The sequence below is a fragment of the Pseudoalteromonas sp. Z1A2 genome, assembly GCF_011378755.1.
Lineage (GTDB): Bacteria > Pseudomonadota > Gammaproteobacteria > Enterobacterales > Alteromonadaceae > Pseudoalteromonas > Pseudoalteromonas distincta.
In genome coordinates this window covers 1-57,671 of the sequence record NZ_WTKX01000022.1, presented here as the reverse complement: position 1 = coordinate 57,671, position 57,671 = coordinate 1, and the positions used below count along the sequence as shown (strand labels likewise).

Genomic DNA, 57,671 nt, shown 5'->3' with positions numbered 1-57,671 from the left:
CGCTAGCACTGTTAGATTTTATTGGTTCGTCTATTAGAGCACGTGTGGCATGAAGAACAGGGGGTGACATAGCACAGCCTGTTAAAAATAGAAAAGGGAGAAGTGATACTATAACTTTATTATTTTTCATTATTTATTTTCTAATCTATTGGTAAGTAACAAAATAAAATCCTTGATGTGGCTAAATTTTCGTTAGCTTTTTCCATACTTGTTTAGTAATTGCCGAATAACACATAAAAAACAATAAAAAAGACACTAGCATTATCCATTCAGCTACAGCATAAACTTCAGCCAAACAACCTAGTAGGGCAAGTATACTTGCACCAGACGAAATAACAATAAGCGAAAATCGATGGCTGTAACCTGCTGCTTCAAAAATATGATGCAAATGCTGTCTGTCAGCCTGAAAAGGGGATACACCTGATTTGACTCTTCGCATTATTACTGTTGCCATATCCATTAAAGGTACAGCAATTATATACAAGGCAGTTACAGGTCTTAATGCTGGGGCATCTAACTCTATTCCTATTACCATAAGCCAAACTAGAGTTAAGCCTATGAGCATATTGCCTGAGTCACCCATAAATATTTTTGTGACTGAACTGTGTAGTTTAAGATTAAATATTAAATACCCTAATAAGGCAGCAATAAATAAAAAAGGCAGCAAATACCATGCATTAGTTACTCGACTTAGTAAAAACGCCAAAGCAGTAAATGCAACTACACTAAGTAAACCGACTAATCCATCCATGCCATCCATCATGTTAATAGCATTGATTCCTGCAATAATGGCAATAACCGTTAATACAATTCCAAACCCTGCTAATTTGAGTTCAAACCAACCTAAAATATATCCTAAGCTGTGTAAGTAGATCTCTGTTCCAAATATAACTAACGAGGCTACAAGCACTTGCGCAACAAGTCGGATTTTTACCGAGAGTTGATAACGATCATCTAAAGTACCCAAAAAAAGTACCAACGCTGATGCAACTAAATAAATATTTAAGTTTCGGCTGTGTTCTATAAATAACATTGAAGTAATTAATACGGCTAAATAAATTGCAATTCCGCCAACTAAAGGGATGTTTCCTTTATGTATTTTTCTATCGCAAGGGAAGTCAACCAACCCTGTTTTTACAGCAATAGGATTAATCACTTTTATGGCAACAAGTGAGATAATAAACGTAATTGAGAGAGGGAACCAAAAATCCATTATGTATCCATATGTGTAAAAGTATAGCTAAAGCGCAACGAATATGTACTTCTCATAAGTATACAAAACCTTTACATTTATGCATGGCTAATTACAACTATATTATCAAGACAATGCACGTAAAACACATGATTTATCACTAGTTTTGTAATGATTTATTTTTCCAATGTTAAAAATAATACCACAAATAGTTGTTTAAAGTACTTCAATACTATTACAGCTTTAATTCTATCTCTCGATAACCGACCATAGCGTGCAATCAACAGTATGGTAAATAAATATGGTTAAATATAGCCTGAACGTTGATCTACGACAGTTAAATTATAAATAACTTAGGAATTAAGTTTTAATAAAGAAAATATGCTTTCTTTATTATTAAAACACTGCGGCTATAGCCTACCTTGAATCTTTGTAATTTAACTTCTACTGTAAATATCATTACAAAAACGACTAATTACTGTGAGCCATCATGCAAATACTTCACCACGGAGCGGTTAATGGAGTTACCGGTTCGTGCCACGAACTGGTAATTAACGAGCAAACAAGTGTGCTTGTTGACTGCGGATTATTTCAGGGTGAGGATTCTAAAGCAGATCTTTCAATTGAATTTGATATTACCCATGTTACTGCGCTTATTGTTACCCATTGCCATATTGACCATGTTGGTCGAATTCCTTACTTGTTAGCAGCCGGTTTTAAAGGCCCTATTTTTACAAGTATTGCATCGGCCAGTTTATTACCTTTAGTAATAGAAGATGCTTTAAAAGTAGGTGTAACCCGCGACCCCAAAATTATAGCTGCCTGTTTAAGCTTATTAAATAAACGCATAGTTGCTGTTGATTATAAAACGTGGTTTGAACTGCCTTCCAAAGCGCCCGATAAAGCTAAGGCGAGATTTCAGCGTGCGGGGCATATATTAGGTTCTGCCTACGTTGAAATTGATATTACAAATAATGATAACAACAAACATCGCGTTGTATTTTCAGGAGATTTGGGCGCACCGTATACCCCGCTACTCCCTTCGCCTAAAGCGCCTTATAAAGCCGACACCCTAGTTATTGAATCAACCTACGGTGATAAAAATCATCAAGGCCGTAAAGAGCGTACAAAAACGCTAAAAAACATTATTGAACGCGCAGTAGCCGACAACGGCGTTATTTTAGTACCGGCTTTTAGTATTGGCCGCACACAAGAGCTGCTATATGAGCTTGAGCAACTCATACATGGCTCATCTAAAAAATCTAAGTGGCGAGACATTCACGTAATACTCGATTCCCCCATGGCAGCCAATTTTACTGAGCAATACAAAAACTTTAAACACTTGTGGGATAGCGAAGCTAAACGCAAAGTTGCAAAAGGTAGGCATCCGCTCGATTTTAAAAACCTAACTACGGTTGATTCACACAAAGAGCACATGGCTGTTATCAACTATTTAAGTACGCGGCAAACACCAGCCATAATATTAGCGGCAAGCGGTATGTGCACAGGGGGCCGAATAGTTAATTATCTTGAGCGATTTTTAAATGACAAAACCACCGATGTATTATTTGTAGGTTACCAAGGAAACAAAACGTTAGGTCGCGAAATTCAAAAATATGGCCCACGTAATGGGTATGTTTTTATAAACGATGCTCGCATTACTATAAACGCCAAAGTTCATACAATTAGTGGCTACAGCGCCCACGCCGATCAAAAAGGATTAATTAAGTTTGTAACGGGTATGCATAAAAAGCCAAGCCATATAAAAATTGTGCATGGCGATGATGATGCAAAAAACGCCTTAGCGGATAAGTATAGAGAAGCTTTGGGGGGGAGTGTAGCAGTGGAGATTGGTAAGTAACCTCAAGTACAACAACTTAGCACTCTGTACCCATTATTAAAAAAGCCAAATAATTTTTAGCGATAACCTCCTCTCCAAAAAGTATATTATTTAATATCTGGAGTAATAACATAATAAAATTACACTCCATACCCCTAGCGATGTTGTACAATACTGGACTTTAAGTCCAATATATAAACTAGGAAGCAAGCTTTGCAAACTGCATTAAACGTAACAATGCCAATATTATCATTTTTAATATGCATTTTAACTGCTTACATTTTAGGTAAAACACCTGCATTTAATTTTCTCAATGCAAGAAAAAACCGCTTTAAGAGCCTTGATGGTATAAGGGGGTTTTTAGCTTTATCAGTTTTTTTTCATCATTTTGTAATCACGTATTATTGGAAAAAAACTGATATTTGGGCATCGCCTCCCGAAAATATGTTTGATAACTTCGGCAGTGTTGGTGTCGCTATTTTTTTTATTATAACTGGCTTCCTATTCATATCTAAAATAACTAAAAAAAGCACAACTAACTGGGTATCCCTTTATAAATCCAGGTTTTTTAGAATCGTTCCTTTGTATGTGTTTACTTTGGTAGTTATTTCATTAGTTGTATTTACCAGCTCTAAATTTAATTTGCAGGTGTCAATCCCGATGCTTATTAAAGACTATATTAAATGGGGACTATTTCACGGAGGTAGTATAAATGGTTTTACAGATACTCGAAAAATTATTGCCGGTGTAGATTGGACCCTTAAATATGAGTGGTTTTTTTATCTCTGTTTACCACTAATATCATTATGCATAAACAAACTAAAAAAAGTCGGTATATTTTTATTAATTGCAACTACCCTAATATTATTTTTTCAGCCGTTATATATTTTTTCATTTAAAACAAGCTATTTAATTTTCTTTAGTATTGGTGGCCTTGCTTCCTACTTAATAAAAAACTACAAACCCAATTTTAAGATAACAGGTAAAATAGCTTCAACCATTAATCTTCTGTTTATTATTATTGCAATGCTTTACCCAAATACATTAGATATTTTTCACGTTTTTACTATAGCTATTGTTTTTTTACTAACGCTATTAGGCAACGATCTTTTTGGAATATTTACATTGCGTTCTTCTATTATCTTAGGTGAAATTAGCTATAGTATTTACTTACTCCATGGAGTTATTTTATATCTCTTATTCACGGTAGCATTTCCTCTTGAAGCTTCAAGTAGCCTGTTAAGTGACTTTTTACTACTCATGCCTTTGACTTCAGTAGCCGTAGTTTTAATATCAGCAGCTACTTTTTTATTGATTGAAAGGCCTTGTATGAGCATTGGTAAAAAATAAAGTCATTACCGTTAACATTTAAAAAATGTACTTTGTAGTACTGATTTTCCTCCCAAAAGGAATGGCCAGATAGAGCTATTACTTAAAGGCGACAAAACAAAGCCTGAATATTTAGAGGTTATTTAACGAGAGGCAGTAGAAAATTGCTGTCTCTCGCTCTAATAGTAAGTAAGTATAATAGTAAATACAGTGGTTTTTATTTTTTTAAAATACCGATTACCTTTTTATTATCACAAACTATTAAACTATTTATTTTATTATGTTGCATTGCTTCATACGCCATTGCTATTGAAACATTCGGTGCTATTGAAACTGGGCTACTATTAGCAATATGCTTAGCCTTTAAGTCAAATAAATCTTTACCATACTTTTCAATTGCTCGACGTAAGTCGCCATCAGTTATCAAGGATTTAGCTTCATCGTCACACATTACCAAAGTGAGCCCTAATGCCCCTTGAGACATAATGTTTATAACTTCTGTTAGTGGTGTATCTTCATTAACTAAGGGTAAGTTTTTAGAAACCATTTCATCACTAACTTTACTGAGCAACTTACGCCCCAAACTCCCCCCAGGATGGAAGCGAGCGAAATTTTCAGGCTGAAAGGAGCGTGATTCCATGAGTGCCACAGTCAATGCGTCCCCCATTACTAACGTTGCAGTTGTAGAAGATGTTGGCGCTAACTGTAATGGGCACGCTTCCTCAGGCACAGATATATTTAAATGGTAGTGTGCATGATTTGCTAGGGTTGAATCTGGGTTGCCCGTTATTGCAATAATTTTATTATTATTATCCTTTAAAAATGGTAATAACTTTAAAACTTCGAGTGTTTCACCAGAGTTAGATATTGCAATAAAAACATCTTCAGGAGTAACCATCCCTAGATCACCATGAAAAGCCTCACCAGGATGCATAAAAAAACTAGGTGTTCCTGTACTCGCAAAAGAAGCAGCTATTTTTTTCCCTATGATTCCTGACTTACCCATACCACAAATAATGGTTCGTCCAGTTGTATTTAAAATTAATTGCACGGCATAATTAAATTCATCATCAAGCTGTTGTTCAACTGCCTTTAACGCTTCTATTTCTATCTTTATTACGCGCTGAGCTACTTCATAACTACTCATATATGCTCCATTATAGCTTTTACATTCAAGTAATCACTTTCGGTATCAATACCATGAGGGATATCACCTAAGTATTTCATTACACCGATTGTTAACCCGTTACTTAGTGCGCGTAACTGCTCTAGTTTTTCACTTTTTTCTAGCGCAGATTCAGGCAAACCACATAGCTTTTGCAGTACTTTAACATTATACAAATAAATACCTATATGACGATTTGCATGGGATAAGCTTTCAGGGGCATCTCGGTCTACTGGTGCAGGGCTACGGGTAAAATATAAAGCTTGATTATTTTCTGTAACAATTGCTTTAACTACATTTGGATTAGTGAAGTCTTCATAATCATTTATCGCAACTGATGCTGTACATAAGTCAAACAGGGGGTTCATTTTACTGAAACTTATAAGCTTTTTTATTAAAGCTGATGGGATTAATGGCTCATCACCCTGCACATTAACGACTAAAGTATTTTCGCTCCAACCTAATTTTGTAGCAACTTCGCTTACTCTATCGGTACCACTTGCATGTGTACTTTTGGTCATTACCACTGGCAATTGTAGTTGATTTGCTTTGGTCTCGATACGGCTATCATCTGTAGCTATAACTATGTCCTTGATACTAATGCCTGCTTCTAAAATACGCTGAGTAACGTGCCAGAATATAGGTTTTTTATTTATTTCTAATAGTGGCTTAGCTGGTAGCCTTGTTGATCCGTACCTTGCCGGAATTACTACTTTAAAATCCAGAGGAATATCCATTATTACTGCCCATACGGTTATATCACCTAATATTATTTAGTGATTCGATAATGACGGCCTAAACAATATGCTTTTAGTACAAAATGAATGTCTAACGGCCCTTTTTTTAGCCCTGCAAGTCTTTGTAAGTTAACAAGAGCAAGACGCAACAGTCTATACATAGATTTATAGAAAGGGGAATAATAACGCCACTGTAAACCTACATCGTAGCCCCTTTCTTTAGCCCTAAAAGCTGTAATTTTTTCAGGCTCATTTTCTAAGCGCGACAACGAGTGACTGAGGCCGCTCATTAGTTTTAAGTTATTATTTTGTTCAAGTGCGTTTAATCTATAGCAAAAAGTAGTATCAACGCCATATAGATAAAATTTACTATCGAAAACATCATTATAAACCGACTTTAGTTTTTCCGTGACCTCACACCCAATAACTAAACCACTCCCTATGGCTAAAATATCATCATTATGCTTACATTTATCATTAATAGACCTAACCACTTTATAATTGATTTTAGGGCCTTCTACTTTACCATTGAATAATATGAGTGGAAAACCGACCTGGCTTTTATCTAAAGAAAATGCATTTTCTAAATAAAGGTCATTTAATTGGGTGTCATCATCTAAAATAATATATTTTTGAGCTATATTTTTGTTTATAAAGCGATTATAAATTTTAGCAAGAGACTCATTCTCAACAGTTTCGATAACTTCCACTTCAAACCCTTTAAGCATAAAAGGTTCTAAGTTTTTATTAATGAGTTCGTCTGGCCCGTTATTCCAGACTGTTAATTTACAATTTTGAAAATTCAAATTGGACTCGAGTAATGTTGATAGTGTTTTAGAATCCGAAATTTCTTTTTTAAAAAGAAGTACAACGATTGCAAGTTTACTTTGCATTTTTATACCTATGCTTTAAGTGTAAATATTGACATTGCTATACTTGTTGCAAAAACAGGCAACATTTTCATTAAAAAGGCAATGGGAGATTTATTGAAAACCTTTATATACAATAATAAATAAGTTTGGATGAAGTTAATATGCATTGCTATAACTAAATACCATGAAATTAGTAACATATCTTTTTTTACTACTCCCATAATTATAGCTAAAATCATTACTACTGCTGACAAACAACCACTTAAAAAAAGTACACCTGTCTTATCCATTGCTTGAAAAAAGCTTCCGCTAGTAGACGCAACCACTTGTACAGGTATCGAAATAGCTAAAATTTGAATAATAGGAATAACAGCAATCCACTGCTCTCCTAACATAATAATTACTATCCAGTCAGATAAAAAAAACATTCCAATGCCAGCAAAAATAGCAATTATCGATAGTTTAAAGGTGAATGCTGAATGTATTTTTTCTACCTTTATTTTATCTCCTTTATTTTTACGAATCACAGGTTGAATTGCTGGTGTCATAGCGAAAGTTAAAACCATTAGTGGGTACTTCATTAGTTGATATGATTTATCATATATCCCCAAAGACGAAGCACCAATAAATTTACCAATAAGAATATTATCGAGGTTCCTAGAAAAGAAGTTTATAAAATTAAAGCCAAATTGATACAAGGAGAATGACAATAAAGGCTTTATTGCAGAAAGTTTACTTCCTAGTTTAGGCCTACCAAATTCGGTTTGATTTGAGTAATAATACTGAACTAAAAACGATATTCCCGCACTAGCTAAGTATTTAGCCGATAAAGCATAAATTGGTTCAACAACAAAAGTTAAACCATACGCAATAGAAGTAGAGATAACTTCTGAACACGTACCAACTACTGCAATTTTATAAAATGCTTGTTCTCGAAGTAAAAATGCATTGGGTACTATAGTTAAAGCAAAAAAAACTAATGATATGGATACAAAAGGGACTACCTTATCAACATCCTGTATTTCATAAAATGAGACCAAAAACACACTCAGGGCACTAAAGCCAACAGCTAATATAAGCCCTACTAATAGTGTTAACGAAAATATTCCATTTTTATCATTATCGGACAATGCCGATAAATTAATAATTGCAGGCCCTAAGCCGGCTTCTGCCATTAACTGGAAAAACAAGTAAAACACCATGATCGCGGCGACTATACCAAATATCTCAGGTGTAAAAACGCGAGCTAAAAGCATCATTGATAAAAGATTAACAGCATAGACTGAATATCTACCTATTACACTTTTACTAATCGCTTTGTATAAAACTTTACTTTCTTTCATTTATTTTGCCTAGCAGTCAGTGCTAGCTAATCCAGACTGCTTAATACGCTTCATATTGGGTAAGAAACTTGTTAATAATTACAAACTCTTTGTTTTGGGTAACAAAGAGATTATTGAATTGTCCATATTTTTTTCCTTCCAATTCAGATCGCATATTCCATCTGTAGGAGAAAAGGCAGTTGGAGCTTGTAGCAACAGCTTGCGAATTTCAAGATGATCAGACTTATCGCAAGCTGATTTAAGTTTAACTAAAAATGGCTCTAACTCTGCCCAAGGCATTTTTACTTCTTGAGCACTCAATATTCTTGGATGGTCTGTGCCAATTACATTGTCACCGATTAAAAGCTCCTCAAAAAGCTTCTCTCCAGGGCGTAACCCTGTACACCTAATTTCTATATCACCATCCGGTCGCTTATTATGTTTAACTTCAAGCCCTGACAAATGCACCATTTTAGTGGCTAAATCTTTTATTTTTACAGGCTCACCCATATCAAGGACAAACACATCACTCCCTACCCCCATTGCACCTGCTTGAATAACTAGCTGAGCTGCTTCTGGAATTGTCATAAAGTAACGAGTTATGTCTTGGTGGGTTAGTGTTATTGGACCACCCGCTTTAATTTGCTTTCTAAACAAGGGAACCACTGAACCAGATGACCCAAGCACATTTCCAAACCTTACCATTGTAAAGCGTGTTGTCGTTTGAATTTCAGACAGTCCTTGCAGAACGAGTTCTGCCATGCGCTTAGTAGTACCCATTATATTAGTTGGGCGAACAGCTTTATCTGTAGAAATTAATACAAATGTTTCTACATTTGTATTAATTGCAGCGGTCGCTAAGTTATAAGTGCCATAAATATTATTGCGCACTCCTTCTACAACATTATGCTCTACTAGTGGTACATGTTTATAAGCCGCTGCATGGTATACAGTTTGAACATTAAACGTTGAGAATGTTGATTCAACGAGCTTTTTATTTTGAACGGACCCCAAAATTGGTAGTATTTCGATATTTAGATTGTTTGTAGCGTTATACTCTGACAGCTCTTTTTCAATTGCATATAACGCAAATTCAGACAGCTCAAACAAAACTAGTTTGATTGGATTGTTTTTTACTATTTGCCTACACAATTCTGAACCAATTGAACCACCGGCCCCCGTTACCATAACTGCTTTATTAGTTATATTTGCAGACATAAGATCTTGTCGTGGTTGAACTGAATCACGACCTAGCAAGTCATCAATTTCAACATCTTTCACTTCATCAAGATTAGTTGTTCCCGAAACAATATCTGCCATGCCTGGTATTGTCATAACTTGTAATTTAAATTTTTCTATTGCGTTAAGGACTTCTTTTCGACGACTTCTTGATGCGCTAGGAAGAGCAAGTAAAATTTTACTCGCACACTTTTGCTTTGCAACCTCAGCAATTTGTGACGGAGCATAAACACAAACCCCTTGAATTAGCGATAAATGCTTTTTAGGGTCGTCATCAATAAATGCAACTGGTGAGTATTCAGGGCCATTTGCTAAGGCAGTTGCTAATTGGCGGCCAGCAGAACCGGCACCATATATAATTACTCCCTCTTTGCGACGCATGGTAATTTGCCCAACGACGGCACGTACTGTGAGCCTCGCACCGCCAACAAATAAAATACAAAAGCTAGCGTAAATAAAAGGAACGGTGCGTGGTACGGGGGCACTAAGAAAAAAGGACAATACTGTCAAAAAGACGGTTGAGAGTATAACCCCAGCAATTATTGCCCACATGGCTTGTGTGTTCATATAGCGTAACACAGCCCTATACAGCCCAAGTTTAACAAAACTTAATAGGCTAACCGGTAGCAAGGCGGCAAGTAAAATCCAAGTATGTGTATTCTTTAAAACGGCGGTGCTGTCTAGCCTTAGTAAAAAAGCGAGCCAAAAAGCAACTACTATAAAAATGCTATCAATAACAAGTGATACAATTCTTTTTTTGGGGCGGGGCAAATTAACTAAAAATTTTAAAAACACAATACAATTCCCTGAAGTTAGCAGTGATACCACTATTCTATTAGTTACAATTTTACTACAAGATGAACAGCTATTGCACTTAATAATTTAAGACTATAGACACAAGGTAATATAGTCTTTATGTATTTGGTTATTTTTTGTAACTTTGTGTATTTTAAAGTTTACTACTTAACTCTATCGCCACTTCCTTTTCCTACCACTGTTTGAATGATGTAACTGAAATAGTTTTTTATATTTAATGTGTTAATCATTTCTTGATCTGTTTCGGCTAACAGTTGTGGCGTCGACATATCAATCTCATTAACTTGCGCTAAACCAGTAATACCAGGGCGAACATTATATATATTTTTAGCATCGCGGGCTTTTGTTAATTCGCTTTGATTAAACAAACCAGGGCGTGGACCTACTAAGCTCATCTCGCCTTTTAAAACATTCCACAACTGTGGTAGTTCATCCAGTTTTGTTTTACGTAAAAAGCTACCAAACGCTGTAATTGAAGCAGTGCTTGCTAAGTGGCTTGCAACAGATGCAGTGTCTACTTTCATTGTTCTAAACTTAATTAGAGTAAAAGGCTTTTTGTGCCTCCCTACTCGCTCTTGCATAAAAATTGGGGAGCCGGTATCAAATAAACCGATTATGTATAAAATTATTAAAAATGGCATTGCTATAACTAAACCAAACAATGCAAAAATAAAGTCGAGTGTTCTAATCATGTATATCTCTGTTTAGCAGGGGCATAGCTGCATTTATTGTGTAGGGCGGTGTCCAATTTAATAATTGAAACATATTGCTCGAATCTACTTCTAAATCATCAAATAATTGCTTACTTAATGTTGTTTTGCCTAATAAATTAATAGCAAATCTCATTAAAAACACAGGGACAGGAAGATGCAAAAGAGTTTTATGAATACCATTTGCAATTGAAGTCGAAAACTCCTTAGTAGACACAACTTGACCATCTGATGCTAAAAATATTTGTCCTGCAGCTTTTTCGTGCTTTAAGCACAAAAAAATAAAATCGGCTAAGTTTTGCACTGAAATAAAGCTTCGTTTATTTTTAACTAAGCCGAAAGGTAATATACCAAATTTATTAATCATTTTTAACAACAAGCTAAAGCTACCAGGCGCTTCTTTTCCATATACTAAGACAGGTCGAATTATAACAACTTCTAGACCAGTATATTTAGAGATAGCCTGTAGCTCTTGCTCAGCGTTATATTTTGACCTTGCATAATCGTTATGCGGGTTTGCAATATCTGTAGGTTTAAAAGGCTCTTCGCGAGAATTCAAACCATTTACACCTATAGTGCTAATAAATATAAACCGCTTAATATTAGCCTTAGATGCTTCGTTAGCTAAATGCGTCACTAATTTAGTATTATATAGTGTGTACGTTTCAGAATCTGTAACGGCTTTATGGGCTACACCAGCTAAATGTATGAATGACTCACATCCAACTAAGTGCTCAGCCTTAACATCAAACAAGTCATCATATTTAATGTACTTATTTGATTTTATGCTTTTTCTTGTTAGTGCTAATACTTCAATGTCATTAGGGCAGCCTATAAGTAACTCTTTACCTATAAAACCAGTTGCACCTGTAACTGCTACTTTCATATTAACTCTCTATTTTTAATAACATTAATCACTACTTTATTTTTCGAGACAAAAGATAGACTAGGTAAAGCAATTTTTGCGGGAGTAATCTAGGTAATGAGCGCACTATAAAATAAAAATACGATTTTACAGCATACTGAGGAAATAATTTAGCTTTTTGCTTAGCAAGCTTAGCCTCGTACGTTACATACTTTAAGCCAGTACGGCGCGACATCATTTCTTTACCCGCACGCGCCTTCACAAGGGTTTGTTGGATATTGTATCCCTTATGACCGCTGCTAAGCAGACGTAACCATAAATACCAATCTTCCATTGACATCATATGTTTATAACTACCAACAGACATAACAGCACTTTTTTTAAACATAACGCTTATATGATTAAAGGGATTGCGCGAAATTCCACCTTTAATTATGTCATCGTTAAACTCTTTTACATAACGAGTTGCTATATAATTCGTGCTTTCGCATTCTATTTCATCAATAAATGAGCCACAAAAAGCAAGTGATGGCTGCGCTTTAAATATAGCTAATTGTTTTTCAAAACGTTCTGGTACACATAAGTCATCGGTGTCCATTCTTGCAATAAGTTCGTAAGAGCATGCTTTTAACCCTTCGTTTAAAGCATTGCCAAGGCCTACATTTACTTGTAAAGGAACTAACACCATATTCAGTTGAAGTTTCCATTTATTTATTACATCCATTAAGCCTTGTTTAATAGGGCCATCGAGTACAAGTACTACCTCTGATGCTCTGACCGTTTGATTATATAAGCTTTCAAGGCACGCATTTAAATATATAGGGTTTTCTCTATCATAAATTGACATTAAAACCGAAAAGTCAGTCATTCATTTTTTCCTATAAATACACAGTCAGTAGAGCACAAGAACGAACGCACTATAAACTTTTACTTACTCGCTAACGCAAGCAGTTTATTAAATTCTTTTTCACTAATTAACTCATCTGAAAAATAGTCAAAATCAACGAGGTAATTATGTATGTAGCTAAGTACCCTTGAAAAATCGAAATCGCTATAAATGGCTCGGCCATAAACTTTTAGCTCTTTATTGTAGATAAGTGCTTCTAGTCCAACAGTTGAATTTATAGTCACTACCACTTTAGCCTGTTTTATTAACTCAGTCGTATTACTATTAACGATTAAAAAGTCATATTTCTCTTTAAGCAATACATAATCTCTTAAAATTTCAGGATCAGTCTCCGCAGGATGAATTTTTACATACAGCATGCAATTACGTTCTTTAGCTAACGCAACCGCTTTTTCAATAGCTTGTTGGTTATTTATATCGCTATTTAAAATTAACTGAGAGTCATACCTTACTTGCGTAGGGAAAAATATATAATCACAGCTCAAGTCAGCATCATCAAAAGTTAGATCTGAACTAGATTTAGATTTAAATAATGTTAAAACAGAGGTGATTTTTTTTATTAGTGAAATTTTATCTTCTTCTCTTGTTCCCCTACCTAACAGACTACTAAAATAATCTAATACGTAAGCTTTAATAAATTTCGGCTCTAACTTCCCTTGCGGGATTGGATTATTTTTATAGTTTTCGTACACTTTAACCCAACGCTGATGTTCTTCCACATCCACGGGATCGAATGTATCTAGCTTTTTTGCATCAAAGAACAAGCTTGATTTTGCATTTACACCTAATCGGTCAAAAATCACTTTTCCTGGTAAATTACTTATTTCACAAAAAAGAGTTTTTACATTTTTATTAGAAAAATGGTCTATAAATGCTTTTTGCGATGCTGAATTACCATTGAATACAATAGCAACTTCAACTTCTTGGTAGTTTAATTGAGTCAAAGCAAGACGATCTCTTATCATCGTATAAACTTTCTTTGCATGTGCCACAGATTGACTACCACGGTAAACATAGGTCAGATTTGAAAAATCTGTTTCTGGAGGCATATCATTGCAATTGTTGGCTTGCTTTTCGTTTTCATTAAATAAAAAAACTTCAAAGTCTTTCTTTAAAAAACGGTAAACAGAGTACTTTGTGGTATAAAAAAGAAACGACTTCCCTTTTATACCCTTTGCTAATCGATAGAAAAATGTAGCTCTATCAAAGTTATCAACATAAATAACTATCATTTCAGTTTCCTTTACAACCTACCCACTGGCGGAGGCGCTTTTTTATATTCTTCATATAATAATTCATACATATTATTCGATAGTGAGTCCTGCGTAGTTGATTTAAGTGCGAGTACGCCAAATACAATTACATTTTGTGGTAACAAAAATATTGTAAATACCATTGAGTAAACAAAAAATCGATTAATAAAAATCCTCATGTGTTCGGCTGCAAGTATTACTATGGGTAAAAAGAAAAACATCCCAAAGTAAATGTAACGCTCAGCAAGCGTTCTTGAAAAAACAGCTAAAAATAACACAGGAAACATATATAAACTTACGTTGTACAGCATTTTGATTGCATATTCTTTTTTATCTATAAGCTCTTCATTACCGTATTTAAGTTTAAATTTACTTATAAAAACTTGACGAACCCTATACATTGCAAAAACAAATACGACTAACTTAATAAGTGCAATTAAAATAAATTCAAAATCTCTTCGCTCTATGTACTCACTCCAGGGGCCTGTTAAAAATGTTATTAGTTTTCTTTGAATATGATCTAAAAAAGGTAAAACATTAGCCATAGGGATTAACAAAAAGCCGACGATACCAACAACTAACAACACAGAAAAAAACACTTTATATTTATAAAAACGTTTTTTAAATAAGAGCACTGGAATAAACATAATAGAAAAAAGTATAGCTGCGGGATGTATAAGAGGAGCTAAAATTACAAACACTAATGCAGACTTCCTCCGTTGTGTGCATAATAAATATAAAGCTATATAGCTGAAAGAAAAAGACAGCATAGACTCAAAATTACCAATAGCAGTGCTTGGTAAAGTTACTATTGTAAGAAAAAAAAATAATAATAATTTTTTATTACTATTAAATAAAAATAAAATAGCAAACTTTAAACTTACAGCTAACATAATAAAATAATTTAAAAAAAGAGATAAGCCTGTATAAAATTGCGGCCCCATTTCAAAGTATTTTAATATACTAAACACGCTGTAGCGATAAAGTTTTCCTGTTGCAAGAATATGAATATCTGGTTTATAGAAAGACAAATAGTATCTTGAATAGTCACCAATATACGAAACAGGATCCATTGCCATTCCATAAAAAATAAAAAACAATGAAAATACAAAAGAAACTAATAGATAGTTTTTCTTATTTATTAAAAAAGGGATCGTAAATGAGACTAAAATAAAAGAAAAAACTGGATAATAAAAGCTCCCTAGTATAAATAGCACATACAAAAAAAAGCTTTTAACGTTTGAATTTAGCATAGATACCTGCCAAAAATAATAAGATACCTTCATACCATGAATACGAAATATCATTTTCAACTAAGGTTTTTTTATCGCATTTACTTAAAAGGTAAATCTTATTTTTAAGTAAATATAAGTGCTCCGATAGTGAAAGCTTGTATATGCTTCTCATATATATATCAAGAGTAATAAAAGCCTTTAAGCCTTTAATGTGTTGCTTTATAGTTTTTAGATCTGTTATTTGGCCTTCACCATGATCTTTATTCCAAAAAGCGACTGGATGATTAAAATATTTCACTTTTTGAGACTTAATCACTTCCATATGTAACTGAGTGTCTTGATATTTTGCTAATGATTCTAAAAACTTTATCTTATCAAATTCTGCTTTTTTTATTAATGATCCATTGGTATGTAATCCACCAATTGCATTAAAACTCGCGATGAATGTATCATCTTGTAACAGTTTTGGTTTTAATCCACTCCCTTTTACATGGCCAAAAGCAGCAATTAGTTCAGGCTGCTCTAACAGCTTATGTATTAAGAAATTAATTTTATCTTCGAAGTAGTAGTCATCATCATCCAAAAAAGATATATAAGTTCCATTGGCTAGTTCTGCCCCCCGGTTACGTGAAGCAGCCCCACCAAGTCTTTCTTTATTTCTCGAAATAGTTAGTGGGCAACTACCATTATAATTATCCAGCTGAACAGGTGTATCTGAGCAATCATCTATAACTATAATTTCTATATTCTTATAAGTTTGCTGACAAACAGATTCTATAGCACGCATAAGCATTGTACTTCTATTCAACGTTGGAATTACTACGCTTACTAATGATTCTTCAGTGCTCATAACTTTTACCCACAATAATACATAATGTTACAAGCGCTTTTTCAAAAACACCCATAAAATATAGTTTTAAGCTTTTATAAGCACTTTAATTTTGCTTTAAAAAGAAACGTAAAACTAAAAAGAAAAAACTTAAAACAACCCCCAAAAATGTACCTGCAATACAAATAACTGCTCTTCTAGGTTTAAATTTTTCTTCAGGGACTATTGCAGGATCTATGGTCTTAAATACATATTCATCACGGACATTAGCAAACATAATAGTTTTAGTTTGCTCCTCAACTAAGTTATAGAGGACACTTCTAATATCAGATACTTTTGTTTTTTCTAATTGTTCAGTTAAGAATTGGGTACTTTTGATAGCCTCAGCAACCTCACGTTGCTTTACTTCACGGTTAATATCTTCTATTAACCAGTTAACCCATTGCTGGGCTATAACTGGAGAAATATGCTCAACAGAAAGTGTAATAGTGGAGCTTTCTGGCTCTGAATTTGTATCAACTATTTTTGAAAATACTTTATAGGCTTCTTGCATTGATGGTTTAGCACGCTTTGGAGCCTTTACTTCTCGAATCCACTTATCTTCTAAAGGTAGGTATAATGCTTCATTATATGATATTGAGTTACTCGACATATCCCAACTTTTAGCTGCCATTAAATCGGGTAGTATTGCGTGCTTCTCAATAAAGTTACTGATAAATTTACGCGATTTTAATATTTCAAGTGCCAATTGAGTTTTATTTCCACTGCCTCCGCCAATATCTACTCCAGCTAGCCCTGCTAAACCACCAAACTCACTAGCTAAACCAGCCAAGCCATTTGACTCTTTTGATTCTGCTGCAATCAATACTGCTTCAGCCTTGTATATATTAGGTAGGTTAAGTGCATAAATTACAGAAGCCACAGCAAAAAAACTGGTCACTATAAAGATAAAGAGCTTCCCAGCCCATATGCTAGTTATTAGCTCACGTATGTCCAATTCATCATCTTGGTTATATGAAGCATTTGCCTCATATCCAACCTTGCCACTTTGTTTAGTCATTGCGTATTTATCACTTAATCTATTACTGAATAAAAATATGGTTAATTTTAGCTATAAATATTCTATATACTACTTATAGCAGCAACGGCTACGCCCAGCTGATAGAGAATCTGAGTTGCAGTGCTCCAAAGTGTAAGTCTATCCATATGATCTGCATTCATAGGTATAACAATCGTGTCACCTGGTTCTAATTGTTCTGCATTATTAGCTGCAAACCAGCCACCTGTATTTGGTATTTTAACTGAACCATTAGCTTTAATAATGTAAATTCGGTCTTCAGCCGCACGCTCTTTGAGGCCACCACTTAGCGCTATATAATCATCAACACTAACACCTGACTTATATAGATGTGACGTTGAGTAGTTAACTTCACCTATTACGCTGATTGAATCGCGCTTGCTTGGTACATAAAGTGTATCGCCATCTTGCAGTACTAAGTTTTGTTGATTATTTACAATTAAAGGTAAATCAATTACTAAACGTCCTACAGCTTCAACACTAGCTAAGTCGTTTAACAGCATGTTCATTTCTTCATAAGAAAGTGTGTTGCTACTTACCGAGTTTTGGAAGCTTTTAGAGGCAATGTCGCGGCGAAGCTCTGTAGATAAACGCGCTAACTGCTTTTCCTCTTGCTCTTTAATTGATGTACGGGTAAATACAGCTGCTTTTTGTTCTGCAAATTGTGAAAAACCACCCGCGCGATCAAGTAATTCAGTTAGCGTTTCACCGCGGCGTATAGTGTACGTACCAGGAAATTTAAGCTCGCCTTTTAATTCTACTTTTACGTTTTCTTGCCAATTTGGAATAGCGAATACGTTTATGCTGTCTTTGCTTTGTAACGTAATATTACTTTGAAGATCGCCCTTCATGGCGCTTTCAAGGTCAAATCTTAAGTGTTCTATTTTAGAACCATCGCTGGCTACAATACGTGTAATTTCAGCTTGTTTTACGTAGGCAGACTCCAGCAAGCCACCGGCTGCTGTTATTAAATCACTTACCTCACCACCAATCATTAGTGGATAAATACCAGGGAAAGTAACGTTCCCGCTAATCTCAACTAATTGCATAGCTTGCTGCACTGATGCTTGCTGCTTAAATTTAGCAATAATTGGCGCTAGTAAGTTATGGCGGCTAAATAATGCATAATCCTCAGGTTTGAGTTCTTGCTCTTCTTCTTCTTTTGCTTTGCGTTTAGAAATTTCAGCAATTGTTAGTATTTTATTGTCTTCAAGAACAAGCTCTTCGTCTTCTTGATTAACACCAATATATTTTTCGAACTCTTTTTGCTCAAACTTGTGCCATTGCTCTGCTTTTTGTTGCTGCTCTTGTTGCTCTTGGCTAAGGGCCATATTTGCTAGAGCTGATTGCTCAGCTTCTTTTTCTTCAAAACGACTAAATACAACTATCTTGTCATTAGCTTTAAGTTGTAAGTTGTTTTCAGGATTTTTAATAATCGCTTGAGCAACGTCGAACTGATGCGCTTCTATATCGCCGTTTACATTTATTTCGCGGATTACGAGGCCATAGCTTAAATCTGCTTGCGGTAGTAGGTCACCGCGTATAGATTTAAGTACATCTGAAATACGCTTGCCTTGGTACCATTGATAATTACCTGGGCGTGCTACTGCACCAATTAAGCTAATTGAATTTTGATATTGCGAGCTAACTGAATTAAAGCGAATACGGTCGCCATCTTGTGGGATATAGTTAATTTGTGGTTTTGAAAAATCGACCGAGAGTACTTCTTTACGATCGAAATTAAAGCGCTCTACAATTGCGCTTTTAGCGTATGCATTGGGTTTAAGGCCTCCGGCCATCGCTAATAACTGCTTAGCAGATTCGCCTTTTTTAAGTTCAAAAATAGCGGGACGTTTAACTGCACCCTCAACTGTTACTTGAGCGCCAACTGATGGAATAAATACAGCATCGCCCGGCTTTAATACGATATCGTTACTGCTATCGCCATTAATAAGTAAGTCGTAAAGGTCAAAGTTTGCAACTACGTTGCCTGCGCGTTTAACTTGAATATTACGAAGAGAAGCAATATCAGACACGCCACCGCTCACAAATAATGCGTGCGAAACGGTTGTTAATGAAGAAACGCTGTAGCTACCTGGCTTGTAAGCTTCCCCTAGCACTAAAATACGCATGCTACGAAGCTGACCAAGCGACACAAACGCTTTTACACCTATTACCTCTTGCTCTACTTTTACTTTTACTAATTCTTTAATTTCAGCAAAAGTTAAACCGGCCACTTCTACAGGGCTTAAATCTGGAATACTAATACGTCCTTCACGGTCAACTATGACTTCAACACTGTCACTTTCTTTACCATAAAAGTTTATTTTTAATTGATCGCCAGGGCCCACAATATATGTATCTGGTACTGCAGCATTTTCGCTTGGCATAAATGTAGTTGGTTCACCTGCAAACAATTCGTAACCGTATGGTTTTAATTCGTCTGTTTTTGGTTTAAAGCGCTCTTCATCTGTAAGCTTTTCTTTTTCAGGTTCTGCGCGCTCACCAATACTATTTTGCTGCTGAGTATTATTTTGATTATTAGATTGGTTTGTACCAGTGATCGTTGCTATATCAACACCGTATTGTTTTGCGAGGGCTTCTTGTTGAGCTTTAGGTAACTTTTTAAATTGCTCAATTTGAGACGCTGTTGGCGTAAAAGCCAAAGTACTAAAACTACAAAGTAGAATAAAAGCACTAATAAATTGTGTAAAAACTTTCACGAGTAGGTATATCCCTAGGTCTACAACCAAAATTGGCCGCTATAATACCTTAATTTTAAGCAAATAAAAAAGGGACTTTCGTCCCTTTTGTCACTTTAGTGTCATTAACTTAACTACATTGGTTAAAAACTGTAAACCAACGTGAATGACGTTTCAGTGTCAGTGCTTTCTTTGTCGTCAGCAACATCTGAGTTGTTAGTGACATTAAAAGCGACTTTCATTTGTAACGAGCCGTTTATTTTTGCAAGTAATGCAGTTTCAGAACGAGTTTTAGTGTTTGTATCACCGTACTCAACAGCAACTAATTGAGTAAAACGTGCATTCTCAGAAATTTGCCAGTTGTAATCTAACTTACCCAAGGCAATTACTTCGCCTTCAAATTCACCAGCAAGAGAGTTACCGTTGTCATCAACTTCAGTGCTGTCATCTGGGTATTCAAAGTATTTATAACCAGGACCAATTTCAGCACTTAGCCACATAGTTTTTTCGTTTAATAAACGTAAACCGTAACCTGCAGAAATTACTGACTCACTTCTATACGCTCCAAAATAATCTGAAACGTGTGAACCATAAATGAATAAATGAGAATGATCTTCATTTAATTTGTAATTACCTTGTGCAGAAATTGAATACTTCTCGTTAGTGCGCTGCTTGTTTTTGTCACCATTAGCATCTTCAACTTCATCTTCTTTGTAGATGCCGTCTAGCTTGTATTCGTTGTTCCAGTGTTCAAGGTTGTGCTGAACTTTAATGCCACCTTTAAGCGTGGTCGTTTCTGTATTACCACTTGTGACAATAGCACCTAGTTCACTGGTAACTTCCCACGTTCTTTGTTCTGCGTCTGCAGCAAATGCGTTTGTTGCAGCAGAAGCCGCAACTAAAACTGATAAAAGCTTTAATTTCATTAAAAAATAACCTTTGTATAAATGTACATCTATTTTATTAAAGCATTACTTGTTAGAGCAAGCTAAACAGCTAAGTAATAATGTAAAAAATTTTCATGCAGCAAATACCGCATGAAAATTTTATGTTTAATAGCTCTTTAGCACTATAACAATTAAAGATAACTTTAATTAAATAACTATTTAAATTAGTCTTGCTTGTGAAAGTGAACATCCATTTGTGGAAATGGGATAGTAATATCTGCATCATCTAATGCGATTTTAATATTTTCCATTAATGACCAGTAAGTCGGCCAATAATCAGCAGCGTTAACCCAAGGACGAACAATAAAGTTAACACTTGAATCGCCTAACTCATTTACAGATACATTATAAGCTGGATCTTTAAGTATGCGTGTTTCTGCATCTAATACAGATTTTAATACTTCTTTTGCGTGACGTAAATCAGCATCGTAGCCAACACCAATAACTAAATCGATACGACGAGTAGACTCTCGTGAAAAGTTAGTAATAGCACCAGACATTATTTGAGAGTTTGGTACGATAATTACTTTATTATCTGGAGTACGTAGTTCAGTTGAGAATATTTCGATTTTTTTAACTGTACCCATTTTATTACCTGCTTCAACAAAGTCACCAGACTTAAATGGACGAAGTAAAATAATTAGTACGCCTGATGCGAAGTTAGATAATGAACCTTGCAATGCTAAACCAACAGCTAAGCCGGCAGCACCTAAAATAGCAATGAACGAAGTTGTTTCAATGCCAATTTGCGAAAGTGCCATTAAAATAGTTACAGCAAATACAAGTGTGTACACAATACTTGAAACAAATGAAGCGACAGCTTTATCGACTTTCTTTTTAGCAAAACCTTTTTCAGTTAAGTTAGAACAAAACTTAGCAACACGACTACCAAGTAAAAAGATAACAAGCGCAACAACAGCTTGTATACCGTAGTGTAAAATTAGGCCTGAGTTATCGTTAAGCCAATTAAGTACTGAATCCATATTTACTCCAAATGTTTTTTATTAAGCGTTTTCGGGCATTATTATACATTAATTTACAATTTATTCTCATGAAATAATGAATTAATACTATTAAATGCAAGTATATTCGATTTTTTAGAGGCATTTATGCGATAAAACATAGCCTACCTTGAAAAAATATTAACGACTAAATACTAATTATATTTGCCTGATTTAAATTATTTTAATTTATTTCACTTTTGGGCTTCACAACAATTATTATTTTATGTATTATGCGCGCCACACCAAACAAGGTGTGTGTAGTGGCGGTTGTAGCTCAGTTGGTAGAGCCCCGGATTGTGATTCCGGTTGTCGCGGGTTCAAGCCCCGTCAATCGCCCCACTTTTTTCCTAGAAAGCCTCATATTTATACCCTATCTTTACTCTGTAATATAAACTCTAAAATACCTCAATATATTAGCCTTGCAACACAATTATTAATACTCTAGTTAAACCCACTAATTTACAAATCTCGCGCTGCGATTAAATCATCCCTAGATTAAAAAATTTCAATCCACAAAGATCAACACGCCCTAATTAGTAATAATATTTAATAAACAAGTATTTAATACCAATTCGCTTAATTAAGTGATCTATTTTGAGGATGGAAAAACATGTTGATAGCTTGACAAAAAACTCGCTATTTAGTTGTTCTATATGAGAATTTTATAACACAGGTAGCGACACGTTTAGCCCCGCAAAATGATTAAGTATTATCGCGGATTGGTATAACTCGTTACTTATCTACAATTAATTAACCAATGTGACTGTATTAACTATACTTAGCTACAAAAAGTGGTAGGTTTCTAATGTTGGCATCACTTTTTACAAAACATCAAACTTCTACTGGGATATAAAATTAAGCATGATTAAACAGGTTTTAGGAAATTTACTGTGTAGTTGTTTAGCTGTAATGAGCTTTAACTCATTGGCTCAAAGCAATGATGAATTCAATAAGCTATTGATTGAGCTTCAAAAATTAGTTTCTGAAAAAAAATACACTCAGGCTTATCAAAAAAGTAATAGCGAATACCAGTACCTAGGCGAACCCGTATACGACTTTTTATTAGGGGTCAGTGCACTTAAAACAGGGCATGCGGCGCCAGCTGTATTTGCCTTTGAACGTGTGGTTGAAAACAACCCAAGGTGGTATCAAGCTCGTTTGTATTTAGTGCGCGCTTATTTAACAGTTAATAATTTACCTGCTGCTGACACACAAGCTTTAATACTGATTAACTCACCTAATACACCTAATAACATAAAGTCTTCAGCACAGTCATTGCTAGAAACTGCAGCACTTAAGCAACAAGAGGCTGGACGCTCTTATAAACAAAATATTGAGCTTGCCCTTGGCGTAGATGGCAACGTAAACGCAGGTACTGCAGAAAATACGATTATAATTCCTAATATTGGTGAATTTTTGTTATCGCCAGAAAGTAAAAGTACGCAGGACAACTATGCACGACTTAATTACAGAGGAAAGTACTCTCACCCTATTGACCAAAAAAGCTTAATCACTTTAAGTATTGATACCGGGTGGTACAAGTTTGCAGAACTCAGTCAATACGATCGTATAAATGCGCACATTAATGCCGCCTATCAATATAAACAAAATGACATAAGTTGGTTTGCACGAGTTGCTACCACTCCGTTGATGCTTGATGGTGAACTTTATCGTACTGAATCAGCTTTAACGGCCGGAGCTAATTTTACGCTAAATAAACAAGTTAATTTATTTAGCTCTTTGACTGCGGGTGTTTTAAACAATAGATTTGATGAAAAGCTCGATAACTCATTTTATGCGATGAATGCAGGTGCTAGCTATGCAGCTAAAAATTGGTTTCAAAGCTTAAGCATTAACGCTAAAAGCGAGGAAGCCGACATTACTGAAGGTGAATTTAATAGCCGTAATATTACGAGCTTGTACTACCAAGCAAACACTCAACTAGCTCAACATTTGCAGTTGTTGTCTCTTGCTGGATACCAATGGATTAATTATAAAGATGATCACCCTTTATTTTTACAAGAACGTGCCGATAACCTTCTTATGTTCTCAACTTCTGTTCGCTACTTAGTTAATCGCGATTTAGCCATACAGTTGGCTGCCAACTATCAAGATAAATCCAGTAATATTTCTTTATTCGAATATGACCGTTTAGATATCAATTTAAGCGCTTCTTACTCATTTTAATTTAAGGTATTTATGAAACATTTACTCCCTGTAATTACCACTTTACTTTGTGTAAGTTTTTATACACAAGCAAATGATCCTGCTGGTAAAACTATTTTAGCGCGAGGCTCTGTACTAGCGGTTGATGGAAGCAATGAACAACAACGACAGTTGCAGCGCAGAGATACTGTTTTTGGCGTAGATCGCATTACGACTGGAGAGAAAAGCAAAGCGCAATTTTCGATGTTGGATGGTGGTTTAATAGCCTTAAAAGAAAACTCAGTATTAAATATTGCTAACTACGAATTTAATGACAATACCCAACAAGGCTCTGCTTCTATTGAGTTACTTAAAGGCGGTTTGCGCTCTATTTCCGGCGTAATTAAAAAAAATGGCGGCTCTTATAGTGTAAAAACTCCCGTAGGCTCTATTGGTATACGCGGAACGCATTTTGAAGTTCAACTGGTTAAAGGCGATGTATTTTTAGCGGTATGGGATGGCGCAATAGATTTAACGTTAGAAAATAATAACGTGGTTTCTTTGGGTGATAACGAGGCATTTTCGTTTGCACAAATTACAGCCTCTGGTGAAGTATTAAAAACGACGCGTGCAGCACGTGTGTTTGAACAAAATATAGTAACGATCGACCCTAAAGATGACAACGAAGAAGAGACTGAACAAGCATCTGTAACTGAAGTTGAAGTAAATGCTTTTGAAGCAGATACAGATACTATGGATATATATTCTGAACAACAATTTCAAACAGTTAGCAGCGCATCTTTAGTCGATCAAATAGCTCAGCGCCAAGGTGTATTTAACTATGAAGCATCAAGCTTTAATGTAAATTCGAGTGTGGGTGCTGTTACTGACTTTGCTATGACTATGGCAGTTGATTTTGATAATGGCACAGTGCCTGATGGCGAAATTAGTTTTAATGACGCGGGCGGAAATTGGTATGCGGCTTACAGCGGTTTAATAAATTTAAGCGAACTTGACTTAGCCGTTACATTTGCATCCCATGGCAACAATAAAGCCGAGGGCGATGTTGATGCAATATTTTTGAATGACTTAGACAACATTACTGGCAACTTTAATCTTAACGAAATAAATAATCCTGATGTAAATGCTAGCGGTTCTTTTAAATTAGAACCATAAACACATTGGATACAAAGCTTTTATTATGGAGTATTTAAAATGACAGCAAAAAATATATTTTTGCTTGGTTCTATGGTGTTTTTGTTAAGTGCCTGTGGAGGCTCAGAAGAAAGCCCTGCTCAAGAGACAATACAATCACCTACGGCTGAAGTAGTACCGCCAACGGTGACTAGCTATATAAATTTGGCTGGTGTTATAGCGAGTAATCAAACCAAGAGTACAAAAGTTTTAGGTGCTGTCACTTCAAGTAGAGGAGTTGTTGGAGCAAGTTTAGCAAATACTCGCGCTAATATTGTTTTTCCACAAACAAACGACACCGTACAAGGTAATGTTTCTTTTTTACTTGAAGCTTCGGATACTGATGGCATTGCTGAAGTTAATTTAGTGCTCCCTAGTGTTAATAAAAGCATATCACTGTGTTCTTCTGATTGTGGTGTTGGCTACGAAAAGTCAATTATAGGCCTCAGCCCTGCGCTTTATGGCGTAACTCCAGGGGAAATACGTCTTGAAATATGGATAACTGACACTTTAAATAATCAAGCACTTGCTGATGCAATCACTTTTAACTGGCAACCATATCAAATTGAAGGTGTTACAGCACAACGAGACGAAGATAATATTAATCTTTCGTGGCAAGCCAACCCCGAACTTAATCGTTACAACGTTTATATTGCAACTCAAGCTGGAGTCTCATCTACTAATATTAATGAATTAGAGAATGGGCAACAATTTTTAAGTATTCAAGATACTGCATTAAGCATTACCGAGTCACTTACAGATAAAAGTTACCAAGTACTTATTACCGGTGTTGATGGCAGTGGTGAAAGTGGTTTTGCTAATATAATAAACATAGCACCAGTGGGTGGAGAGCTTGCATTTGCACCAGAGGCAAATGTCGATCAGTTTCAGATAAATGAAGATCAAACTCTGCAAGGTAACTTTCTAACGAATGATACGAATCAATACAGTGGTGATTTACGTGTAAATGCAGATGCATTAATTCTACCGCAGCATGGCACTCTTAATATAAATGAAAAAGGGGATTTTACTTATATCCCTATTGCAAACTTTAATGGTGAAGATGCCTTTAGCTATCAAGTTGCTAACGAGCTAGGTATGACAGATACCGCAGTTGTAGAGATAACCATTTTAGCTGTTAACGACGCTCCTATTGCGCTTGATAATACTTACAGCATTACAAACAATGGAACCTTAGTTGTCCTATCGCCAGGCTTACTTATAAACGATAGCGATATAGACTTAGATGACTTAACTGTTGATACAACGCCGGTTAGCGAACCAACCAGAGGACAATTAACCCTTTTTGATAATGGTGGCTTTGAATACCAAGGCGAGCAAAATATGCAAGGCCAAGACAGCTTTCAGTACAGAGTTGTTGATGCACAAGGTGCTCAGGCTATTGCAAATGTAACTATTGTAAGCTCAAACACTAACGTAGCCCCTGTAACAAAAAATGATAGCTATAGTTTAAGCGAAGATGAAACACTTGTGGTTACAGCTGCCAATGGTGTGCTTAGTAACGATACTGACCCAAATAATGACAGTTTTTCAGTTGATGAAACGTTTATGGTGGCACCCACACATGGCCAACTATTATTAGCAACTGATGGCAGCTTTAATTATGTGCCGGATGCTAATTTTAATGGTGTTGATCAATTTCAATACCAAGCTATAGACTCATTAGGTGCAACCTCTACAGCCACAGTAACTTTAGTAATAAACAGCGAACCCGATAACCCTGTTGCACAAAATGATGCCTATCAATTTAGCAAAAATAAACTATTTGAAGTAACAGTACAAAATGGCTTGTTAATTAACGACTTTAATATTGAGGCTGGTGATTTATCGGTTAATACCACGGCAATTAATACAACTCAAAATGGGGAACTTACATTAAATGCTGATGGCTCGTTTACCTATCAGCCAGACTTAAGTTTTATTGGTGTAGATAGCTTTACCTATTCAATTTCAAATGAGCAAGGCTTAACTGCAACAGCTCAAGTAACCTTAAGTGAAAGCGGCGTTAATACTTTTCCAGAAGCCAATGACGATCAATATACGTTAGACGAAGACAGCTCTGCATCTTTATTAGATGTGCTAGCTAACGACACTGATGCAGATGGCGATACAATTACTATTTCTAATATAGAAAATACTGCTGGTGAAGCGACTATTGTCGCCGGAAAAATACAGTTTACTCCACCAGCAAATTTTTCAGGTGAGATAGTACTAACTTACACCATTACTGATGGTTATAGCACTGGTAATGAAGGTATAAACGACAGAACAGCAAGTGTGACGATTACCATTACACCTGTTAATGATGCCCCTACTGCAAATGCTGATTCAGTAACGATGAACGAAGATGCTCCTGCGTTATTAGTTAACGTATTAGCTAACGACTCCGACATTGATGGCGATACTCTTGTGATAACAGCTGCTACTGCAGATATAGGTTCTGCATCTGTTGTTGATAATAAAATCCAATATACGCCTACTGCTAATACAAATGGAACAGCAATTATTAACTACACAATAAATGATGGGAACGGCGGTACTGCAACTACTAACTTAACAATTACTATTACTCCCGTAAACGATGCTCCAATAGCAAACGCAGACTCAGCTACAATAGATGAAGATGCAGCGCCAATACTAATAAATGTATTAGCAAATGACTCAGACGTGGATGGCGACAGCCTTGCCATAAGCGCAGCATCAGCTGATATTGGCTCTGTATCAGTGGTTGGCAATCAAATTCAATATACACCAACAGCCGACGACAACGGCGTAGCAACAGTTACTTATACTGTAAGCGATAGCAGCGGTGGTGCCAGTACAACAACGTTAACTATCACTATTACACCTGTAAACGATGCTCCAATTGTAAACGCAGACTCAGCTACAATAGATGAAGATGCAGCGCCAATACTAATAAACGTATTGGCAAATGACTCTGACGCGGATGGTGATAGCCTCACTATCAGTGCAGCATCAGCTGATATTGGCTCTGTATCAGTGGTTGGCAATCAAATTCAATATACACCGGCAGCCGACGACAACGGCTTAGCAACAGTTACTTATACTGTAAGCGATAGCAGCGGTGGCGCCAGTACAGCAACGTTAACTATCACAATTAAACCTGTAAATGATGCTCCAATAGCAAATGCTGACACGGCAACGATGGATGAAGATGCAGCACCGCTACTCATTGATGTGTTGATTAATGATTTAGACGCTGATAGTGATAGCCTAAGCATAACAGCAGCGTCAGCCGATAGCGGTTCAGTATCCGTTATTGATAACAAACTACAGTACACACCGGCTGTAAATACCAACGGTATTGTTGTTGTCAGTTATACTGTTGATGATGGGAATAACGCTACAGATACTGGTAGTTTGTCAATTACGATTGCTCCTATTAACGATGCTCCAGTTGCGTCAAACCAAGGTTTTAATATTAGCGAAAACGCAACCGATGGCGACACTATTGGGTCTGTTAGTGCCTCAGACATTGAGAACCAAAATTTAAGTTACACCATACTCAGTGGTGCCCCCATATTCGAAATAAATAATGATTCTGGCTTATTAACTGTAAAAGGTGAAAGCCCGTTTGATTTTGAAACAACTCCTCAGTACATATTGAGCCTAGCTATTACTGACGACGGTACGCCTAACGAAACAACTCCTATTAATATAATAATTGATATCACTGATGATATGGAGCCCCTAGTTCCTGTTGAAGATGAAACATTTGGTCGCCCTATAACAGGTGAACTTGAGCTTTCTGGAGTTTTTTCAAGCGGTGAATTTAATGACAGTATTGAGCTAAATAATAACCTTTACTTTGTAGGTTTTAGTAATAACAGCGACAAAGATATTGTTATTGCATCGTATACAACGAGTGGTGTGATAAATACAGCATTTAATGGTGATGGCGTTAAAGTATTAGATTTAGAAAATGATGAACAAGCAACAGCTATTATCTCTGATGGTACAAGCCTCTTTGTTGCTTACACTAGTTTTGATGGCACAAATACCGAAGCATGTTTGTTGAAAATGAATACCGCTGGCGTATTAAGTAATAACTCTGGAGATAATAATTCAGGTATTCACTGTACCGCATTAGCAAGCACCCTCGTGATTAATGACCTTGAATTTAGCGACAATAAAATTCAGGCTGTTGGTAAGTCATTTAATGGTAACGACAACGATAGCTTATGGATAAAATACGACATATCTACGCTCGCTTATGAAGCCGGAAGCCCTAAAATTGTCGATGTGAGCGGCGCTAGTAGAGATGACGAAGCGTTTGCTATTAAAAACTTTAATAGCTCTGATCTTATGGTTGTTGGCAGTGTCACAAGTGCAACTGGTGATAAAGACGTACTTATTCGTTATTTAATTTCTGATGGTGAAAACAATGGAAGCTTTAATGGTAGCGCAGCATTATCGCTCGACTTGTCCAAGAATAATAAAGATGACGAACTATTTGCAATTGGCGGCGCTAAAAACACCGACTTTACAGCTTTTGCAGGTGGTTACATAACTCGTAATAGTGGTGAAAAAGAAGCCGTGGTTTTGGCTATTGATAAAACAGGTACTCTTATAGCGAGTTTTGGTGATGCAGGTACTGCTATTTACGATATTGATAGTGATAGTGGTAGTGGTGATGGTGGCGCGAGTGTAACCGGCGTAAAATACGAACCTATAAAAAATGAAATTATTTTGTCAGGCACAACTGGGATTTCAGCTACTGAAAAGTTATTTTCTGCTCGAATTCTAACTGCTGATGGTTCACTTGATAGTGCTTATGGCACATCTGGAATTAATATTATTTCGGGTATTAATGGCAAACAATTTGCAAAAGCAGCAACTATAGATGCGAATGATACAGTATGGGTATCGGGTGTTATTGACGACTCAACCACTAAACCATTTGTTGCAGCAATTGACGAGCAAGCCACATTATTCAGTAACTTTGCAGACGTTGGTTATCTTGCTTTTGATACTATAAGCGCAGAATCTGACGATCAATCAATGCACGTTTTACAACTGAGCAATGGCCCTCAGGTCGGTAAGTATATTCTTGCATCAACGGCTAAATCGAACTCAATTACTAAGTTAGTATTAACACGCTTTACGAGTACGGGTGCTATAGATACTAGCTTTAGCGAAAGTGGTCATAAAGAAATTGCCATAGATTTGAGCGTACCTAATATAGCGTTGGTTGAACACAATAGCGGCAGCTTATTTATTGCGGGATCTAAAAGCAAAACTGACGGTGAAGAGGGCTTTATAGCTAAAGTTGATCAAAATGGTGATTTAGATACCTCATTCGCCAGTGATGGTATTTACTCTACTTCTATTTCAGGTGCTGAAAAGCTTAACTTAACTGATTTAGCACTACATGATGGCAACGTTGTAGCAGTTGGCTCTGTAGTTATAGCCGATACTCCTAGTTCGTTTATCATGATGCTAGATTCTGACGGTACACTTGACGATGACTTTGGTAGCAATGGAAAAATTATAGGAACACCTTTTGAATATTATGAAAGTGTTTTTATCAGTGATGATAGTATTTTTATTGGTGGTAAATCTGTATCAGGTGCCAGTTCAGAATTAATAGCATTAAAGCTCGACTCTGACGGTGAGCAAACCTACAAATACATAGGTGAAACAACCATTGATTCCGAGAATAAAATGGTAAAAGTATTAGTCGACGAATCAAATAAATTATATTTAATTGCAAACGTTGTAGATACGCCTAATAAAGCTAGTATTACGCGATTATTCGCATCTGGAGTAATTGATGACAGCTACCCTTTAGACCAATATACATTAGCTTCAACGGGAGATACCGAAGTAAAAAGTGCCGTTTTTGATACCAACAACAATATTGTTTTAGTTGGTATGGGCAACAATAAAGGCATGTTAGCGCGCATTTTAACTGACGGTACTTTAGATAATACGTTTGGAGCCAGTGGTGTCGGATTTTATGAAGCAAGCCAATGTGTCAGTACGCATGTGTTTACTTCAATCATTCTGCAAAATGATACCCAAGTTGTTGTAAGTAGCACTTGTAATGACACTAACTCTAACAATGTTAGTATTTCTAAATTCAATTTTGAAGCAGATGGAGCTTAGCCTTAAATTATGAAAGTTGAATTTTTTGGTGTTAGAGGCTCGATGCCTTCAGCTGGAAGTAATACACACATTTTTGGGGGAAATACCTCATGTGTGTACATTGAACAAAACAACGGTAAAGATCTTATTTTAGACTCTGGTACCGGTATTGTAGAACTCGGTACACGTTTACTAGAAACACAAAGTCCTATCAATATTTTGCTAACGCACAATCATTGGGATCATATTCAAGGGTTTCCTTTTTTTAAACCTATCTACCAGCCCAACCGCAATATAACCATTGTAGCTGGCAACGTTGATGATAAAAAAAGCCAAGATGCCATATTAAAGCAAATGAGTGGTTCGTACTTTCCTGTGTGTTATCAGGATTTACCTGCCAATATTACGCTTAATACTGATTTATCGTCTCAAAAGCAATTTACACTTAACGGTTTTTTGGTTTCTACTGCTCCACTGAATCACCCTGGTGGCGGTACTGCTTATTGCATTAAAGCAGATGAAAAAAAGATAGCTTACGTTACCGACAATGAGCTAAACCCACCAGACAAGCTAAACACAAGTATTTGCGAATGGAGTAATTTTATTGAAGGCGCTGATTTACTAATTCACGATGCTCAATTTATAGATGCAGACTTGCCTCTTAAGCATGGTTGGGGTCATAGCACCATAGATCAGGTTGCTGAGCTTGCTATAAAAGCGAGTATTAAAAATGTGATTATTATTAGCCACGATCCATCAAGAACCGATGAACAGTTAGTCGCTATAGAAAAGTATTTACACACGCAGTACGCTCAACAGGTAAAAATAGAATGCGGCCGAGAAGGACGAGTTTTTGATTTTTAGTCTATCAAGGAGCGTTACTCATTAGCTTCTTAAAACCCATTACCTCAAAGCACTTTTTTATTGGCGCTGTTATTACATTATTAATTGCATCAATAGAGTTATTTTCAACTGGGTCGCTTGCAAAGTTAGTTAACCGTGTAGAAGGCATAATATACGACTCTCGGTTATTACTGACGCTTTCAGAGACGCCTAGGCGCATCGATGAAACCGTTGTAATAATTGATATCGATGAAAAGAGCATGCAAGAACAAGGACGCTTTCCTTGGAGTCGCTCAAAATTAGCCGACCTTGTTACAAAGCTTAGCGATGCAGGTGTTATTGTTATTGCATTCGATATATTTTTTTCTGAACAGGAAGAAAACCCTGTTACAAAAATTATGTCTGAGATTCCTGATTTATCAAAAAAGTACACCATCCCCTTTGCTGAAATTACTAAACAAGTCGATGCAGACACAAAACTAGCAAGCGCATTATCTAAAAATGATACTGTTCTTGGTTTTTTACTAATTGATGAACAACTGACTAATCAAAACTTGCCAGCTAAAAACAGTGTTGTATGGGCAAATGCAGATCATACTAATTCACAAATAAACCAGTTTCCTGGTGCTATTGTAAATATTCCACAGTTACAAAATGCTGCAACGGGCACCGGCTTCATTAATGCACATATTGACGAAGATGGCTTTATACGTAAAGCAGCTCTTATAAATCGAGTTGGCGATAAGCTTTATCCTTCTTTAGCACTTGAAGTTGCTCGACTTTATACCCTTGCTGAAAACATAGAAACCCGTTCCAATAGGTTAGATGGTATAACCTTATTCGAAGGTATAAAGTTTCAAAATAAGTGGATACAAACTGATGAGTATGGGCAAATATTAATTCCTTACAAAGGGCGTGCGCATAGCTTTCCCTATTATTCGGCTACCGATATTTTGACCAAAAAAATTGGTTTAGAGGAATTAGAAGGCACTGTAGCCTTTATTGGTACTTCCGCCGTAGGGCTTGCTGATTTAAGATCAACACCTGTTGGTTTGCAATACCCGGGTGTGGAGGTTCATGCCAATATATTTGAAGGGTTAATGCACCCAGAGCTACTTCCCTCTAAACCTAATTGGTCACAGGGAGCAAGCTTACTCATCATTGCATTGACGGGTTGCGTACTGTCGTTTTTTAGCCACGCTAAGAGCGCACGTTTTATTATTGTTTTGTCTCTTACAGTCACAAGTGTCGTTATATTTTTAAACGTTTATTTATGGTCAGTACAAAAAATTAGTTTACCTTTATTAATGCCTCTTTTACTTATCATTATATTAGCCGGTTATTACATCATTGTAGGCTCTATCGCTGAAATGAAACACAGCCGAAAAATAAAATCTATGTTTGACCAATATGTTCCTCCTGAGCGAATAAACCAAATGATACTTCAAGGTAAAAGTTTATCTCAAAAAAGTGAGCGAAAAAATATGACGGTGTTGTTTGCCGACATTCGTAGTTTCACTTCACTATCAGAAAGTATGTCGCCTCATCAGTTAAGTGAATATTTAAACGAATATCTTACAGCTATTACCAAAATCATATTTGATCATCACGGAACTATTGATAAGTACGTAGGCGATATGGTGATGGCATTTTGGAATGCCCCACTGAAAGATGAAAACCACGCTCGCCATGGTGTTGAAGCCGCAATGTCTATAATCAACGGGTTAACGAAAATAAATCAGTTATTTGCAGAAAACAACCAGCCTGCAATAAAAATAGGTATCGGTTTAAGTACTGGCGACATGAATGTAGGTGATATGGGTTCGGTTTACCGTAAAGCCTATACAGTTCTTGGTGATACTGTTAATTTAGGTGCTAGAGTAGAAAGCTTGACCAAATTTTATGGCGTAGCTATTCTTGTTACAGAAGAAACGATGAAGGAATGCCCTTATATTTCATTTCGTCTAATAGATAAAGTGCAAGTTGTTGGTAAAACAGCTGCTGTACAGTTGTTTGAACCTATAAACTTTACAGATAAGCTCGATGAAGAGCAGTTAAATGAAGTTAAAAAGTCGCAGCAGGCCATAACGCTTTTTTATAATAAAAACTGGCCACAAGCACTTAGCTTATTTAAAGAACTACACAGTACAACCGTATTTAGCCCCAACATTTATGCCATTTTTATTGAACGTATTAAGGGCACTGATTTGCAAACACTAGCTAAGGATTGGAATGGTGCCTTCAAACATACTCAAAAGTAGTAAACATATGCGACAGCACATTAAAGACAAAACAAATCTTCAACACTTTATAGATATTAGCATTAGACTAACAACCGAAAAAAACTCGTCTAAGTTACTTGATGAAATACTGCAAGTTGTAATGTCGATAGCAAATTCTGATGCTGGCAGCATTTACTCTATTACCTCAAACAAACAACTAAAGTTTGAAACGGTAATAAACAAGTCATTAAATCTTTATTTAGGTGGCACGTTAGGTGGTCCTGTTGATTTTCCTAATATAGATCTTTTTATTGATGGCAAACCAAATGACACTGCTATTGTTGCGCATTCTGTTAATACAGGGGAAGTGATTAACATTCCTGACGTGTATGATGCCTTGCCTTTTGATATGAGCGCTGCACGCAAAATGGATGCACGCACGGGTTATCGTTCTGAGTCCATGCTAACAATTCCTTTAAAAGATCATGAAGATGACATTATTGGCGTAATCCAGCTTATAAATGTAAAAGATGCGCAAAATAAAAACATTCCTTTTAGTGAAGAGCTCGTCACTCTAATTCGATCTTTTGCCTCTTTAGGCGCTATTTCGCTAACTAACTCAACACTAATTAAGGGAATGGAAGATCTCTTTTCGACCTTTGCTGAAACAATTGCGATGGCAATAGATGAAAAGTCTCCTCATACCGGTGGCCATTGTAAACGAGTGCCAGCACTCACGTTAATGCTAGCTGATGCCGTTAATGATATAAATATAGGTCCTTTGGCTTCATTTTCGATGACTGAAGCTGACCGACATGAGCTTGATATAGCTGGCTGGTTACATGACTGTGGGAAAATAGCGACCCCCGATCACATCATGGAAAAGTCGACAAAACTAGAAACTATTTTTGATCGAATAAAATATGTAGATGCTAAATTTGAAATAATTAGCCGAGATTTAAAAATAGCGTATCAGCAAAAGATAATCTGTGCGATGAAGCTGCAAAAACCTATCGAAGTTCAACAATTTGAACGCCTACTTGATACCGAGCTTAAACAGTTGGCATTAGACCGTGCATTATTACAGCGTGTTAATGTAGGGGGCGAGTTTTTAGGTGATGCAGAACTTGAGCACATTGAACGCATTGCAAACAAATACCAACTCGTTATTAATGATATTAATACACCATTGCTCTCAGCTGATGAAGTTGAAAACTTAACAATACGAAGAGGCACGCTAACCGAAGCCGAACGTGAAGTAATGAAGCGTCATATGGATGTAACTAAAAATATTTTAGATGCCCTGCCGTTTCCTAAACACTTAAGCAATGTTACTGAATATGCTTTAGGTCATCATGAAAAACTTGATGGTACTGGTTACCCAAGAGGTTTAACCAAAGAGCAAATGTCGGTGCCTGCAAGGTTAATGGCTATTACGGATATTTTTGAAGCGCTATCTGCAGTAGACAGACCCTACAAAAAAGCAAAACCGGTCAGTGAGTGTTTATTTATTTTAGGGTCAATGGTTGCTAAAAACCATCTTGATGGTGATATTTTTGCTATTTTTATTGAGTCAGAGGTTTATAAAAATTATATCAACGAGTATGCAGATCCAGAGCAGTTAGATGAGATAGATTTTGATAATTTACCCGGTTACACACCTATAAGTTAGCACCTATAAGCCATGCCTTTATTCAAAATGCGCTTATTACAGTCTATAACTATTGAAACAAAAAAATGCCACCATACGGTGGCATTTACACACGGGGTTATTTCTACTTATAGAAATCCTTTTACTTTTTATTTATTTTTTTATGTTGTTTTATTAACAAAAAATATGGCTCCAAAGGTAGCATTTAGTGCTCTGTGTAGCAACAGTAAAAGATAAAGTTCATATATCTGCCATATTAACGTCATAAAAAAGCGCGAAGTAAATTCGCGCTCATAAACTTAACGGGCGTTATATTTTAATACACACGTACTTTTCTTCTAAGTACTCATCAAGCCCTTGATGACCGCCTTCTCGGCCTAAACCAGATTGCTTAACACCACCAAATGGCGCTACTGGGTTTGATATAACACCTTCATTTACGCCGACCATACCAAATTCAAGCCCTTCACTAACTCGGTAGACTTGCTTAATATTTTGGCTGTAAAAATAAGCAGCTAGACCAAATGGCACATCGTTAGCCAAGGCAAGCACTTCGCTTTCTTCATCAAAAGGGATAACCGTTAATACTGGACCAAATACTTCTTCGTGGTAAATATCCATCTCGGTAGTTACGTTGTTTACTATTAATGGGTTTTGAAAGCTGCCACCTAAGTCACTATTATCGCCAATCAACGTAGCGCCTTTATCGAGTGCGTCTTGTACTAACTGTTGTACTTTCTCTTTGGCTTTAGGATAAATGAGTGGACCAATATCGACATCGTCTTCAAAACCATTTGCCACTTTTAACGCTGCAACCTTAGGGGTGATTTTTGAAAGTACCTTATCGAGAATATTACGCTGTATAAAAATACGGTTTGCTGCAACACATGCCTGCCCACTATTTCTAAATTTAGCCGCCATTAATCCTTCGACTGCTTCATCTAAATCTGCATTATCAAAAATAATAAAAGGAGCATTACCACCGAGCTCCATTGATGTACGTTTAATTGTATCGGCGCATTGCGATAGTAACTGCTTACCTACACCGGTAGAACCAGTAAATGTAAACTTACGCACGACTTCTGAATCAGTCAGCATTTTACCGACTGTTTTAGCATCTTGTGATACGAGTACGTTAAATGCACCTTTAACAAAACCAGCTTGATCGGCCAGATAAGCAAGTGCAATAGCACATAGTGGCGTGTGTTCAGAAGGTTTAAGTATAAAACTACAGCCCGCAGCGTAAGCTGGAGCTACTTTACGAGTAACCATAGCAATAGGGAAGTTCCACGGCGTTATACCCGCTACAACACCGACAGGCTGCTTAAAACTAGTTAAACGATGCGAGTTATCTGTTGGCGGAATTACATCACCGTAACTGCGCTTGGCTTCTTCTGCAAACCATTTGATAAAACCAGCACCGTAATCAATTTCGCCAAGCGATTCTTTGAGCGGCTTGCCTTGCTCTTTGGTCATTAGCTCTGCAAGTGTTTGCTTGTGTTTTATTACTAGCTCATACCAGCGCATCAAGGTTTCGCTTCGCTCAGTGGCATTTGTCGTTTTTAACTTAACAAAAGCCCCTTGAGCTGCGTTTATTGCGCTATTTACACCCTGCTCGTCAATATCGCTTACTTCAACAATACTTTTTTCGGTAGCGGGATCGTTAACGCTAAAGCGCGTATCAGTCTTATAAAATTCGCCGTTAATAAATGAGTCAGAAAAAATAAGATTACTCAAAATAAACCTCCAAAATTACGTTTTAAGGTGTTAGCTTTTAATGCGTGGCATAGAGCCAAGGCTAACATTTTAGGATCTTTGCTCACGTGAGAAGCGCAGCTTCTATATTTATAACCTAGAGTTAAAACACATAACGCCAGCAAGCTTTGCGTCTACAAAATAACATACGAGCTTTGCTTGTCACGCCTACAATTCACAAACAAAAAAGCCGCTGTATCAAACAGCGGCTTTTAATATATACATCGTTAAAAACTAGTGCTCTTCATTAACGATATTGAGATTGTACTTAGGTATTTCAACCACTAGGTCTTCATCTCTTATAATTGCTTGGCAACCAAGGCGTGACTCAGGCTCTAAGCCCCATGCTTTATCTAGCATGTCGTCTTCTAGCTCATCACTTTCTTCAAGTGAGTCAAATCCTTCACGAATCACTAAGTGACACGTAGTACATGCACACGATTTTTCACAAGCATGCGCAATGCTAATACCATTTTTAAGCGCAGCGTCGAGTACCGTTTGACCTGTAGGAGCTTCAATTGCAGCGCCGTCAGGACATAATTCAGGATGTGGAAGAAAAACAATTTGTGGCATTCTAATCTCTCTTAAATGTTGTCTACTGACTGCCCTGTAAGGGCCTTTTTAATTGATGCATCCATTCTACGCGATGCAAAGTCGCTACTCGCATTATCGACTTTTTCGATAGCTGATTTAATTTCGCCAGGCTCTTGTGCATTTTCGCGCACTTTTACCAGTTCTGCAATTTCAGCGCGTAAGTTAGCTAGTTGCGTATCGTCAAGTAATGCACCATCGGCTTCAAGTGATGCATTAAGCGCTTCTATAACACGCAACGCTTCTACTTGTTGCTCTTTAAGCATACGCGCTTGCATGTCGCCTTTAGCGTTGCTCATTGATTCTTTTAGCATGTTAGCTACTTGGTCATCAGATAAACCAAACGAAGGCTTAACTTGAATCTCAGCTTGTACACCTGTTGATTTTTCCATAGCTGAAACACTTAATAGGCCATCAGCATCAACTTTAAAGGTTACACGAATATGCGCAGCGCCTGCCGCCATTGGTGGAATACCTTTTAAGCTAAACTTAGCAAGCGATCGACAATCATCAACAAGCTCACGCTCACCTTGCAGCACATGTAATGACATGGCTGTTTGACCGTCTTTAAACGTTGTAAATTCTTGTGCGCGTGCTACCGGAATCGTTGTATTACGCGGAATGATTTTTTCAACCAAACCACCCATCGTTTCAAGGCCTAGCGATAACGGTAATACATCAAGCAATAACATGTCAGAATCGGGCTTATTGCCAATTAACACGTCGGCTTGAAGCGCCGCACCTAAGGCTACAACACGATCAGGATCGATTGAAGTTAGCGGCTCTTTATCAAAAAAGCTTTGTACTTGGCTACGTACCAATGGCATACGGGTTGAACCGCCTACCATAATAACTTGCAGCACTTCTTCATTTTCAATGCCAGCATCTTTTACAGCACGACGACACGAGCGCAGCGTTTTTTTAATTAGTGGCATAGCCATTTCATCAAACGTTTCGCGCGTTACTTCAACGGTGTATTTCTGATCGTCAAACTCAAGGCCCACGTTTACTTTAGCGTATTGGCTTAATGCTTCTTTACACGCTTTTGCTTTATTGATGAATAAACGTAAAACTGAAGGTGATAATGCTGACACACCTGTTTGCTGCTTAAAGTAATCAACAAGGAGCGAATCAAAGTCATCGCCGCCGAGGCTAGAGTCGCCACCGGTTGCCATTACTTCAAACACACCTTGGTGTAATCTAAGTACTGATATATCAAACGTACCACCACCTAAATCGTAAACAGCAATAATACCTTCTTGGCCAGAGTCTAAACCATAAGCGACTGCTGCTGCTGTTGGCTCATTTAATAAACGTAGTACGTTAATACCCGCAAGCTCTGCGGCATCCTTAGTACTTTGGCGCTGCGCGTCATCAAAGTACGCTGGTACTGTGATTACAGCCCCTAAAATTTCTTGGTTGCCAAAACTTTGCTCAGCTCGTGCTTTTAATGCAGCTAAAATATGGCTTGATGCTTTAATTGGACTAATTTTACCTGCCGCAGTTTCTATTGCTAGCGCACCATTGTGCTCACAAAATTCATACGGTAGTTGGCCATAACTTTGCTCTATTTCAGCCTGAGTTTTACCTAAAAAACGCTTAACCGAAATAAGTGTGTTAGCAGGGTCTTGCGTTGCTGCTTGTGCAGCTTCTGCGCCAACAGTAATACCGCCTGCTTGATAACGAACAACCGACGGTAACATAGCCGCGCCAAGATCATCTGTTAACGTGCGGGCTTCGCCACTTTGCACTGTTGCAACTAATGAATTAGTTGTACCAAGGTCAATACCAATCGCTAGTTTATGTTCGTGTGGTGCCGCGCTTTGCCCCGGCTCAGCAATTTGCAATAATGCCATAATGTTCTTTAAACTCGTGTTGCTCGCTTTGCAGCAAGTAATTAATCGTCAAATAAACTGTCTTCGATACGCTCTAGTTCTTCACGTAATTTATAAACAAACTTCAGTTTACGAATATTATCTGCGGCAAGTTGATATTGCTGCTCATCGTTACTTGCTAATTGCTCAGCAAGTTGTGCACTGTATTGCGCGTTTAATTGCTTAATTTGTTTTTCAAAATTTGCAATGGCGGTATCAGGATCGCTAGCTGATGTTAGCTCTTCAAGTTCTTCGCGAAGTTCCATTTGCTGCATTAAAAACATTGGATCTTGCAAGGTTTGCTGCTCTGCACGAATATCAACGCCTAGCTCGCTCAACATATATTCAGCACGTTTTACTGGGTGCTTTAATGTTTGTAGCGCATCGTTAATTTCGGCGGTGCTTTGCACAGCCATTAACTTATCGCGGCTGCTCGCATTCGCGTGGCGATCGGGATGTACAGTACGCTGTAATTCCAAGTAGTGCTTGTTAACCGTTGCTAAATCAATATTGTAATCAACGGGGACTGCAAATAATTCAAAGTAACGCATAACTTCAACCAATAATATTCAGAAATAACAAAGCCCTACATTAACTGGCAGGGCTTATTTATACTACAAAGATATTTAAAGCTTAAACGGTAAAGCTTTCGCCACAACCACACTCATCTGCTTGATTCGGGTTATTAAATTTAAACCCTTCATTTAAGCCTTCTTTAGTGTAGTCGAGCTCTGTGCCATCGATGTAAACTAAGCTTTTAGCGTCAACAATTAATGTGACACCTTTAGCCGCAAAAGTTTCATCGTCTTCGTTTAAATCGTCAACAAACTCAAGTACATAAGCAAGACCTGAACAGCCCGTCGTTTTAATGCCAACGCGCAGGCCTAAACCTTTACCGCGGTTTGCTAAAAATGATTGTACGCGGTTTGCTGCCGCATCTGTCAATGTCACTGCCATGAGTTTCTCTTCTTACTTCGCTTGTTTGCTTTTGTAGTCTGCAATTGCTGCTTGAATTGCGTCTTCGGCTAAAATTGAACAGTGAATTTTCACTGGTGGCAACTCAAGCTCTGCACTGATGTCAGTGTTTTTAATTGTCGCTGCTTCGTCTAGCGTTTTGCCTTTAACCCACTCTGTTACAAGTGAAGATGAAGCAATTGCGCTACCACAACCGTAGGTTTTGAATTTTGCATCTTCAATAACGCCAGTGGCAGATACTTTAATTTGCAGTTTCATTACGTCACCACATGCTGGTGCGCCTACCATACCCGTTGCCACTGACGGATCGTTCTTATCTAGAGTACCTACGTTACGTGGGTTTTCTACGTGGTCGATTACTTTATCACTATAAGCCATTATTCTATCCTCATTACCTGCTAGGGTATGTGCTCACACTATTAGTGGTGAGCCCATTCAACTGAATCTAAATCAATACCTTCTTGATGCATCTCCCAAAGTGGAGACATCTCACGTAGGCGACCGATAGAGTTTTTCATTAATTCGACGGTGTAATCAATCTCTTCTTCGGTAGTAAAGCGACCAATACTAAAACGAATTGAGCTATGTGCTAATTCGTCGTTACGGCCAAGTGCACGTAATACATAAGAAGGCTCTAAGCTTGCAGATGTACAGGCTGAACCTGACGATACTGCAATGTCTTTTACTGCCATAAGTAACGACTCACCTTCAACAAAGTTAAAGCTGATGTTTACAATACCCGGTACTGATTGGTCTTGTGTGCCGTTAAAGTATACTTCGTCCATATCAGCCATAATGCCGTCGATTAAACGATTACGTAAGGCGCTGATGTGTGCGTGATCTTTTTCGAAATCTTGCTTAGCAATTTTAAACGCAGTACCCATACCCACTAATTGGTGAGTTGCTAGTGTACCAGAGCGCATACCGCGTTCATGTCCGCCACCGTGCATTTGCGCTTCGAGGCGAGCACGTGGTTTACGACGAACGTAAAGTGCACCAACACCTTTAGGGCCATACACTTTATGTGCAGAGAACGACATAAAATCAACTTTAAGCTGTTGCACGTCGATTAATACTTTGCCCGCGCTTTGCGCTGCATCTACGTGGAACATAATTTTACGTTCGCGACACATTTCGCCAATAGTCGCGATATCTTGAATCACACCTAGCTCGTTATTAACGTGCATGATGCTTACAAGTACTGTGTCGTCACGCATTGTGTCGGCAAGTTTTTGTAAATCAAGTAGGCCGTTTTCTTCAACGTCCATGTAAGTTACTTCAAAACCTTGGCGCTCAAGCTCACGACATGTGTCGATTACAGCTTTATGCTCAGTTTTAGCGGTAATAACGTGCTTACCTTTTTTCTTGTAAAACTGTGCTGCACCTTTAATAGCAAGGTTATTTGATTCTGTTGCACCCGATGTGAAAACAATTTCACGTGGGTCTGCATTAATTAAATCAGCAATATCTGTACGCGCTTGGTCAACAGCTTCTTCTGCTTGCCAACCAAAACGGTGTGAGCGTGACGCAGGATTACCAAACTTACCGTCCATTGTCAGGCACTGCATCATTTCTTTAGCAACACGTTCATCAACAGGCGTGGTCGCTGCGTAATCTAAATAAATCGGTAACTTCATTTCTCTCTCCGCTGCAGGTCAACCTTAAAGTTGACAGCTTACTTGAATGTTTTCCAACTGCTTAATTGCATTATTGATACTGTTATCTTGGCGCGATGCTATTTCTTTCACATCTGATTTTTCCACCAATTCAGCAAGGGTAATATTATTCAAAAATTCTTCTATGCGTGCGCTTAAGTCTGACCACAAATTATGTGTTAAGCAACGCATACCACTCTGACAGCCGGTATCGGCACCTTGGCAACGTGTTGCATCGACCGATTCGTCTACGGCGCTAATAATATCGCCAACAGAGATAACGCCCGCTTCACGCCCTAGTAAATAACCACCACCAGGTCCACGAACAGAACTTACTAGGCCATTTTTACGTAAACGAGCAAATAATTGTTCAAGGTAAGACAAAGAAATTTCTTGTCTTTGTGAAATATCAGCAAGGGCTACAGGACCTACACCTGTGTGTAGTGCAACATCCAGCATAGCTGTAACGGCATATCTGCCTTTTGATGTTAACTTCATAACGCCCCCTGCACAAAAGAGTGCAAATTTTAATTACCAGAGTAAATTAGTCAAGTATTATCACTTGATAAAAATTTGATTTATAAACTCTTACTTTTTAAATTGTAGAGTTAACAAACTTTCAATACTTGACCTCTTTGGTCAAGTATTACAGCCATTGTAATTACCTGAGTATTTTAGTCAAGTATTAGCTAGTTATTTACCCATTGGTTTTTATAACTAATAGCTATACCTAAGTTACTTAGGGATAGACTTATTAATTGAAGTGAGAATACCGCGTAAAATATTCATTTCGGCATCTTCAGGGTGAGCTCGGTTAAATAAACGACGTAATTTAGTCATAACTAAACCAGGGTGCTGTTTGATAATAAAACCGGTTTTGAAAAGCGTCTCTTCAAGGTGCTCATAAAACAGTTCTGTTTGTTTTGAGCTTGGGTAAACAGCATCGTCTTCTTCAACCTTTTTAGGTTGTTGATTTAAAAACGCCATGCGTGTTTCGTAACTAAGTGTTTGTACGGCCATAGCTAAATTAAGCGAGCTGTATTCTGGATTAGCAGGAATACATACGTGGTAATTACAAAGCTGTAACTCTTCATTAGTTAAGCCACTGTTTTCACGACCAAATACTAGCGCTACAGGGCCATTTACCGCTTCAGCAACGAGTTTTTCACCACATTCACGTGGTTCAACCATTGGCCACGAAAGCGTACGAGAACGCGCACTTGTGCCAATCGTTAATGTACAGTCAGCGATAGCTTCTTCAACAGTACCTACAATAACTGCATTGCCTAAAACATCAGTTGCGCCTGCAGCTAAAGCACTTGCTTGGCTGTCTATTTCGCAAGCAGGATCAACTAAATAAAGTTTTGATAAACCCATGGTTTTCATGGCGCGAGCCGCCGAACCAATATTGCCGGAATGTGACGTGTTAACTAAAACAATGCGAATATCATCTAAGATCATTACTGTGCTACTTTGCTATGCCAAAAAATTGCGCAAATTCTAACATGAAAATGTAATAAGATCCTAGATTCAAAAGGCTAGATCCTAAGATCCAAGCCAATATAACGATTCTTACATGGGCAAATTCTAGGGATATACCACCAATTTGTTTTGATGTTTAAACCATTGCCGCCTTTACATAAACATCAAAACGGTTCTTTTTAGTTTTAATTTGCATACTTGGGGTTTTTTCGTTTAAGAATGGCGCATAATCGGGGCGTTTTACAACGACACGCTTACTGGCAAGTGGATAGGCAAAATCAAGTAGGTCGTCAGCGTCGTTGTCTGCACCAACTAGCTCTTGAAATACGCGCATTTCTTTTTTAACTAATGCTGATTTTTCGCGATGCGGAAACATGGGATCTAAATAAACAACATCGGGCATGCTTTCGCACTGAGAGAGCAAAGTATGGCTTGAGCCAAATATTAGGCTCATGTTTTCTTTCATCCACAAACCAATTTCAATATCGCTATAGGCTCGCTTTAACCCATCGTATAAAAGGGCTGCAACAACCGGATGACGTTCATGTAATATGACTTTGCACCCTAGCGAGGCAAGTACAAAGCCGTCTCGCCCAAGGCCTGCGGTAGCATCAAGTACAACAGGCGTTGCACCTTTATTTAAACCAACCGCTTTGGCAATAGCTTGCCCTTTACCACCGCCAAACTTGCGCCTATGGGCAGCAGCACCGGTTACAAAATCAACATTAATTGCACCTAGTTTAGGCTCGTCGGTTTTAAATAGGCTTAACCCTTTATCATCGTAATGTAAACTAAAGCCACTGCAATTTTGCGCCCATTGGGCTAAACCAAAGCGTGTTTCTAATTCATTTAAATAAGGACGTAACTCTTTAAAAGCACACTGAATAACCACAATAAACTCCGACGATAAAATACGCCTGTAGTATATCAACCGCTTTACTTTAAAGCACTAAAATAGCTCTATATCACTGTGATGATTAGTATTGACCTTTGCGGCTTCCGCTTTAGTGCGTAAATTAGATATAAGTTCATTGCGGCTTTCGGCAACTTGTTTAAGCTGATATTTGATAAAAGCTAAATCACTATTAGCCGATACAAATAACTGCATTGTTTGATCTAATTGAGATATATATAAGGTGAGATCTGCAGGATTTGCTTGTGTTTGTTGTAGCTTAATGGCGCAGTCAAGCTCATGTAGCTGCTCTATAAACACTTTAGTACTTTTGTTTTGCTCTATATTTTGTGTAGTTAACTGCTTAACAATATCTTGAAGGGCTGTACTTATTTGAGCTGCCTGCTCATAACTGCTTTCGCTTCTTTCCATGGTAATAACCTTCTCGTTGGTTACTTCTAATATATGCGGGAACAGATCTTTATAACGCCCGTACAAAGCATCATTATCAACTGGCATATTTTTTATCAAAAGGGATACTTTGGGGTAATTAATTATAGTACTACTACCAATATCAACAAATCGTTGAGCTTGTCTGTGTTGCTCCAGCAGCTCTTGCTCTAACGGGCAAACACCGCTTTGCTGGCTATAAAAAACACCTGTTCCTTGATACCAAAACACAACCACAACATCTAAATTTAAAGGAGCAAAAAAGGCAAAAAAGTGTTCACTCAACGATTGAAAGTTATTAGCGTGATAGCTTTGTCCAACGTAGCGCATTATACGGCCCATATCGCCCGACTCTGTCATCGCTATTTCCGCTGTTTTATTCGCTTTTGCTATATCCAATTTTAGCTTTGCACATTGCTGTCGATATTCGTAAAGCACTTTTATACGCGCTATTAACTCTTCTGCGTTAAAGGGTTTAGTAATGTAATCAGATGCGCCAACACTATAACCTTTTACCCGATCGCTTAACTCTATTTTAGATGAGAGAAACATAACGGGAATATCTTGAGTGCTTTCACTTTGCTTTATCGTTTTACATACGTCATAGCCTGACATACCTGGCATTTCAATATCGAGTAAAATAATATCAGGGTTATATTTATTGGTTAGCCTTAATCCTTCATCGCCATCTTTTGCATGAATTATTTTACAAAACCCTGCTAAAGACTCTTCAATTATATGATGAACATATTTGTCGTCATCAATTGCTAATACCAACTTTGCCATGCCTTAATCCATTTTAATAGGTGTGCTAAAAGCATAGTACGACAGGATGAAATTACTAAAAATTATTAGATAATAATTTACAAATAATAAAAAAGCGCCATTTAGGCGCTTTAATTTAGTTTGTGCTAAATATTAGTTTTTAAGCTGCAATACCGCTGTGGCGCAGTAACGCGTCAACATTAGGCTCACGACCACGGAACTTTTTAAATAATTCCATTGGCTCTTCACTGCCGCCTTTTTCTAAAATATTTTGCATGAAGGCTTGACCGGTTTGCGGGTTAAAAATACCTTCTTCTTCAAATTTAGAATAAGCGTCAGCAGAAAGTACTTCAGCCCATTTATATGAGTAATAACCAGCGCTGTAACCGCCTGCAAAAATGTGGCTAAAGCCATGCTGAAAACGGTTAAACTCAGGAGGCTTTACGACCGAGGTACGACTACGTACGTCATCAAGTACAGCTTGAATTTGACACTCTTCACCCGCTTTATAATCATTGTGGATTTTAAAGTCGAATAACGAGAACTCAATTTGACGCAGCATTTGCATGCCTGAGTTGTAGTTTTTAGCCGCTAGTAGCTTATCAAGTAGCTCTTTAGGTAACGGCTCGCCCGTTTCATAATGACCTGAAATAAAGCTCAATGCTTCTTCTTCATAACACCAGTTTTCTAAAAACTGACTAGGAAGCTCTACCGCATCCCACGCTACACCATTAATACCCGCAACAGGGGCAGCATCAACTTGTGTAAGCATGTGGTGAATACCATGACCAAACTCGTGGAATAAGGTTGTCACTTCGTCATGGGTAAACAATGCAGGTTTATCGCCAACCGCTTTATTAAAGTTACACACTAAATAAGCCACTGGAGTTTGTAGTTCGCCATTAGCACGTACTTTACGGCCCATACAGTCGTCCATCCACGCACCACCGCGTTTACGGTCGCGTGCATATAAATCGAGATAAAAACGTCCACGTAAGGTATTGCTGCTATCTACAATTTCAAAAAAATGTACATCTTTGTGGTAAGTATCAAAGTCAGTAACTTCTTTTACGCTAATACCAAATAAGCGGTTAACGGTTTCGAATAAGCCACTTAATACTTTATTTGCAGGGAAGTAAGGACGTAATACTTCATCTGAAATAGCGTATTTTTCTTGCTTAAGTTTTTCGCTATAGTAACCAAAATCCCATGCCTGTAATTCAGAAATACCATGTTTTTGCTCAGCATAGGCTTTTAACTCTGCCACTTCTTGTTCTGCTTGTGGTTTTGATTTAGCCGCTAGGTCTTCTAAAAACGAGAATACTTGCGCCGGTGTTTCGGCCATTTTAGTTGCCAATGACTTTTCAGCGTAGCTGTTAAATCCTAGTAACTGTGCAAGTTCATGGCGAAGCGCAAGCTCCTCACTCATAATCTCTGAGTTATCAAATTCACCAGCGTTAGGGCCTTGATCTGATGCGCGCGTAGAAAACGCGGTGTAAGTTTCTCTGCGAAGTTCGCGGTTATCTGCATAGGTCATAATTGGTAAATACGACGGGAAATCAAGGGTAAATACCCAACCGTCTAACTCTTTACTTTTTGCAGTATCAGCTGCAAGCGCTAAAGCAGATTCTGGCAAGCCAGCTAAGTCGCTTTCATCAGTAATATGTTTGTGCCAAGCAAGTGTGGCATCCATTACGTTGTTGCCAAATTTTGAGGCTAGTTCTGATAAACGCGCGCTAATTTCGCCGTAGCGTTTTTGCTGCTTTGGCGCTAATGCAATACCCGATAATTTAAAATCACGAAGCGCATTAGTAATTGTTTTTTGTTGTGCTGTAGTCAGCGTTTTAAATTCGTCGCTGTTATAAAGCGTATTATACGCGTTGTATAAACCTTGGTGCTGACCTACAAATGTTGAATATTCAGATATTAACGGTAAGCACTGCTCGTAAGCTTCACGTAATTCGTCGTTATTCATTACTGAATTTAAATGCGATACAGGGGAGAACATACGCGATAATTTGTCGTCGGCTTCTTCAAGGGGTAATACTAAGTCATCCCACGTGTACGAACCTTTCGCTAGCACGTCATCAATGGCTTTACGACAAAGCTCAATACCGTCTTTTAGTGCTGGTACTACGTACTCAGGCTTTATTTTTGAAAATGGTGGTAAGCCTTCAAGGCCAATTAGTGGGTTGCTCATAAATACTCTCTTTGCGTTAATGCATTACGTTTTAAATTGGGTCTAAAAGTAAAAAAACAACTCAGCCGCTTTTAAGTTGTTTAATTTTAATAAGGTTGCTCTAAAGCAAAACACAAATAACCCATTAATGAGTCGGCCACTTTATAACGTTCTAGTACCGTATCAACTAGGTTATTACTGCATATTTGCTTTTGAGTAAGTGGGCTAATGGCTATAAAGTCTTTTCGTTTGAGCTCATCTATTAAGGGATGATCTTTTTCAAAACCCCTTGGTGGGCGTTTTAGCGACTCTCCTGACATTTCAAATATAGATTTAAATTGCTCATCACAAATTGCTTTTTTATAGCTATTTGGGTTTTCATCTATGCAGGTTCTAATGGCATTAAGCGCCTTTGATTCTGGTCGCCAAATACCAGCACCTACAAAACATTCGTCATTTGCTAAGTGAAAATAAAAACCAGGGGCGTGTACGTCTTTTCCCATAAAATGGCGAAATTGAATTCCTACATTAATTTTATATGGGGTTTTATCTTTACTAAAACGCGCGTCTTTATGGATTCTCATTAAACTACCGCCGACTTTTTTATCTGATGCGACAAAATGGCTAGAAACCTCAGCAAGTGGTGCTTGCATTTGCCTAATGAAATCTAAAGCGGGCTCTCTTACGTATTCCTCATACTGTGATTTATGGTCATTAAACCAGTCTCTATTATTGTTTTGATCAAGCTGAGCAAGAAATTCGAATGTTTTTTTACTAAACATAGGTCACCTAAACACTCTTTATTTTTAAAACTTAATGTTATGCTAATGCGCATAAAACTCAACGCCTAAGGACATAAAATGACACAACACTTTGATTATATTGCAATCGGTGGTGGCAGTGGTGGTATTGCCTCTGCAAATAGAGCGGCAATGCGTGGCGCTAAAGTAGCACTTATAGAAGCAAAACACATGGGCGGCACGTGTGTAAACGTGGGCTGTGTACCTAAAAAAGTAATGTGGCACGGTGCTCAGGTTGCTGAAGCAATTAATTTATATGCCCCAGATTACGGCTTTAATGTTGAAGTTAAAGGCTTTGATTGGAGCAAGTTAGTAGAAAGCCGTGAAGCCTACATAGGTCGAATTCATAAAGGTTATGACAGTGGCCTTGCTAGCAATGGCGTTACTGTAATTAAAGGCTTTGCTAAATTTGTAGATAATAAAACAGTTGAAGTAAACGGCAAGCACTACACAGCCGACCATATATTAATTGCAGTAGGTGGACGCCCAAGCATTCCGCATATTGAAGGTGCTGAACACGGTATCGATTCAAATGGCTTTTTTGAGCTAAAAGAGCAACCTAAGCGCGTTGCAGTAATAGGCGCAGGCTACATAGCCGTTGAGCTTGCTGGTGTATTACATGGTTTAGGTACTGAAACACATTTATTTGTTCGTAAGCATTCTCCACTTCGTAACTTTGACCCATACATAGTTGAAACCCTTGTTGATGTTATGGCTGCCGAAGGCCCTACTCTTCATACAGAATCTGTACCTCATAAATTAGTTAAAGAAGATGATGGCTCTGTAACGCTACATTTAGATAATGGTAAAACTCATAACGTTGACCAAGTAATTTGGGCCATTGGCCGCCAGCCAACAACAGATGCAATTAATGTAGCTGCTGCAGGCGTAGAAGTTAACAGCGATGGTTTTGTTAAAGTTGATGAGTTTCAAAATACCACAGCTAAAAATGTATACGCGGTTGGCGATATTATCGAAAACGGTATTGAACTTACGCCTGTAGCAGTTAAAGCAGGGCGTACTTTATCAGAACGCTTATTTAATAAAGAACTACCTGATGATTTAAAAATGGATTACAGCCTAGTTCCTACTGTTGTATTTAGTCACCCACCAATTGGTACCATTGGCCTTACTGAACAAGAAGCTATTTCTCAATACGGCGAAGAAAACGTTAAGATTTACCAATCTGGTTTTACAGCTATGTACACAGCGGTAACTAAACATCGCCAACCTTGTAAAATGAAGCTTGTATGTGCCGGCCCAGACGAAAAAGTAGTTGGCCTACATGGTATTGGTTTTGCGGTTGATGAAATGATTCAAGGTTTTGCAGTTGCCATGAAAATGGGCGCTACTAAAGCTGACTTTGATGCCGTTGTTGCGATTCACCCAACAGGTTCTGAAGAGTTTGTTACTATGTAAATTTTTCTCTGGAAAAGTGAAACTTTACATTTGCTAACTCTGGAAAACGAACTAAGCTGACCAATTAACGCACAATTATTGGTCAGCTTTTTTATGCTCACAATAGTTCAATCAGATGATTTTAAAACTGAGATCCAAACTCCTTTTTGCAAAACAAAATCAAGCATTCAGCTAAAAGGCTTTCCAACTTTTTATGAAGATGGTGAGTACGTCATGCCAATAAATCTTTGGATGAATCACCTCATTAACGTTAAGCGCGCGAAAAACATCAATTCAAACGTTCGTGCCATAAGTCGATATTGGCGCTTTTTAAAAAGCCATGAGCTCTCTTGGAAAGATTTTCCAACTATCAAATCAAATAAGCCTACATATATTTTCCGAAACCAAGATCTTTTGACCTCAGTGAAAGCCGGTGAGCTAAATAGTTCAACAGCAGCTGTATATATGAACCATATAATTAAATTCTACGAGTGGGCATATTATGAGAGGTTAATTAACTTCTCTAAGGAAAATAAACCATTTGAAGTAGAGTTTGTTAGCATCAAAACGACTGGAATGCTGGCACACATAAACCGTAATTACGTTGTTAGAAGCTCAGATTTAAGGATCAGGGTACCAAGGCGTACTCCAGAGCAAAGTTTAAACCCTCTCACTGAAGATGAAGTAAGATTATATTCACACGCACTCAAAGAACAGTCCATTGAGTTCCAAATACATCAACTATTACAACTCATGTGCGGCCTTCGTATAGAAGAAGCCTGCACCTTCCCTGCAAGTCTAGTGAAAAGATGTGACCCGAATAAATACCATATTGAAGTTAGTATAGGACCTCACAACGGTGTACTCACTAAATTTGGCTCAGTCAGAACAATCGAAATTCCAACACTGTTAATGAACAAGATGCATCGCTACTTGATCAGTGAGCGTCGCCAGAAAAGAGAGTCTAAAACCGATAAACAGATTGCTGAATTATTAATTACCAATAGGGGTAAACCATATACTACCAATGCAATACAGCGTCACTTTAGCTTAACTCGTAATTACATACGCAATGAGCTAAATACCCACTTTCAGCATAGAACACACGATTTACGTGCAACTTACGGTACATTTCGTCTTGCGTCCCTTTTAGACGAGAAAGTTGGGTTGTCACCATTCGATGCTATGTCATTAATCATGGGGTGGATGGGACATAAAGATGAGAAAACAACTTGGCGATACCTTAACTTTATAAACCGAAGCAAGGCATCGATACGTGCAGTTTGCTTTTTAGATCAAGTCATGGAGTCAGTCATCAATGAGCATGAGGATCTCTCGTGATTAACAAATCAAATTTAAATATTGACCTCAAGCTAAAATTGAACATCTATGGTGATCAATTTGTATACCCAGACTTTAAAAGATTTAGATACAAAGGCGTGCCTAAACTTTTTGAAATGCGCCGGGGTACTTTGCTTAGCCGAGATAACCAAGTTATTAAGTGGTATCAAGCATTCAAAGCTAATACAGAGTATACTGACACAACAATGAATACCCTTTTTAGAACATTTACACGGTATGTGAATATTTGTGACAGTATTCCCGTAAATCCAGATTCAAAAGAGGGTATCAATGCATTTGAAACAGCTCTAGTTCACAGCGTTAGAATTGGCAGCAAAAGTTCAAACACAGCAAAAGGTGAGTTAAGTAGTATAAGAACAATAATGAAGATGCTAGATCACCCTGTTGATGAGTGGTTTTCTAAATTCAAACTATTTCGCAGCCAAATAAATCCAACTCAAGCATACTCAGAATCTGAATTGAAAAAGTTAATTAAAATACTAAAAGAACTATATTTTCAGCTTTCCAAGCAAATTCAAACCTCACCTAAAAAATACATTCAAGCAGGGAGAAGCAACCAATACGCGAGCTTTTCTTTCAATAAAATCGAAGTACCTGTAAGTGGTGCTATTACCAAATGTTACTGTGCTGCCTATTTCTTACTCGCTTATTATACTTGGGCTAATGCAAGTACGATAAGAGATATGGATATTCCCAAAGCTTCTCAAAAGAAAGGGCAGCAAGGTAAATGGTTTGTGCAAACAGCGTTAAAGAAGAGAGCTAATAAATTTGTTACCATCGAGCTCGGCGATAATCTTAGCACAGACATTCCAAAGCATGCGCTAAATTTTATTAATGACCTTATCACCCTTACACACGTGCTGTTTCCAGATGCCAATAGACTACTTCATCAATGTCTTAACGGAATAAATAAGCCCTTATGCCCAACGCATATTCGTTCCAATATGAATTGGCTAATTAATATATTCGATTTGACTGACGACAGCGGTCAACAACTTAGACCTGAAGCTAAACGATTTAGAGCTACAGGTGCATCTAATTACTTAGCACTCACAGGAAACTCACTCGAAACATCCATGTTGCTCAATAACACGCCTGATGTAGTGCGAAAACACTATAGCAGAGGTAACAAGCCTGAAAATGACGCTCAATTACAGGCCACAGCAAACACCTTAGAAAATGCCATAAAATGTGGAAATATAGATAAAGCTCGCGAGCAAACTCTTGAGCAAATGAATCTAGAAATACTACCTTATGATGAATTCGTTAACCGCTATGCTAAATCAGGGAATGGTCAAAAAACACCTTTAGGTACAGGTTGCAAAGACCCCTTTGATAACCATGGAGATCGTTTTCGAAGAAAGGCCTCTATCGATAGTGTGGACATGAGTCACCTTGCTTGTGCTGACTTATTGAATTGCTTTTCCTGCCCAAACCAAGTGCTGGTTGAAGAAGTTGATGATATCTGGTGTTTATTGAGCTTTTACGAAGCGTTAGAGGATGCCAAAGAAGATCACCTCAACATGTCACACTTTAAAAACAATTTTGATCGAGTACTAAGCAAAATAAAGCAAGTGCTTTTTAGTATCGACTTAAAAGTGCGTAGGCAAGCTGAGCGGAAGCTACGTACCATTGGCCGTCACCCTTTTTGGCCCGATACGCTTAATTTGGTTTTATAAGGAGATGCTATGAAACCGTTACTTGCTGCACCAGAACAAGTTATAAAAGAGAACACTGTTTTTGTTGAACAGGCAATACAGTATTTTGAAAATAAGGATTGGGACAATTTAAACAAAATCCCAGTAATGATTGACCAAAATGGTAAAACCATAAGTTACTTTGGCGATAACACATGGGATTTAACACACTATGTAGATGTCAAAATTGTTTCGAAAAAGCGGGCTTCTTTTACTCATTTAACAACTATTTCCTTGTTGCAAGAACAAAAGTTACTCGCATTCCTTGGTTTATTTGCTGTCGGCACCTTAAGGCAAGGGGCAATGATAAAAACCACAACATTTTTAGAGAGAAATATCAATTTAACCCAAGTATATAAATACATAGAATCCATCAAAGCAGATTCGATTTGTGTCCTTAACCATCCCATACAGTTTTCTAGGTTTTGCGAATATTTAAAGTCACTTAAAATGAGTGGGCCATATACTTCAAAACTTATTTTCGCATTAAACTGGATCGAAGCGGTTAAGAACCAAACCCCCATAAAACTATCATTACCTTTGACGACATCAATTACAGAATTAGGCCGTCAATTAGGTTGCCCAACCAAACTAGAAAGTGAGCAGTATTACGCTATACCATCACGCTTGATGCAACTCATATACTCAAAGGCTATCGAGTATATAGATACTTACTATCCTATTCGAGATACATTATTAGATATCCATACCGAGCAGCAAGAAAACTATGAAATTGGCAAAGCGGCTGTTGATAACAAAATAAAATCAGGTCAATGGAACTGGTTAACATCTGATTCCCCTCACTACAAAGCTGAGATAACTAAAGCTAAACCCCAAACTTCTACCAATATACTTAAAAGCTATATTTCCAACGCTGATATCGAAAAATTAATTCCTAGTGATATACGAAGATTCAATTGGTTATACTCCCATATTCTAACTTGCTGCTTTATAATTTGTGGAGCCTTTTCGGGCATGAGAAGAAGCGAGATCTATAGTTTACACTCTGATAGCTTTAAAACATTAAAATTAAAAGACCAAGTGTTTTATTCGTTACAATCCTACCACAGTAAAATGACACCTGCGGTGCCTGAAAAAGCAGAGTGGTTGGCATCTCCAATTACTGGGAAAGCAATCGAGCTCGCATCACTACTCACTCAAAATATGAGAACTCAACTCATGCTCTCAGATGACCGAGTCGAAAATGCTAGAGCCTCAAGCATCTGGCTAGTTCAACAAATGAAATGCAGAAAGCCAAACATGCTGACAGGTCCACCTTTTGCTCTTCATCATAAGCAGCTAGTAGAAGAGGCTGGCGCCATCGTAAATGAGCAAGATTATGAAGAGTTTAAACTTCTAAATCCAAACCTAAACATACACGCTTACAAGCAAAAGATAGTTATAGGTAAGCCTTGGGCTTTTACAACCCACCAACTCAGGCGAACTTTTGCAGTATTTGGTAAACGCTATAATTTACTCTCTGACGTTGCCATTAAACAACAGTATAAGCATATATATTTACCAATGTCTCAATGGTACTCAGAAGGAGGCGTAGCAGCCAAAATAAAACATGTAAAAGTGGACTCAGAACTCAATAATTTACTTCAAGAAGTGGATAAAGAAGTCACTACACAACTATTGCATCAGTGGTATAACTCAGATGACAAGCTATATGGTAAGAAAGGTATAGATGTTGTTAAAGATAGAGAAAATACCGCCGTTAAATACTCATCTTGGGATGCTCTATATGCTCAAGTATCTACTGGTAGAATATCTATTGCTGGTACACTTCACTCATACTGCATGGCTGGTTATGAATGCAGAATGGAAAAAGTCGTATCACCAACCAACTGTTTTAACTGCGAGAACGTTGTTATAGACGAAACAAAAGCACAAGCTTGGCAAAAACGACATCAGTGGATTGTTGAGACTATAACTGAAATGGAGCAGCATACTAAACTATCTCAATCGCAGCTAAGCCATTTTATTACGCAATTACGTGCAGCTGAAAAGGTTATGGACTACTTTGAGATAAGCTACACTCCATACAAACCCGAAATTGAGATCAGACAGCTTTGAGTAAGTCAGAGAATACAAGGTTAGAGCTTCTAAGCGCAATTGACAGGATACTTTCTGGCGATACAGTACGTATTGATGCCAAACGAGGTTTAAGTGCCATTGCAGTTGAGGAAGAAGCTAACCTTGGTAATGGCTCAGCTTACTATTACTCAGACGTCATTGAAAAAATTAAACTACTAAAATCAAAAGCTATAACAAAAAAGCAAGCACAGCAAAACTCAGATGTTACTAAGTTACGTGAAAAGCTTGCCAACGAGAAACGGTTAAAAGAAAAATATCGAGCGGAAATAGCCAGCTTAAAAGAGCAAATGGCACAAATGGCTTCTACCCACAATGCCCTAGCGCTTTCAAATCACCAGCACTTGAAAAAGATAAATGATCTTGAGTCAGAGTTATTTTTACTGAAGAAAAATTAATATATATTCAATTGCTTAAAGCATCGCCTAAAAAATGAAACAAGGTTAAATGAGATGTACCCTGATGAAGTTCAACAATTAAAAAGCCATATAACAAATATTGCAGCTCAACATAATGGGTTAGCACTTACGATACTACAATATCAATATAAAGCGGCTGATCTAACAATGTGGAAAAGGTAAAATAATTATTTAACTGAATAAGTACAATTGTCAAAGGCAAGTTTCAACACATGAGCCGATTATTAGTATAGCTGACATTAAATGAATACTATTTAAATAAATTTAAATAAACATTAAAGCAGGTATTCTGATCGTTTGAACAAACCTTTACATTCCCGCCATTAGCTTCAGCTAAGGCTTTAACTATAGCGAGCCCTAAACCAGCGCCATCACTATGGCGTTGACGAGACTTATCTGATCGATAAAAGCGATCAAATAAATAAGGTAAATGTGCAGAAGGTATTTTCTCACCGGTATTACTCACACAGATACATACTTTTTCAGCAGATGTTATTTCACTACATACCGTAATTGATGACCCCTTCGGTGCATATCTTATAGCATTCGATAACAGGTTTGATAACAATTGACGAAAATGTAGCTTGTCACAATAAAAGCTGATGTTTTCACCTGCTTTATGAAGTATCAGCGATGACTCTTCAGCTAATGCATCAAAATACTCAAACAGCACCTCAATTTCTTCATGGCTGGATAAAATATCTTGGGCTGGTTTAATTAGGCCGTTTTGAGATTTTGCCAGCCAAAGCATGTCGTTAACCATCTTAGTTAGCCGCTCAAGCTCTTCGAGGTTAGAAAATAATAACTCTTGGTACTCTTCGGATTGTCTTTTTTTAGATAGACCAACCTGTGTTTGAGTTATTATATTGGTAAGCGGTGTACGTAGCTCATGAGCAATATCACTGGAAAAATTTGATAGGCGGATAAACTCACCTTGTAACCTGTCTAGCATTGCATTGAAAGATTGCACCATATTAACAAGCTCAATAGGCACTTTATTTTCATCGAGCCTTACATCCATTTTATTAGTTTGGATATCGTGTATTTTCTGACT

At 37.4% G+C, this 57,671-nt stretch carries 44 protein-coding genes and 1 tRNA gene (1 of these 45 running past the window's edge); 14 read left to right on the top strand and 31 right to left on the bottom strand.

Annotation, left to right across the window (positions count from 1 at the left end; genetic code table 11):
• Positions 1 to 70, bottom strand: the 5' portion of a protein-coding gene (locus GQR47_RS14975) for a DVU3141 family protein (RefSeq protein WP_002958461.1). 257 nt of this gene lie to the left of the window's left edge; the window shows 70 of its 327 coding nt (coding positions 1-70); its start codon is at positions 68 to 70; its stop codon lies off the left edge, out of view.
• A 111-nt stretch (positions 71 to 181) separates the two neighbouring features.
• On the bottom strand, positions 182 to 1,213 hold the full coding sequence (gene wecA / locus GQR47_RS14970; RefSeq protein ID WP_165723976.1) for a UDP-N-acetylglucosamine--undecaprenyl-phosphate N-acetylglucosaminephosphotransferase: 1,032 nt from the start codon (positions 1,211 to 1,213) through the stop codon (positions 182 to 184).
• 469 nt (positions 1,214 to 1,682) lie between these two features.
• Here wecA and GQR47_RS14965 point away from each other — a divergent pair, with 469 nt between their 5' ends.
• Both GQR47_RS14965 and GQR47_RS14960 read left to right on the top strand, forming a co-directional pair.
• Entirely contained in the window at positions 1,683 to 3,053 is a 1,371-nt protein-coding gene (locus tag GQR47_RS14965) for an MBL fold metallo-hydrolase (RefSeq protein WP_165723975.1), read from the top strand.
• A 192-nt stretch (positions 3,054 to 3,245) separates the two neighbouring features.
• Complete coding sequence (locus GQR47_RS14960; RefSeq protein WP_165723974.1) at positions 3,246 to 4,382, top strand: acyltransferase; 1,137 nt, start codon at positions 3,246 to 3,248, stop codon at positions 4,380 to 4,382.
• Positions 4,383 to 4,578: 196 nt separating this feature from the next.
• Here GQR47_RS14960 and GQR47_RS14955 read toward each other — a convergent pair whose 3' ends face one another.
• The 15 genes from GQR47_RS14955 to GQR47_RS14885 all read right to left on the bottom strand — a co-directional run bounded on the left by GQR47_RS14955 (position 4,579) and on the right by GQR47_RS14885 (position 22,021).
• Positions 4,579 to 5,508 (bottom strand): KpsF/GutQ family sugar-phosphate isomerase, encoded by a 930-nt coding sequence (locus tag GQR47_RS14955; protein ID WP_165723973.1) that lies wholly within the window; start codon positions 5,506 to 5,508, stop codon positions 4,579 to 4,581.
• Positions 5,505 to 6,263 carry a 3-deoxy-manno-octulosonate cytidylyltransferase gene (kdsB, locus tag GQR47_RS14950; RefSeq protein WP_240915898.1) on the bottom strand — a complete coding sequence of 253 codons (759 nt, stop codon included), beginning with the start codon at positions 6,261 to 6,263 and terminating at the stop codon, positions 5,505 to 5,507. The genes GQR47_RS14955 and kdsB overlap by 4 nt, the downstream gene beginning before the upstream one ends.
• A 32-nt stretch (positions 6,264 to 6,295) precedes the next feature.
• On the bottom strand, positions 6,296 to 7,156 hold the full coding sequence (locus GQR47_RS14945) for a hypothetical protein (RefSeq protein ID WP_165723972.1): 861 nt from the start codon (positions 7,154 to 7,156) through the stop codon (positions 6,296 to 6,298).
• 8 nt (positions 7,157 to 7,164) lie between these two features.
• Complete coding sequence (locus GQR47_RS14940; protein ID WP_165723971.1) at positions 7,165 to 8,478, bottom strand: lipopolysaccharide biosynthesis protein; 1,314 nt, start codon at positions 8,476 to 8,478, stop codon at positions 7,165 to 7,167.
• A 78-nt stretch (positions 8,479 to 8,556) separates the two neighbouring features.
• Positions 8,557 to 10,491: a nucleoside-diphosphate sugar epimerase/dehydratase gene (locus GQR47_RS14935; protein WP_165723970.1), complete on the bottom strand. Its 1,935-nt coding sequence runs from the start codon at positions 10,489 to 10,491 to the stop codon at positions 8,557 to 8,559.
• 164 nt (positions 10,492 to 10,655) lie between these two features.
• Positions 10,656 to 11,204, bottom strand: coding sequence for a sugar transferase (locus GQR47_RS14930; RefSeq protein WP_165723969.1), 549 nt, complete (start codon positions 11,202 to 11,204; stop codon positions 10,656 to 10,658).
• Positions 11,197 to 12,108 carry an NAD-dependent epimerase/dehydratase family protein gene (locus tag GQR47_RS14925; protein ID WP_165723968.1) on the bottom strand — a complete coding sequence of 304 codons (912 nt, stop codon included), beginning with the start codon at positions 12,106 to 12,108 and terminating at the stop codon, positions 11,197 to 11,199. Before GQR47_RS14925 ends, GQR47_RS14930 begins: the two co-directional genes overlap by 8 nt.
• Before the next feature lie 31 nt (positions 12,109 to 12,139).
• Complete coding sequence (locus GQR47_RS14920; protein WP_165723967.1) at positions 12,140 to 12,955, bottom strand: glycosyltransferase; 816 nt, start codon at positions 12,953 to 12,955, stop codon at positions 12,140 to 12,142.
• Positions 12,956 to 13,014: 59 nt separating this feature from the next.
• Positions 13,015 to 14,226, bottom strand: a complete 1,212-nt coding sequence (locus GQR47_RS14915) for a hypothetical protein (protein WP_165723966.1) — start codon at positions 14,224 to 14,226, stop codon at positions 13,015 to 13,017.
• A gap of 11 nt (positions 14,227 to 14,237) precedes the next feature.
• Positions 14,238 to 15,320 carry an EpsG family protein gene (locus tag GQR47_RS14910; RefSeq protein WP_165723965.1) on the bottom strand — a complete coding sequence of 361 codons (1,083 nt, stop codon included), beginning with the start codon at positions 15,318 to 15,320 and terminating at the stop codon, positions 14,238 to 14,240.
• A gap of 160 nt (positions 15,321 to 15,480) precedes the next feature.
• Complete coding sequence (locus GQR47_RS14905) at positions 15,481 to 16,332, bottom strand: glycosyltransferase family 2 protein (protein ID WP_165723964.1); 852 nt, start codon at positions 16,330 to 16,332, stop codon at positions 15,481 to 15,483.
• Between the two features lie 85 nt (positions 16,333 to 16,417).
• Positions 16,418 to 17,371, bottom strand: a complete 954-nt coding sequence (locus tag GQR47_RS14900; protein ID WP_165723963.1) for a Wzz/FepE/Etk N-terminal domain-containing protein — start codon at positions 17,369 to 17,371, stop codon at positions 16,418 to 16,420.
• A 62-nt stretch (positions 17,372 to 17,433) separates the two neighbouring features.
• Positions 17,434 to 20,112 (bottom strand): SLBB domain-containing protein, encoded by a 2,679-nt coding sequence (locus GQR47_RS14895; RefSeq protein ID WP_165723962.1) that lies wholly within the window; start codon positions 20,110 to 20,112, stop codon positions 17,434 to 17,436.
• A gap of 122 nt (positions 20,113 to 20,234) precedes the next feature.
• Positions 20,235 to 21,017, bottom strand: a complete 783-nt coding sequence (locus tag GQR47_RS14890) for a DUF481 domain-containing protein (RefSeq protein WP_024596589.1) — start codon at positions 21,015 to 21,017, stop codon at positions 20,235 to 20,237.
• A 185-nt stretch (positions 21,018 to 21,202) separates the two neighbouring features.
• Positions 21,203 to 22,021, bottom strand: a complete 819-nt coding sequence (locus GQR47_RS14885; protein WP_024596588.1) for a mechanosensitive ion channel domain-containing protein — start codon at positions 22,019 to 22,021, stop codon at positions 21,203 to 21,205.
• A gap of 284 nt (positions 22,022 to 22,305) precedes the next feature.
• Here GQR47_RS14885 and GQR47_RS14880 point away from each other — a divergent pair.
• The 7 genes from GQR47_RS14880 to GQR47_RS14850 all read left to right on the top strand — a co-directional run bounded on the left by GQR47_RS14880 (position 22,306) and on the right by GQR47_RS14850 (position 36,247).
• Positions 22,306 to 22,381: transfer RNA gene (locus GQR47_RS14880), tRNA-His, on the top strand.
• 522 nt (positions 22,382 to 22,903) lie between these two features.
• Positions 22,904 to 24,229 (top strand): outer membrane beta-barrel protein, encoded by a 1,326-nt coding sequence (locus GQR47_RS14875; protein ID WP_165723961.1) that lies wholly within the window; start codon positions 22,904 to 22,906, stop codon positions 24,227 to 24,229.
• 12 nt (positions 24,230 to 24,241) lie between these two features.
• Positions 24,242 to 25,363 carry a FecR domain-containing protein gene (locus GQR47_RS14870; protein ID WP_165723960.1) on the top strand — a complete coding sequence of 374 codons (1,122 nt, stop codon included), beginning with the start codon at positions 24,242 to 24,244 and terminating at the stop codon, positions 25,361 to 25,363.
• Between the two features lie 39 nt (positions 25,364 to 25,402).
• Positions 25,403 to 31,531, top strand: a complete 6,129-nt coding sequence (locus tag GQR47_RS14865; RefSeq protein ID WP_165723959.1) for an Ig-like domain-containing protein — start codon at positions 25,403 to 25,405, stop codon at positions 31,529 to 31,531.
• A gap of 9 nt (positions 31,532 to 31,540) precedes the next feature.
• Positions 31,541 to 32,374, top strand: a complete 834-nt coding sequence (locus tag GQR47_RS14860; RefSeq protein WP_024605050.1) for an MBL fold metallo-hydrolase — start codon at positions 31,541 to 31,543, stop codon at positions 32,372 to 32,374.
• A gap of 20 nt (positions 32,375 to 32,394) precedes the next feature.
• The gene (locus tag GQR47_RS20650; RefSeq protein WP_346776151.1) at positions 32,395 to 34,614 is read left to right on the top strand and encodes an adenylate/guanylate cyclase domain-containing protein; all 2,220 of its coding nucleotides are present in this window, start codon (positions 32,395 to 32,397) and stop codon (positions 34,612 to 34,614) included.
• Positions 34,586 to 36,247, top strand: coding sequence for an HD family phosphohydrolase (locus tag GQR47_RS14850; RefSeq protein ID WP_165723958.1), 1,662 nt, complete (start codon positions 34,586 to 34,588; stop codon positions 36,245 to 36,247). The genes GQR47_RS20650 and GQR47_RS14850 overlap by 29 nt, the downstream gene beginning before the upstream one ends.
• 288 nt (positions 36,248 to 36,535) lie before the next feature.
• Here the strand turns inward: GQR47_RS14850 and GQR47_RS14845 are convergent, their stop codons facing one another.
• From GQR47_RS14845 to GQR47_RS14785, 13 genes are all read right to left on the bottom strand, one after another.
• Complete coding sequence (locus tag GQR47_RS14845) at positions 36,536 to 37,963, bottom strand: NAD-dependent succinate-semialdehyde dehydrogenase (protein ID WP_165723957.1); 1,428 nt, start codon at positions 37,961 to 37,963, stop codon at positions 36,536 to 36,538.
• Positions 37,964 to 38,215: 252 nt separating this feature from the next.
• Entirely contained in the window at positions 38,216 to 38,554 is a 339-nt protein-coding gene (gene fdx, locus GQR47_RS14840; RefSeq protein ID WP_002958430.1) for an ISC system 2Fe-2S type ferredoxin, read from the bottom strand.
• Positions 38,555 to 38,565: 11 nt separating this feature from the next.
• A complete protein-coding gene (gene hscA / locus GQR47_RS14835; RefSeq protein ID WP_165723956.1) occupies positions 38,566 to 40,428 on the bottom strand; it encodes a Fe-S protein assembly chaperone HscA in 1,863 nt (620 codons plus the stop codon).
• A gap of 41 nt (positions 40,429 to 40,469) precedes the next feature.
• Positions 40,470 to 40,997, bottom strand: coding sequence for a co-chaperone HscB (gene hscB, locus GQR47_RS14830; protein ID WP_002958428.1), 528 nt, complete (start codon positions 40,995 to 40,997; stop codon positions 40,470 to 40,472).
• A gap of 82 nt (positions 40,998 to 41,079) precedes the next feature.
• Positions 41,080 to 41,403: an iron-sulfur cluster assembly protein IscA gene (iscA, locus tag GQR47_RS14825; protein ID WP_002958427.1), complete on the bottom strand. Its 324-nt coding sequence runs from the start codon at positions 41,401 to 41,403 to the stop codon at positions 41,080 to 41,082.
• Between the two features lie 12 nt (positions 41,404 to 41,415).
• Entirely contained in the window at positions 41,416 to 41,799 is a 384-nt protein-coding gene (iscU, locus tag GQR47_RS14820) for a Fe-S cluster assembly scaffold IscU (RefSeq protein WP_002958426.1), read from the bottom strand.
• Positions 41,800 to 41,840: 41 nt separating this feature from the next.
• Positions 41,841 to 43,058 carry an IscS subfamily cysteine desulfurase gene (locus tag GQR47_RS14815; protein ID WP_002958425.1) on the bottom strand — a complete coding sequence of 406 codons (1,218 nt, stop codon included), beginning with the start codon at positions 43,056 to 43,058 and terminating at the stop codon, positions 41,841 to 41,843.
• Positions 43,059 to 43,082: 24 nt separating this feature from the next.
• On the bottom strand, positions 43,083 to 43,574 hold the full coding sequence (iscR, locus tag GQR47_RS14810) for a Fe-S cluster assembly transcriptional regulator IscR (protein WP_002958424.1): 492 nt from the start codon (positions 43,572 to 43,574) through the stop codon (positions 43,083 to 43,085).
• A 237-nt stretch (positions 43,575 to 43,811) separates the two neighbouring features.
• Complete coding sequence (gene trmJ / locus GQR47_RS14805) at positions 43,812 to 44,537, bottom strand: tRNA (cytosine(32)/uridine(32)-2'-O)-methyltransferase TrmJ (RefSeq protein ID WP_002958423.1); 726 nt, start codon at positions 44,535 to 44,537, stop codon at positions 43,812 to 43,814.
• A 157-nt stretch (positions 44,538 to 44,694) separates the two neighbouring features.
• The gene (locus tag GQR47_RS14800) at positions 44,695 to 45,450 is read right to left on the bottom strand and encodes a class I SAM-dependent methyltransferase (RefSeq protein ID WP_010554084.1); all 756 of its coding nucleotides are present in this window, start codon (positions 45,448 to 45,450) and stop codon (positions 44,695 to 44,697) included.
• 57 nt (positions 45,451 to 45,507) lie between these two features.
• Positions 45,508 to 46,686, bottom strand: coding sequence for a response regulator (locus GQR47_RS14795; RefSeq protein ID WP_165723955.1), 1,179 nt, complete (start codon positions 46,684 to 46,686; stop codon positions 45,508 to 45,510).
• A gap of 139 nt (positions 46,687 to 46,825) precedes the next feature.
• Complete coding sequence (prlC, locus tag GQR47_RS14790) at positions 46,826 to 48,865, bottom strand: oligopeptidase A (RefSeq protein WP_165723954.1); 2,040 nt, start codon at positions 48,863 to 48,865, stop codon at positions 46,826 to 46,828.
• A gap of 86 nt (positions 48,866 to 48,951) precedes the next feature.
• Entirely contained in the window at positions 48,952 to 49,626 is a 675-nt protein-coding gene (locus tag GQR47_RS14785; protein ID WP_165723953.1) for a DUF2461 domain-containing protein, read from the bottom strand.
• A 78-nt stretch (positions 49,627 to 49,704) separates the two neighbouring features.
• On the opposite strand from GQR47_RS14785, the gene gorA reads away from it, so the two are divergent.
• The 5 genes from gorA to GQR47_RS14760 all read left to right on the top strand — a co-directional run bounded on the left by gorA (position 49,705) and on the right by GQR47_RS14760 (position 56,596).
• Complete coding sequence (gorA, locus tag GQR47_RS14780; protein WP_165723952.1) at positions 49,705 to 51,063, top strand: glutathione-disulfide reductase; 1,359 nt, start codon at positions 49,705 to 49,707, stop codon at positions 51,061 to 51,063.
• 93 nt (positions 51,064 to 51,156) lie between these two features.
• Entirely contained in the window at positions 51,157 to 52,383 is a 1,227-nt protein-coding gene (locus GQR47_RS14775; protein WP_165723951.1) for a site-specific integrase, read from the top strand.
• Positions 52,380 to 54,083: a hypothetical protein gene (locus GQR47_RS14770; RefSeq protein ID WP_165723950.1), complete on the top strand. Its 1,704-nt coding sequence runs from the start codon at positions 52,380 to 52,382 to the stop codon at positions 54,081 to 54,083. The genes GQR47_RS14775 and GQR47_RS14770 overlap by 4 nt, the downstream gene beginning before the upstream one ends.
• A gap of 9 nt (positions 54,084 to 54,092) precedes the next feature.
• Positions 54,093 to 56,180, top strand: a complete 2,088-nt coding sequence (locus GQR47_RS14765; protein WP_165723949.1) for an integrase — start codon at positions 54,093 to 54,095, stop codon at positions 56,178 to 56,180.
• Positions 56,177 to 56,596 carry a hypothetical protein gene (locus GQR47_RS14760; RefSeq protein ID WP_064668647.1) on the top strand — a complete coding sequence of 140 codons (420 nt, stop codon included), beginning with the start codon at positions 56,177 to 56,179 and terminating at the stop codon, positions 56,594 to 56,596. The genes GQR47_RS14765 and GQR47_RS14760 overlap by 4 nt, the downstream gene beginning before the upstream one ends.
• A 271-nt stretch (positions 56,597 to 56,867) precedes the next feature.
• On the opposite strand, the gene GQR47_RS14755 is transcribed toward GQR47_RS14760, so the two are convergent.
• Positions 56,868 to 57,671 (bottom strand): heavy metal sensor histidine kinase (locus GQR47_RS14755; protein ID WP_165723948.1); only part of this gene is annotated, 804 nt, incomplete at its 5' end.

Coding starts and splice junctions, on each gene's coding strand:
- GQR47_RS14860 (WP_024605050.1), top strand. CDS start 31,541: ATGAAAGTTGAATTTTTTGGTGTTAGAGGCTCGATGCCTTCAGCTGGA.
- hscB (WP_002958428.1), bottom strand. CDS start 40,997: ATGCGTTACTTTGAATTATTTGCAGTCCCCGTTGATTACAATATTGAT.
- GQR47_RS14955 (WP_165723973.1), bottom strand. CDS start 5,508: ATGAGTAGTTATGAAGTAGCTCAGCGCGTAATAAAGATAGAAATAGAA.
- GQR47_RS14775 (WP_165723951.1), top strand. CDS start 51,157: ATGCTCACAATAGTTCAATCAGATGATTTTAAAACTGAGATCCAAACT.
- kdsB (WP_240915898.1), bottom strand. CDS start 6,263: ATGGATATTCCTCTGGATTTTAAAGTAGTAATTCCGGCAAGGTACGGA.
- trmJ (WP_002958423.1), bottom strand. CDS start 44,537: ATGATCTTAGATGATATTCGCATTGTTTTAGTTAACACGTCACATTCC.
- GQR47_RS14915 (WP_165723966.1), bottom strand. CDS start 14,226: ATGATAGTTATTTATGTTGATAACTTTGATAGAGCTACATTTTTCTAT.
- GQR47_RS14925 (WP_165723968.1), bottom strand. CDS start 12,108: ATGAAAGTAGCAGTTACAGGTGCAACTGGTTTTATAGGTAAAGAGTTA.
- GQR47_RS14870 (WP_165723960.1), top strand. CDS start 24,242: ATGAAACATTTACTCCCTGTAATTACCACTTTACTTTGTGTAAGTTTT.
- GQR47_RS14890 (WP_024596589.1), bottom strand. CDS start 21,017: ATGAAATTAAAGCTTTTATCAGTTTTAGTTGCGGCTTCTGCTGCAACA.
- GQR47_RS14795 (WP_165723955.1), bottom strand. CDS start 46,686: ATGGCAAAGTTGGTATTAGCAATTGATGACGACAAATATGTTCATCAT.
- GQR47_RS14850 (WP_165723958.1), top strand. CDS start 34,586: ATGGTGCCTTCAAACATACTCAAAAGTAGTAAACATATGCGACAGCAC.
- GQR47_RS14815 (WP_002958425.1), bottom strand. CDS start 43,058: ATGAAGTTACCGATTTATTTAGATTACGCAGCGACCACGCCTGTTGAT.
- wecA (WP_165723976.1), bottom strand. CDS start 1,213: ATGGATTTTTGGTTCCCTCTCTCAATTACGTTTATTATCTCACTTGTT.
- GQR47_RS14885 (WP_024596588.1), bottom strand. CDS start 22,021: ATGGATTCAGTACTTAATTGGCTTAACGATAACTCAGGCCTAATTTTA.
- GQR47_RS14910 (WP_165723965.1), bottom strand. CDS start 15,320: ATGGATCCTGTTTCGTATATTGGTGACTATTCAAGATACTATTTGTCT.
- GQR47_RS14900 (WP_165723963.1), bottom strand. CDS start 17,371: ATGACTAAACAAAGTGGCAAGGTTGGATATGAGGCAAATGCTTCATAT.
- GQR47_RS14945 (WP_165723972.1), bottom strand. CDS start 7,156: ATGCAAAGTAAACTTGCAATCGTTGTACTTCTTTTTAAAAAAGAAATT.
- fdx (WP_002958430.1), bottom strand. CDS start 38,554: ATGCCACAAATTGTTTTTCTTCCACATCCTGAATTATGTCCTGACGGC.
- GQR47_RS14875 (WP_165723961.1), top strand. CDS start 22,904: ATGATTAAACAGGTTTTAGGAAATTTACTGTGTAGTTGTTTAGCTGTA.
- GQR47_RS14905 (WP_165723964.1), bottom strand. CDS start 16,332: ATGAGCACTGAAGAATCATTAGTAAGCGTAGTAATTCCAACGTTGAAT.
- GQR47_RS14865 (WP_165723959.1), top strand. CDS start 25,403: ATGACAGCAAAAAATATATTTTTGCTTGGTTCTATGGTGTTTTTGTTA.
- GQR47_RS14930 (WP_165723969.1), bottom strand. CDS start 11,204: ATGATTAGAACACTCGACTTTATTTTTGCATTGTTTGGTTTAGTTATA.
- iscA (WP_002958427.1), bottom strand. CDS start 41,403: ATGGCAGTGACATTGACAGATGCGGCAGCAAACCGCGTACAATCATTT.
- iscU (WP_002958426.1), bottom strand. CDS start 41,799: ATGGCTTATAGTGATAAAGTAATCGACCACGTAGAAAACCCACGTAAC.
- prlC (WP_165723954.1), bottom strand. CDS start 48,865: ATGAGCAACCCACTAATTGGCCTTGAAGGCTTACCACCATTTTCAAAA.
- hscA (WP_165723956.1), bottom strand. CDS start 40,428: ATGGCATTATTGCAAATTGCTGAGCCGGGGCAAAGCGCGGCACCACAC.
- GQR47_RS14920 (WP_165723967.1), bottom strand. CDS start 12,955: ATGACTGACTTTTCGGTTTTAATGTCAATTTATGATAGAGAAAACCCT.
- gorA (WP_165723952.1), top strand. CDS start 49,705: ATGACACAACACTTTGATTATATTGCAATCGGTGGTGGCAGTGGTGGT.
- iscR (WP_002958424.1), bottom strand. CDS start 43,574: ATGAAGTTAACATCAAAAGGCAGATATGCCGTTACAGCTATGCTGGAT.
- GQR47_RS14765 (WP_165723949.1), top strand. CDS start 54,093: ATGAAACCGTTACTTGCTGCACCAGAACAAGTTATAAAAGAGAACACT.
- GQR47_RS14785 (WP_165723953.1), bottom strand. CDS start 49,626: ATGTTTAGTAAAAAAACATTCGAATTTCTTGCTCAGCTTGATCAAAAC.
- GQR47_RS14940 (WP_165723971.1), bottom strand. CDS start 8,478: ATGAAAGAAAGTAAAGTTTTATACAAAGCGATTAGTAAAAGTGTAATA.
- GQR47_RS14965 (WP_165723975.1), top strand. CDS start 1,683: ATGCAAATACTTCACCACGGAGCGGTTAATGGAGTTACCGGTTCGTGC.